Source organism: Aquibacillus kalidii (assembly GCF_014280935.1).
Lineage (GTDB): Bacteria > Bacillota > Bacilli > Bacillales > Amphibacillaceae > Aquibacillus_D > Aquibacillus_D kalidii.
In genome coordinates this window covers 57672-108710 of the sequence record NZ_JACLZI010000013.1, presented here as the reverse complement: position 1 = coordinate 108710, position 51039 = coordinate 57672, and the positions used below count along the sequence as shown (strand labels likewise).

The window sequence follows — 51039 nt, the reverse complement described above, 5'->3', positions numbered from 1 at the left end:
GCCGTGCCCACGGAAAGCGAAGTATTCTGCCGGAACGAGTTCAAGCAGTTTCCAAAGGTTTTATAGAAGTTATTACGTATTTTATCTCAACTACGACATTATAAAAGCAGGCAAAGTATGAAAAAAGCGACATGATTAAAACTGAATCACCTAATAATTACTTAAAAGACAGAGAGAACTGGGAGATGATTTATGATGAAAAATAATAGAATAGAAACAATTTTAGCGCAATTAGGCAACAAAAAAGATAAAGCAACAGGTGCAGTTAACCCACCGCTTTACTTATCCACTGCCTATCAGCATGAAGGATTAGGAAAATCAACTGGATATGATTACACACGGACAGGAAATCCAACACGTAAAATTATTGAAGAAGGAATCGCTGAGTTAGAACAAGGTGATCAAGGATATGCTTGTAGTTCTGGAATGGCTGCCATTCAATTAATTTTCTCACTATTCCGCTCTGGAGATGAGATTATTGTTGCCGAGGACATTTACGGCGGAACATATCGATTATTAGAGCACTATTCAGATGCTTACGGTATTAACCCTGTTTATACAGACTTAACAGATGTGGAAGCAATCATTTCAGAAAATGCAAAAGCTATTTTCATCGAAACACCTACCAACCCATTATTACAGGAAATAGATATTCAAGAAATTAGCACAATAGCTAAGAAACATAACTTGTTATTAATTGTTGATAATACATTTTTAACTCCTTATCTCCAACAACCGATAACACTTGGAGCAGATATTGTCATTCATAGTGCAACCAAATATATTGGTGGTCATAATGATGTACTTGCTGGGCTAGTTGTTGCAAAAGGGAAAGAACTTTGTGAGCGACTCGGCTATATCCATAATGCATCTGGTGCAGTCCTTTCTCCTTTTGATTGTCTATTGCTAATTAGAGGTCTAAAAACGTTACCTTTAAGGTTAGATAAGCAACAAGAGAATGCCAAATTATTAGCAGCTTTCTTAGAAGAACACCCGTATGTTACGGATGTACTTTATCCGGGTAAGGGTGGGATGATCTCGTTCCGTTTAAGAGAAAGTGCCTGGGTGCCGACCTTACTTGAGAATTTACAGGTCATATCCTTTGCGGAGAGCCTTGGTGGCGTGGAAAGCTTCATTACCTATCCGGCAACACAAACACATGCTGATATCCCAGAAGAAGAACGCATTCGCCGTGGAGTATGTAATCGACTTCTTCGTTTCTCTGTAGGAATTGAACATGCAGAAGACTTAATCGATGACCTGAAACAAACCTTTGCCATTATAGAGAAGAAGGAGGAAGTCCAATGAGTAGTAACGCACAGGATAACCTGGAAACAAGATTAGTACATGGCGCTTCTAGTAAAGAAGTAACAGGAGATAAAACGGGTGCTGTTAATGTGCCTATCTATTTATCCTCCACCTATCATCAGGAAAATTTCGATACTTTAGGTACATATGATTACAGTAGATCAGGTAACCCAACTAGGGATGCTTTAGAAAAATCTGTTGCAGACCTTGAAGGTGGTACACGCGGGTTTGCCTTCGCATCCGGAATGGCTGCCATTACGTCCGCCTTTATGTTACTTTCTGCTGGTGATCATGTAGTTGTTACCAATGACGTGTATGGTGGTACGTTCCGTTTTGTAACAAAAATCCTCGGCAAATTTAATATCGAGCATACTTTTGTTGACATGACTGACCTGAAAGAACTAGAAAAAGCTATTCAGTCCAATACAAAGCTTATTTACATGGAAACTCCATCAAATCCCTTGTTAAAAATTACAGATATTAAAGGTGTCGTAGAGCTTGCGAAGGCTAATGATTGTTTCACGTTTCTTGATAACACATTTATGACGCCACTTTATCAACGACCACTTGAACTAGGTGTAGATATTGTGCTGCACAGTGCAACCAAATTTTTGTCAGGACATAGTGATATTATCGCAGGTTTAGCAATAACGAAAGATCCTGAACTTGGTGATGAACTCGCTTTTGTTCAAAACACATTTGGGTCAATACTAGGGGCACAGGATTCCTTCTTGTTAATACAAGGGATAAAAACGATGAAAGCCCGCCTCAATGAGTCAAGTAAATCTGCTGAAAAGATTGCTACTTACTTAGATCAGCAAGAAATAGTAGAAGCTGTTTATTACCCTGGTCTTGCCTCACACCCTGGCTTTGACATTCATAATAGCCAATCAACAAGCGGTGGAGCACTTTTGTCTTTCCGTTTGCCTGATCGTGAAGCAGCTAAGGCTTTCGTTGAGAATATCCGTATTCCCGTATTTGCTGTAAGCTTAGGGGCGGTTGAAACTATTCTATCCTACCCTGCAACGATGTCCCATGCAGCAATGCCTAAAGAGGAAAGAGCAAAACGAGGTATAACAGACGGCCTACTACGTTTATCAGTAGGATTAGAAAATGTAGATGATTTGCTAGCTGATATGAAGCAGGCCCTTGATGCTGCAGTAGCTGCTAGTAAAGTGGAACGCGTTTATTAAACTAATATTCATAATACGAAAGAGACTATCTCGCTAACAGGATAGTCTCTTTCGTATTTTAACAAAATGCAAAATGTCGATGGTCAAGCTCTGCCTAGTGTTCTTTTTCATTATTTTCACCGTGCCATAGCCATAGTAAGATAAGCTTTAGAACGAGGTATTCGAATGAATAGCACAAATTAATTCCATCAAATTTTAGAGAAACAGCATAATTAGCTAGTACACCGCAGATAATAATTTCGTATTCTATTTTGGATACACTGTTTGCTAACTTTGATGGGAGGAATCAAGAATGGATGTCCGCGAAGGTATGATCCCAACTGCTTTAGGTACTGCCGTAACAGCAACAGGATATGCGCTAAAACAAAAGCAAGGTACTAATAAAATGGTTGCAAATACTGTTTTCGGATTTGGCCTTGCACACGTTGTTTTAGGCACCATTGATCTTGTACAAAATCGACGTTAGTAAATATGTTATGTGGGGGATTTTGCCCCCCACATTACCTAAAGAATAATATTCGTTATCGCCCATACCAACAAAAAACTAATAATAATGGTCATATTAGATACTGTTCCAACGAACTTTTGATCATAGCCAAATTCTACAGAATAAGGTAGTACCGAAACAGCGGTGGGCAATATCAAACCTATTAGGAGTGTATAGCGAAACATATCTTCAAATGGAAGTAAGAAAAATAACGCTAATCCAACTATCAATCCAAGTCCATATTTCGTTAGTAAAAATTTTACAATATATTTTCCGTAGCCTTTTTCAAAGGTAAAGTTCAAATAGATACCTAATAATAGTAATGATAATGGCATATTAGCTTTTGAAATAATATCAGAAACCTCTAATACAAGACCTGGGAGTTTAAGTCCCGATATGTTCAATGCACAGATTATAATATAGGTTAATAATGGTAAAGACTTTGATAACTTACCAGCAACCATTCTAAAATTTAACTTCACCTGTTCACCGGAATAATAGCTTCCAATAAGGTAACTAAACCCGAAGACAATGAAAGCATTCCCTACATCAAACATACCAAAATACTTTAGTCCTTCCTGCCCCCATATCCCATCCACCAATGGATATGCGAATAAACCAATATTAAATCCTGGTACCATCATCCCAAGCATTCCTTTATTGTACCTACCTTGATTACGAAAAACCCACAATCCAATAAAGCCAGAAACTAAGCCATACACTACTCCCGCAATAATCAATAATAATAAGGATGATTCAAATACAATATCACTAAACGTCACAATAATTAAACCAGGTAATGTTATATTAAAGATGATTCTAGCTAGCCCTTCCCCATCTTTTTCTTTAATAATATGACTCCGCTTCAGTATGTAGCCTATTGCAATAATTAAAATGGAATATAAAAATTGTTGATTTAAACTTGCCACAATAAAGACCCCAATCTACATAAAAATACCTAGCCAAGCCCTATACTTTGTCTTTTCTCAACCACGTTGCATTTTCATCCATATGAACGAAATGGATATCTGTATCCACTTCTCCAGTAATCTGGTCCTTTTTCAGGTCCTGTCCTGCAACCCAACTTTCAAAATCAAAGATGGTAGGTTCCTGGTCGCCCCCTAAAGCAATCCATGCTTCCAACCTTTCTGGTATATAAGCCGACGTATGGATAGTCCCAGCCCAATTTCGGTACTCGTCAGAAAAAATCCCCTTATCTGAATCATTTAATAAACGAAATGCCTGATTTGCATCTTTCAGGGAGTGCTTTTGCCCTTGTATGATATCCATTCTCCTATAGGAATCTACAAGATAGTTACGGTTTTCGTTTGTCATGATTTCAAAATGATTCGTACAAACCGTCGACTCTCGAACTTCAACCCCACGCGGTGATGTCTCGACAACAAAGGTCTTTCCACTCTTATCAAATACTGTATAACTAAAGGAGTGACGATGAGGAATCTCCTTTAACATGACAACCGCTTCCGTAACAGTAGCACAAGATTCTAATAGTAATCGTCCAATCATACAACAGATAAAACCATCCCCAGGTTTTTTTCTATGCATGAAATTATAACCAATTACCAACCCCTTCTCATTCATTCCGTCCATTCTTCCAGTTACCCGTTGGCTCGGTCCTAACATGGCATAGCCCTGATCCGTAGGTTGGAAAAATACGTAGCGTCCCTCATATGTTTTAGGATGATAATCATAATTTCTTATCAAGTAGTTGTCTCCTGTAACGATCGAACAGCCTGAACGTACATAATCCAATCGATACCCACCAAATTCCATTAATACTTGCTCCATTGGCCACTCTAATGCATCTCTTAGACCAAGTAGTTCTTCCCAGATTCCTGGAGCAAATCTTACAATAGCATCCTTTACCTCTTGTTCTGTCACGCTAAACCTAGGCTTTCTAACTTTCCATTGTTTTACCCTGTTTTTTACAGTAAGGGAATCTTTGATTTCTATCCCTTGCTCAAAACCAAAATCATAGTGCGTGCCCCGAAATTGTACGATGTTGCTATGGATCGTTCTCATAATATGTTGACTCCTTTATCACATTTATTTTTCGATAGTTCCATTGTCCAATCTATAATTATTAACTAGCTGTACCTTGTATTAATACGATGTAGCAGACCAACTAACTGTTATAGTACTTATATATATTTTTTTATAACAGATTACTAAAAACAGTAGAAAATGTAATAAAAATAACGTAACATAGGGGATGGTACACATATTAGCACTGTTTTAGTAATCTCGTCTAACTTTTCCTATTATAAATAACACAGTAAGAAATTCAAATTTTTTGACATTTCAAATTAACGGTTGTTAACATGAACAAGTAATGTAGGATTATAAAAGTAAAGAAGGAAGGAACTTAAATGACCGAAACATGGTACTTTGTAGATTCTGGACCCTGCCACCCAGCCTATAATATGGCGATGGATGAAGCGCTTTTAAATTGGCATAGTAAAGGTCTAATTCCACCGGTTATTCGCTTTTATAGTTGGGCACCCGCAGGACTATCAGTAGGATATTTTCAGAAAGTTAAGGGAAAGATTGATATGGATGGCGTAAACAATTACGGCATCGAATTAGTCAGAAGACAAACTGGTGGTCGCGCTGTACTACATGATCAAGAACTTACATATAGTGTTATCGTATCAGAAGAACACAAAAAAATGCCCAAATCCATAAAAGATGCCTATTTAGTAATCTCCAATGGCTTGTTGGAAGGATTTAAAGAGCTTAACATTCAAGCAGAATTCGCCATTCCAGAAGGAAAGCTACAAACAACAGATTCAGCTGTGTGCTTTGAGGAGCCATCTTGGTATGAGTTAATTGTAGAAGGAAAAAAAGCGGCTGGTAGTGCGCAAACTCGTCAAAAAGGCGTCATTCTTCAACACGGCTCTATTCCTATTCATGTGGATAAAGTAAAATTGTTTGACCTATTTGTCTACCCAAACGATCGTGTCAAAGAACGAGCTAGACGAGCATTCGATGATAAAGCAGTTGCGATTAATGAAGTTTCAAACAAGGTTGTGACATTTAAGGAAGCTAGAGCAGCTTTTAAAACTGGTTTCGAACGAGGACTTGATATCAACTTAGAACCTTTCCATCTTTCTCCTGAGCAGCAACAAGAAGTGCAGGACCTCGCTGAAAATAAATACAAATCTAATCAATGGAATTTCTCACGTTAGGAGTGTGTCTCTTTTGGCAAAAAATGAAGAACATTTACGTAAACCGGAATGGCTTAAAATAAAGATAAACACAAATAAGTCATATAATCGTTTAAAAAATTTAATGCGTGACAAAAAGCTAAACACGGTTTGTGAAGAAGCTCGCTGCCCAAATATACATGAATGTTGGAGTGAGCGTAAAACAGCAACATTTATGATTTTAGGTGACACTTGCACACGTGGCTGCCGCTTTTGTGCAGTTAAAACTGGCTTACCTAATGAACTAGACTGGGGAGAGCCTAAGCGTGTGGCAGAATCTGTTGAAATCATGGGATTAAAGCACGTGGTTGTTACTGCTGTTGCACGTGATGATCTGAAGGATGGTGGTGCTGCTGTCTTCGCTGAAACAGTTCGCCAAATCCGTGAACGTGTTCCTGGATGTACCGTTGAGATTCTTCCAAGTGACATGAAAGGTGATTATGAAAGTCTTCATACTTTAATGGACGGCAAACCAGACATATTCAACCATAACATTGAAACCGTTCGCCGCTTGACCAAACGTGTTCGTGCAATCGCTATGTACGATCGTTCACTAGAATTACTTCGTCGTGTCAAAGAAATAGCTCCTACTACACCAACTAAATCTAGTATCATGGTTGGGCTTGGTGAGACGAAGGAAGAACTAATTGAAGCAATGGACGATTTAAGAGCTAATAACGTCGATATCGTCACGATCGGCCAATACTTACAACCAACAAAGAAGCATTTGAAGGTGGAGCGATACTACCACCCAGATGAATTCGAAGAACTAAAAGAAATAGCTCTAAGCAAAGGATTTTCACACTGTGAAGCAGGTCCGCTTGTTCGTTCATCTTATCATGCCGATGAACAAGTGAACGCTTCTTCTGCGCAACGTAGAATCAAGTACATGAAAGGCTACGAAGAAACAAGTGGTGAAAAAATAGAAAAGTTAAATTTTTAATTATGTAGACACAAGCCTCGTCAGGATGCTTGTGTCTTTTTGACTATATTTTGTGAAAGTCTAGTCACCAAGTACCCTAAATTTATCTAATCTTAACGTGTTCTTCATGCTTTTCATTGTAAATTTTGTTAGAATTAACTTTGTTATTTTAAAGAATGGATAAAAGAGGAGAGCCATAATGAAGCTTATTGCAACTGACTTAGACGGAACCCTTTTAAATGAACACCATCAAATTAGCCCAGAGAATCTGGCTGCCATTAGAAAAGCACAATCTCAGGGCATTCTTGTAGTTGTTGCGACCGGAAGATCTTATGAAGCAGCCCAAAAGCCTTTACAAGATGCTGGTTTAGTGTGCCCTGTTATTTGCATGAATGGTGCACGGACTTATACATCTATAAGTGAAATTATTAGAAGTGTACCTTTAAATTCAGACGTATGTGAAAAAATACAAGCTGAATGTGAAAAAGACGGACTTTATTTTGAGGTTTATACGAATGAAGGAATTTATTCGAAAGATCGTGAAAGCTTTATCCGTGTCATGATGGATATCATGAGAAGCGCTAACCCAGAGCTAGAATCTGCCGAAATAAAAGAGTTTGCCGAAAAACGTTTCCAGGATGAACAATTCAGATTTACTGAGAACTTTGATACTCTCTTTACCAACGATCAAATCGAAGTATACAAAATATTGGCTTTTTCCTATTCAAAGGAAAAAACAGATCGAATCAATCAAAGGTTGGCGAATGAATCAGACTTGATTATTACTTCATCAGGCTTTGATAACCTCGAATTCAATCATCCTTATGCACAGAAGGGCCTTGCACTAGAACAATTTGCTAATCTGCACAGCATTGAAATGAAGGATGTTATGGCCTTAGGAGATAGCTATAATGACCTTAGTATGTTAAAAATGGTTGGGCATAGTGTCGCAATGGGAAATGCAGATGAAGCAATTAAAGCAGCCTGCAACTTTGTAACCAAATCAAATAGGGAAAATGGAGTAGCATACGCCATTGAGGAAATACTACAACAATTAACCAAAGAATGAGAACTAGCTATAGGCTAGCTCTCATTCTTTGGCCTGTTTATCTATTTAAACTCTCTTTTCTTCAAATCGATCGAGATCTGTGTTTTTTCCAATTGTGACTAGAATATCCTTATTATCAACAACCGTCGTTTGCTTCGGTAAAATAACAATGTTCTCTTCACTTTTTTTAATAGCTACAATGGAACAATGGAATCCATCCTCTGCATCGATCTCTGCTAACGTTTTTCCTGAAAGCTTATCACTTGCGATAATCTCCACAATACTGTAATCCTTGGAAATTTCGATGTAATCTGTAACCTTATCTGATCCAATGTGATGCGCAATTCTTCTTGCCATATCTCTTTCTGGATGGATGATCCGATCTGCACCAATTTTCTCTAGCACTTTTTGGTGCGCTTCATTTCGTGCCTTCACCCAAACCTGATTAATACCGATTTCCTTTAAAATTAATGTAATTAATATACTAGATTGAATATCTTCCCCAATACTGACTACCACACAATCAAAATTAGTGATTCCAATCGATCGTAACGACTCCTCATCGATCGCATCCAGCTCCACTGCATGACTAACGATCGAATGGTAGGCCTGCACCCTCTCAGGATTTTTATCAATTGCAAGTACCTGCACACCTGCATCAGCTAACTCCTTACATAGGTTTCCGCCGAAACGCCCTAATCCAATTACAACAAATTCTTTTTCTCTTGGAATCACTAGTCATTCTCCTTCTTGTTTACAGTTAGTCATAGTTTTTCCAACGAGGATTGGTTATATAAGTGATTGTCCCTTGAAAGATTAACCTCAGACTTTATTTATGATACTATTTAGTTATTATTAATAATTAACTAAGGTAATCCATTTTAAAGGAGATAAATATGACAAATTTCAAAGCGTTATTTTTAGACATCGATGGGACGATCTTAAAAGCTGATCACACAATTGAAGACTCTACTAAAAAAGCTGTTGAACAGGTGCAAAAAAAGAATATTGAGGTATTTCTCGCTACGGGGCGGCCACTCCATGAAGTATATGAAATCGCCGAGGAATTACAAGTCGATTCTTTTATTGGTTATAATGGCGCTTACGCAGTATATAAAGGCAAAGCTATTGTTAATGAGCCACTTAATCCACAAACAATACAACACTACTTAGATGTTGCCAAACAGAACAATCATGAAATGGTCTTATATACAAAAAACAAAAATGCTTTTACATCCTTTGACAATCCCCATGTGGAAAAGTTTATCTCCTATTTCGATTTACGTGAAAATGTATTATTTTCCGATAATATCCTTGATAAGATTTTAGGGATCACCGTTATGAATGTGAAAGAGCATGAACCCACACTTTATCAAATGGAAGGTGAAGATATTTACTTTTCTCAAGTAAACGTAAAAGGATTAGAGGATAACTATGATGTTATTAGAGAGAATGTAAATAAAGGCAAAGCAATAAAAGACATTCTTGAAATGTTAACTATTGATCCAAAAGAAGCAATCGCATTTGGGGATGGAATGAATGATAAGCAAATGCTTCAATTCGTAGGTAATAGCTTTGCAATGGGAAACGCTAACCCAGAGCTATTTCAGTATGCAAAACACAGAACGACAGCTGTCGATGATGGAGGTATATTCAACGGATTGAAATCACTTGGGATCGTGGAATAGAAAGACTCAGAATTGTTTAAGACAGAATTAAAATAAAATACCATACACGAAAAAGCCAAAATATATATCATCTATTTTGGCTTTTTCGTTATTTGCATAGGGGGCTTCCTACACATTAAAAGGAGTAAAAAAATTTCCAGTAACTATGCTGCTTCTAAACTATAGCATTGATACACGTATCCTTCCTTTTGTTAGTAAGATCATCTTACAAACTTTCCATTAACATAGTTGATTGGACTCCTGCCCATTTTCTCTTGATCTAGACATTTATCCCAAACTATTTTCTGCATATTTCATAGGTTATTAATGTATCAAGAAAAAAGGAGGAATTTATTAATGAGTTGCTTTGGCGGATATGGCTATAACAATCTAGGATATGGATATGGTTACGGTGCTGGATACGGTGCTGGATATGGTTATGGCGCTGGATACGGAGTAGGAAACAGTGGCGGCGGATTCGCCCTAATCGTTGTTCTATTCATCTTGCTAATCATCGTAGGTGCATCTTACTTTAATTATTAATAGATAGCTATCGACTCAGAAGGAGCCACCTCCTTCTGAGTCATTTTTTATAGTATACTGTGTTAAGCTGTTTGAAAAAGCACAAAAGTGGACAAGAATAGCATGTGAATAGGAAAATATAAAGGTAGAGTTCAGTATTTTTTTACAAGGAGTGAACGTATGACAGCAGTTAAAGCGTTTGTATTTGATGTCTATGGAACGTTATTTGATGTTCATTCTATTAAGGAAAAGTGTAATTTATACTTTCCAGGTAAAGGGGACGCAATAAGTAGTACTTGGAGAGAAAAGCAAATTGAATATTCCTTTCTAAAGGAGCTCATGAATGATTACGATACCTTCTACAATGTGACCCGGGATTCACTTAAATATGCTGTTGAAGAACAAAATGAAATTATAACAAAACAACAGCAAGATGATTTATTAAGATCCTATTTAACATTATCGCTTTTCCCAGAGGTTGAAAATGTGATCACTCAAGTACAAGACATGACCTTGGCGGTGTTTTCTAATGGATCCCATGATATGTTAGATCCACTTATCAATAACTCGAGAATAAAAGATAAATTTGACCATATTATTAGCGTGGATGAAGTTAAGCACTACAAACCAACTACATCCGCTTACCAACACTGTTTGGACATACTTCAGGTAGATAAAAAAGAAGTTCTGTTTATGTCCTCAAATGGATGGGACATTTCTGGTGCTAAACATTTCGGATTTCAAACGGCATGGATCAATCGAAATCGTTTACCAGTTGAAGGCTTAAACCTCCTTCCGAATGTCATCTATAAGGATTTAAATGGGATTTTGGAATGGCAAGATTAATAACAAAAAGCTACGCTGTGGAATCAAATATTCCTTTAGTGTAGCTTTTTTTGATATTGCTAGAAGCCTCTTCATAGCTATTGTCATTTTTAGAGAATATCGATAAAATGCCTCGCAAGAAATTATTCTATCCATTTCAATCGTTGCGGTATTTTGTGGCAGAAGAAATTAACCGCACTAATCCATTTCAATGAGGTGTGATTTTTTTTATGGAAAGGGATTGGAAAAAGTTAGTTGCAACGCATTTCATCCCAACTATGCGACCTAAAGCGGTTCCGTGCGCGATAACTTAATAACAAGAACTTATTAACAAAGTTCTAACAATTTAGTTACAAAACACACCAAATTGATAAAAGTTTAATAGTATATAGTGACTTCGTTTGTCTGAGGTTTATTTATTATGTCTTTATTATGAGGTGATAAAATGAAATATGAAATTGTTAGGGATTATATAGGGTTTGGAAATGCTAGATCAGGTGAAAATCTACAAGATGTAAAGTACATTGTAAGTCATGACACAGGAAATCCTGGTTCAACAGCCTATGCAAATCGCAACTACTTTGAGAACGTTGATCCTTTTGCTTCTGCGCATACCTTTATAGATGATAATACTATCTTAGAAATCATTCCACTGGATGAAAAAGCATGGCATGTTCGCGCTAATGTTGCAACAGATAATCGCATGTATGGCGTGAATGCCAACAATGCTGCAATTGGTGTTGAACTGGCCTACGGCGGGGGGATTAATTTCCAAGAGGCTTACCAACGATACGTGTGGTACCACGCCTATTTAGTAGATAAATACAATTTGGATCCAAGTGAAGATATCGTTGCTCACAGCACATTAGACCCCGCTCGTCGTACTGATCCACAGAATGCACTGAATCAACATGGGATTTCATGGAATGACTTTATAAACGATGTCCAACGCGCATACAATCGCTACTTTCAAGGTAACGAAGGAATCACTGAGCCAGTTGTAAAAGGGGCATCTGTTGATCTCCCTTTAGATATTGGAGACGAAGGACAATTTGTTCGTGAGGTACAAAGAGATCTAATAAGAGCAGGGTTTTCCCTACCAATCTATGGCGCAGACGGTATATATGGTCAAGAAACCCAACGTGCGGTTATGCGATTCCAAAAGCGATACGGATTAACAGTCGATGGCTTAGTCGGACCACAAACACTAGATAAATTGAAGGAAGTACTCAATACAAGTCAACCACTAACAGAATTCACTTTGCCTAACGGTATCCTAAGACGTGGTGATGAAGGAGCCGGTGTTAGACAGATACAGCGTGCGCTAAAGCGAGTAGGATTTGACCCGGTGTATATCGATGGTATTTACGGACCACGAACAGAAGAGGCTGTTAGAGATTTCCAATCCACCTTTTCAGCACTTGCAAATGATGGAATATATGGCCCTAATACAAGAAGGTACCTTCAAATGGAATTGGCCGATTTATAACAATCAAAGGACACGGCTTTTATAAAGTCGTTTGTCCTTTCTTTTTTTAACTTAAATAGTTATGTAAATCATTTTCATGGGCTTCCATCCTATTAGCCCTTCCTAACCAAAAGAAATTTGAATACAAATACGTATGGAGGATACTGCATGTACTATACTACTTTTAATGGGAGGGATGATATTGCAAAATGTTAATACACGTTTGGAAGTCATTGAGGCAAAATTAAATGAAATTCAAACTAAGATGAAAGAGTTGGACGAAGTGACAAAGACAAAAACCGATGATAATGATGTGACTGTACTTGCAGAACAAATTATAAGCGAAAAAAATATCATAACCAAAAAGGACCTAGAAAATTATGAAAGACGTATGGAGGCCGCCTTTGAAGCATTTCAAGTCAAAATGATTAAGTGGATTGTTGGCACAGGTATTAGTACAATTGCAGCTTTCTCTGGACTAGCTAGACTACTCATGTAATCATTCCCCAAAATAATCCCTTAATTCAGTTATCCTCTATATAATGAGGTCTCGTGATATTCATCTCGAGACCTTACCTACTCACTAAAAAAAGTCCTAGTAATAGAATATAGATTACTAGGACTTTTCCTAAATTTTAGTTAGTACTACTATTGTCTATCTTATCATCCCAGACAAAGACTACCCCCGCTCTTGGTAAAACCCAATCATCAATGTCTATTTTAATGGTATCATTTGGAAGTCTTGTAATAGATTCTGCTTCATTTAAAAAAGGAATAGCCTCTACCTGTACTTTATCCTCAAGGTGCATTAACATAATCTCCACATTCTCTGTTGGCTCAGAAATAACAACAATGAATTTCTTTTGCGTTTTTAATTGTGGCATTTGGAATTTAAGTTTTACACTCGATAGCTGATTATTAGGCAAATCACTAGGTAATTCAAGTAATAGGTGGAAGCCTTCATGTCCACCATTATTGATAACTCGGAACGGGATAACTTGTCCACCTATCTCAATCGATAGCTTCAGGACTTCTTCTACAAATATGGTAAGTTCTCCATTTGTTAATCCCTTTAATAGTTCATTATGGTAATTACTAATCCATAGGTTTTCTCGAAAAAGGAATTCGACCCGATTATAGAGGCCATCAAGCGTGCTTTCCTTATAGGAAAATCCGATACGAACGTCCTTAATCTCATTGAATTTAGATAAATCTCTTAAAAATGACAGTTCTTGCCTAACCCAATAGTAGTCCTTATTACTAAATTCAAATTCTACTTGGTCACTTATAACAACTGGGTCAATTGCAGTTGTTTCACTATAGGAAATATAATATTTAAAATGATGACGATATTCATAGGTCTTATTCAAATACGATTTTATTAAGGAATCATACAACATTTGTCCGACCGTATCACCAAGGATAGACTGTGTTGACTTTCTGATAAAGTCTTTTTTGGAATCCGTTGAAAAGTTATTAATAATCTCTTGATCTAACATCATCGTCTCTGTTATTTTTTCTGATAGTTCTCTATCATGCTGTTTCTTTGTGAAATGGTCGTATAAAAAATTAAATAATACTAACGGTACCAATACACCTACCAAAGAATTTATAATATCTATATATAACTTTTGCCATGAATAAATACCAAACAGTACGTTAATCAAAATCACAAGTAATAACAATAAAAATACTACTAAGAAAAATAAGATACTTACATTTTTAAATGATTTCTTGAGTTCAAATCCATCTTTTTCGTGCATACTCTCCTCTTCTCTCCCTACGATGCCCATTCTTTATTATTTACTGTTCCACTAAACCATAAATAGCAGTTGGCTTGCCTTTTAACTGCGCCCACCACTGATTGCCGTAATCAAAGTGCCACCATTCCTCTGGGTAATTGGTAAATCCGACACTGGTCATAACGTGATAAAGTAAACGTCTGTTTTGCAAAATCTCTTTATCTTGCTTTGCTAAAGTCACGCCCTGTTCTTCCTTTTCTTCAAAAAAACGTGTTTTTGCTTTTTCAGAAAAGTCATCGAATTCCGTTCCAAAGTTTAATAGCATGTCGTTCTCATCTAAAATTGCTAAATCAACTGATCCTCCAGTAATATGGGGAGCTGGCTGTTTTTTATCAATAGAAGGCTTTGACACATATTTACTCGTTAGTTCTTTCAGTTCTTCTGTTGTATAACCTAGGTTAGCTGCAGCAAGCTGTTTATAGTAGGTATCATACAAGTGCTTCTGAACAAGAAACGGGCGCCAACCATCCCATATAATTAATTTATAGTTCATCGGAAGCAACGCAGCAGCATTCTTCAACAAACTAGCTACCCCTTTTCTTATGTAACACTGTTCAAGCGCTCCCGTAATACCTTGTTTATAATACATAGAGTCCGAAACGACCTGGTTATCCCTTAGATTCCTGATTGAGACAAGGTCTTCACCACTCTCCTCTATCGGGACCAATCTCTTTTTAAACGCATCATTTACAAAATTCGGTATTGGCTGTGTTCTAAAATCCATTGCTACACCCCTTAATGTTACTTAAAAGTATAATATGGTTTACGGATGAAATCCATAAAGAGTTCCGTCTTAGCAAACGAAGCATGAGATAACTCCAATGATTACAGATATCCCTACAAAAAAACAGAGGATAAACAAATTGTTTATCCTCAAAAAACTATTACGCCTTCCCTTTAGATCCGCCTTTACTGTGTAGAGCAAATAAGTTAGAGTCGATGGAGAAATTGATATTTTCTCGTTCTCTTTGACGTTTCAATGCTAACTGAATTAGTTCTGTAGTCAATTGCGTGAAATCTTTTCCAGATGGTTCCCATAGGTAGAAAGATAATGACCCTGGAATTGTATTGATTTCATTTACAAATACATCATTGTTGTCATCTAATAAGAAGTCAATACGGGAGACACCACTGCAGCCTAGTATTTGGAACGTTTTCTCTGCCAAGTGTTTGACTTGCTTGGTTGCTTCATCCGTAATACCAGCCGGAATGATACGATTAACGCTTTCCATTCCTTTTGTATCACCCGTTTTCCCACCACTTTGATATTTATCTTGGTATGTTAAAATTTCATCACTGCTTAACACTTGTTCACAGACAGAACTTTCTACTGTTTCATAGTCTCCTATAACCGAACAATTTACTTCTGTTAAATTAGCAATCATTTTTTCAACGACAATTTTATTACTAAATTCAACAGCAAGGTTAATAGCTTCTTCTAGTTCCTCTTCATCGACGGCTTTACTTATACCGACACTAGATCCTAGATTAGCAGGTTTCACAATTAACGGAAAACCAATTTTTTTAACCTTCTCCTTGATCGCCTCGGAATCATTTAGCCATTCAGTCGAATAAAACCAATCATAATCTACAATCGGAACCCCTGAATCGCGTAAAATTTGTTTCATCATTACCTTATCCATCCCTACTGCGGAGCTGGTTACATCGCACCCCACATATGGCAAACCAAGCAATTCTAAATAGCCTTGTAATGAACCGTCTTCCCCATTCGTACCATGTATAACAGGGAAAACTACATCAATTGTAGTGATGATACCTTTACTGAACAATCCTTTTTCTTTCTTTTGGAGCACAACATTGCCATCAGTAGTTCTAATCAATGTGATCTTATCAGATTTAGATAATAGGTTATTTAATGACTTATACTGCTCAATGTCCATTAACCCTTCACCTGTGTACCACTCATTTTTTTTGCTTATATAAATCGGTATAGCTTCGTATCTATCCTTATCCATAGCGTTAATAGCCTGCAAAGCAGAGATAACGGATACCTCATGCTCTACAGATACACCACCAAAGACAACTCCTACTTTAGTTCTCAATGAACGTCCCTCCATCTACTCATTAAATGTGTCAGGTAAATCATTCTCAAGTAGAACAATTGCATCTGACCTTTTGATTGTTTGCATGTGTCCAATAGCATCATTTAAGTGTTTGGCTACATATGTTTTTTCAGTCGGATAGCCTTTTGCCTCTAAACCATCTTTAATCGGCTTCGTCTGTTTCTCACCAACTAAAATGACATAGTCGCAAACATCGGCTGCATATTCCCCGAATTGTTTGTTATAGTCATATTGCTTATCACCTAGCTCGATCATTCCTGGAGTTACTAGCACCTTATATCCGTCCATCGTTCCTAACACATCAAGTGCGAGTTTTGAACCTTTAGGATTTGAGTTAAAGCTATCATCGATGACAGAAAGACCACCAAAACCTTTTCTAACTTCCATACGATGTGGTACTGGAGCGATTTTTTTAACTCCCATCATCATGTTTTTCTCGGGTACACCTAACTCAAACGCTACAGCAATTGCAGACAAAATATTATAAACATTATGCTTACCTAATAATTTCGTTTCAAAAGTTGCGCTAATATCCTTCGCCTTGTTTACTACCGTAAAAGTTGTTCCTTTATTATGGTATTTAATATCCGTTGCTTGATAATCAGCATCATCAGCATCAATACCATAATAGACCTTCTTACAGTCATTTTTAGGCGTATAAGACATAATATTCTCATCATCTTTGTTTAGAAAAGCCACACCATCGCTCGGCAATGTTTCCACGATTTCATACTTAGTTTTTTTAATATTATCTAAGGATTTAAACGTCTCTAAATGCTGTTCACCAATAGCAGTAAGGATTGCATATTTATGGCTAACTAATTCACAAATTTCCTGTATATTTCCAGGTTCTTTTGCTCCCATTTCCGCAATAAATACATCATGATATGGCTTCAAGAAATTACGAATCGTAATGGTAACCCCGATTTTTGTATTATAGCTCTCTGGTGTTTTCAACGTATTGTAATGCGACGATAAAATCGTATCCAAAATGAATTTAGTACTTGTTTTACCGTAACTACCCGTTATTCCAATTGTCTTTAATTGACTAGCCGAATCAATAATTCTTTTTGCATCCTTGTAGTAATGCTCTTTAATTCCATTTTCGATCGGTGCATTAATTAGGTTTGCTACCACAACGATTGCATAGGCTAAAAGATGGGTTAAAACCATTAGCAAGAGGATGCCACCAATTGGCCAATCATGGTAAATCATATGGGCAATTGCAGCAAGAACAAGGATAAAAATAATACTTAAAGTAATAATTTGTCGCTTCACTCGCGCAGTAACCGCAAGTTTTTTCTTTTCTTGTACCGGTTTTCTTAGCCACAACGTCAATCCATATAGAACGATTAACGTGACAATACCAACGATCTCACTTCCAAATAGCAATGGAATGAAGGCAACCAGCGCAATAATCTCTTTTATCTGAAATACTTTCCGGAGATTTTCCTTAGCCCACCGAAATAGCCTTTCATTTCGGTACGAATTTAATTGCAGCATATGGATGGCTGTTTTCCCTTTTAAAAATAAGAAAACACTCCATACTATAGTTAAAATAATTAATAAACCTGTAATCATGATGATGACACTCCTTTGTCTTCCTCTAAGAAGTTATTAACAATAACCGCTACGTGCTGTTTCTTCTCTAAAAAGACATAATGTCCCGCATTGTCTAAGACAGCCAGACCCGCATTAGGGATTAATTTTTCCATTAAGCGCCCATCTTCTACTGGTGTTGCGGTATCATTTGCACCCCAGATCAACAATGTTGGTGCCTTAATATTAGGCATGTGATGCTGAAGATCCTCGTTTACAACCTTTACAAAGGTTTGTTGCATCACACCAGAAACGTTATTATAATCTTCCGAACCTGATTTCCCTTTATATTTGGCAATCATCTCATCTTTGTATTTATTCAAAATTGGCAAACTAAATATCTTTTTAAGAGCTTTATAGGTATAAACTTTAATATAGTAATCCAATTTACGTTTTGGCTTTACACCAGCACTTCCAATTAATATATTCTTATGAACATCATGACCGTCCGAGTACTTAATCGCTACTCTGCCACCAAACGAATGCCCTACTAAGATTGGATTCTTTATGTTCATTTCCTTTAAAAAGTCATCTAAGAACTTTGTATATGCTTGCACATCCCAAGCTTCCTGTGGTTCCTCACTTTCCCCAAAACCAGGAAAATCAAGTGAAAAAACTTTAAAATGAGGATCTAATGCTGCATGTAAGTCTTTAAAAAGATCTAAGCTAGTTCCCCAACCATGCAACAAGACGATCTCTCTTCCCTCTCCAGAAACCTCATAGTGTGTACGAAGGTTATTAATATCTACAAACACCATGTAACTCCCCTTAATTCAACGATTTTTAACAATTAAACGATCTAATTCCAACGTTAGTCTTTCACAAAATATCTAATTAGGTATCTGTCTAACAACTATTTTATTGAAACAAAACACAATTCGTTACTGTTAGCTATTTTTGGACTGTTAATATCAGTGTATTTGTTAAGAAAACGAATATCCATATAATATCATAATTTTAGTGCCTAACAGTATAAGTATAATGATTTTATAAATAAAGTATAGATGATAAAGCATTTTTTTATAAATTATTTGTATTAAGGAGTATTTATGTGGAAGTCATTCGACATATCCAGATTAGTCGAACAAATTAGTATTCTAAAAGGAGTGGTTTGGTGATTCGTTATTTAGAAAGTCAAATTGAAGAAGTTAGAAATAGTATGTACAGCGCTTACTTACATAACCCTGATATTGAAAAAGTATTAACTATATCTCAAGAATTAGATGTTCTCTTAAATCAATTAATTAAGTTAAAAGCGAACTCCGTATGACTATCCTTTCAATATATAAGATCAAAATATATTTATTAACGTAAAATCCTTTTAAAAAAGGGGGTTTTTTTGTTTTTCTATTAGTGATTTTCCATGATAGATTATCCAAGACATCTATGGAATTATTATTTAATAGTTATATCAGCCTTTCCCTTATCTATATCTCGCCATAGGATGTAGTAAACAGATAAGGAGGTGAACACATTGAGTGGAGGATTTATCGGTGGAAACAATAGTTTCATTCTATTAGTAGTACTTTTCGTCCTCTTAGTCATTGTTGGTAACAACTACCCTACTGGTGGTGGTTACGGCGGAGGATATTAATCAATCACATTTAACTCAAATGTTCTACTTCGATTGAAGGAGGTGAGATAATGGGTTACGGATACAGCGGAGGAGGATTCTTCGGCGGAAACAACAGTTTTATCCTTCTTGTAGTTCTTTTCGTTCTATTAGTTATTGTTGGGAATAACTATCCTACTGGTGGAGATTTTGCTTAATAGAACTATAGATGAACAACAATCTAGTTACAAAACCATAGTTGCTTAAAGCGCTCATTAAATAACTCCTTAAGTACGGATAACAAGGAAGGGTCTGCACCACCCTTCCTTTTTTACGTTTTCACAAAAAACTTGTCGCCTTGCGGATGACGGTTTTGAGAGAAATTGCGTTATAACTAACCTCTTACAATCCCTTTCAACAAAGAAAATAACAACGATTGAAACAGATTAGTGCGGTTAATTTGTTCTACCTCAAAATACCGCAACGATTGAAACAGATTAGTGCGGTTAATTTGTTCTACCTCAAAATACCGCAACGATTGAAACAGATTAGTGCAGTTAATTCGTTCTACCTCAAAATACCGCAACGATTGAAATGGATTAGTGCGGTTAATTTGTTCTGCCTTAAAATACCGCAACGATTGAGATGGATAGAATAATTTCTTGCGACGCATTCTATAGATAATGCGACATTAGTACCAATCATTGGAAAAGAAGCTCTTATTTAATAAGGACAACAATCCTTACTTTTCTAATCACCTTCTGTTCCTATTTTTCCCCATCACCTTGCTAACAACTGCGTTCTCCCACTCCTTTGGGAAACGTTTTCCAAATAAAAAACCTGCATGCTTAACTGCTCTCCGAACCTTGTATTCATCATAACGATTATTTTCTTTGAATGCATCCGCTACCTTAGATACACTTCTCATATCAATCCCTGTCTTCTTTTCTATACGCTTAACAATGTCATTTTCCATACCTATTCCTCCTTTCACTTACAATTACACTATGAACAGTCTGCTCTTTATGTATGGGTGGATCGATTAGAACGTGTAGTAAAAATTCATGAAGAAGAGATGCATCGGGAATCCGCTTTTTATTTCTTTACCTCGATAACCGTGATATTTTATCCAAGACATTAATGGAAGTATGTATTATCTAGTATATTCGCCTTTACCATAAAAGTTTATCGACATAAGGTGTAGTATAGATAAGGAAGTGATATAACAAAGAAGAGTTTTCCATTATAATTACTCCTCTTTTCGTTACCAGTTAGAAAGGTCTTCTTGTTCTATTGAACTTTTTTATCTATCATAAGGTCCCCAAGTTAGTTGTTATTAGTTTCCCACAAAATTTAAGATGTGCGAATGCAAACATTCTCCTGATAATTGTACGGTTTAGGAAGGGATTTTCCCTTCCTGTTTTTTTATTAAAAATATATTCTGGGGCCTAATTACCCCAGTAATAATCTATAATTTCAATATAGAACTATCCTACAAAAAAACAGCTGTACTATTACCTATTTTCTACAACAAAAAACAACCTGGGTACCCTTATTGAGGCCAGGTTGTTTTCTGTTATCTTCCTTTATTTATGGCTCCATCTCTTGCCTAGCATATTAGGCTAATAAATAGAGTACGTTTAGTTCACTTTAAAAAGCTTTACCATCTCTTCTAATTCAACAGAAAGTTCTTCTAGTGAAGTGGCATTACTAGATATATCACCTATTAAATTTGCGATCTGTTGAACAGATGCTGTTGTTTCTTCTACACCAGCAGCAGATTCTTCTGATACGGAGGCAATGTTTTCAATGGATGCATTGATATCGTTACTGTTGCCTGCAATATCTGTTAAGTTTTTCGTAATACCAGAAATCTCTCGAACCATTTGGCCAACTGATTGATCTATTTTCTCAAACTCTTGACCTGTAACTTTAATTTGCTTAGTCCCTTGTTCCACTTGTTCATAACCCTCGGTTAGGGTTACCGCTACACTGTGTGATTCTTTCTGGATATTTCCAACAATACCTGTAATTTCAGAAATGGATTCTGAAACCTGCTCAGCAAGCTTTCGAACCTCATCAGCTACAACCGCAAACCCTTTTCCATGTTCACCAGCCCTTGCCGCTTCAATTGCAGCATTTAATGCTAGCAAATTGGTCTGTTCTGCAATTTCCTGAATAACACTTATTAATGTTGAGATCTTCTTGGTCTGGTTGTCGAGTGATTCCACTTTTTGTACAGAGGTTCTAACTACCTCGTAAATACTGTTCATCTGTTCAACTGACCGATTCATTAATAAATTCCCGTTTTGTGTAATTTCTAAAACATTATTCGAAGACTGTTGGACAGAATCTCCACTTTCCGTTGCTTCATATATTTTATGAGTAAATTCACCCATTTGCTCTGCTAGATCAGAAGATGCATTTGCTTGCTGTTCCGAACCTGAAGCTAATTCCTGCATAGTAGAAGCTACTTGGTTACTACCTTCATAAATTTCTTCACTAGCCTGTTTTACTAAGGAAGACTGTGTTCGAACCAAATTAGATAAATTTGTTATCTTTTCAATCATATTTTTCAAATTCAGTTGGGTGGTTGTTACAGATTGCGCTAGCTTACCGAATTCATCCTGCCTTTTACCACCTTCAATTTCATTAGTAAGATGCCCATCCGCTATTTTATCCATAACTGAAGTTAAATGTTGAATAGGTTTTGAGAATCCTCTACTTAACAATAAGGAAATCCCAATAACTATTACTAATGTGGAAAGACCAACTATTAATACAGCTAGTACTAGTTTATCGTTAAACTGTTAATATCACTAGCATCCTGGCTAATTTGGATAACACCAATAACTTCTGAGTTAGTTGGGTCGTATAAAGGCATATAGTATTCCATATTATTTGATGCCTCTCTAGACACTTCTTCTCCTGACTTAACCTTTGATATAATAGAGCTATCATCAAACCTGGTGCCAGCACTTTTTTCGTTAGAAGTAACTAAAACCTCCCCTTCCATATTCATTATATTTAACTGGACTCCCTTTAGAGATTCCGTAATGGATTTGATAACTTGTCCATCCAAACCAGTTTGTAATGTTCCGATTACTTGATCATTATAGGTTAAAGGAACAAAGGCTCTAACCGATAACCCACTACTTCCAAATTCAAATCCTGAGATAGCTTGATTATCTAAAGCTGATTGAATTGCTTGCACGTCACTTTTATCGTCTCCGAACTTTTCAAGATTGTGACCTCTTAGAAAAACAGTTCCATTCTCATCGCCAAATTCAAATACATCTATTTGGTGCTCTGTTGTTAATCTTTCAAATACAGGGCTAACTACTTCTGCTAAACGCTCACGTTCACCACTATTATATGCTTGCAAAAACTCTGGATTGTTTGCGTAAGATTTAGTTAGCTCTAACAAATCTTCTGACACGTCATTAAGTTGTTCAGAGATTGTTTCTTTTGATGCCATTAGATTTTTTTCCATCATACTTTCTAGGCCTTGATTAGTATTAAAGTATAAAATGGCACTAATTAATATAAGCGGAATGATTGCTACTAATAATAAGGATGTAAAAAGTTTGGCTTTTACTGATTTCTTTATAAACATTATTTTTTCCTCCGTAATCATGGTGTCTTATTTATTAATTAGAATACCATTATTTTTCGACAAAAACCATCATTTTATGACATTTTATGCGATTGGATGTATTTTTATAAAAGTTCGTATCGTAACACTTTCGTAGCATTCCTTGCTGTGGGAACAGCACGAGGTGAAGATCCCGGAAGAGCGTTCTTTGCGTCACGAAGACTTAAGGCCGTGCCCACGGAAAGCGGATTATTCTGCCGGAACGAGTTCAAGTACACATCCAAAGGTTCTTATAAGTTACTGCAAATTTTCTCTCAACTATGTAATTATAAAGGCAACAAAGTTTACGAAAACAGCCTTAAAAAAACGAAAAGGTGTAGGAAACCTTTATGGTTATTCCTACACCTGTTTATTACTTCATCATTTTTTTGATTGTTGATTCGTTAACCTTGTTTTTCATTAACATATTAACAATCATATCTTCCGTTTGCTTTGGTACTTTTTTTCCTGCAATTTTTCCGACTTGCTTAACTAAGTCTCTTGCAGTTTTCTCATCCTTTATATCTTTACCATTAAAAGCATTAGCAACTTTAGATACACTGTTCATGTCTACTCCTGTTTTCTTTTCTATTTTCTTAAACATATCCTGACTCAAGATTATCCCTCCTTTTACAATATCCTATGTCCTTTTTTTATATAAGTTTGGATGAATGTACCAGATTAGCCATATTAGTAGAAATGTCTATAGACTACTTTCTTCATGAACACGCCTTTATTTTCTAGTAATGAGCAAATTGCTGATACTTACTAGAATAACTTGCATAGCTTACTAACAAACGAACAAAAGGAGGTGCATTGATGGGATTCTTTAACAGCTATGGTTGTCGACACCGCTGCGGATATGGATATGGTTACGGGTACTCTGGATATAGCAACAATGGAGGAAATTCATTTGTATTGCTTGTCGTATTATTTATTCTACTAATTATTGTTGGTGGAATTGCTTATCCAATTGGTTATACAGAATAAACAAGGGACTCACCTAAATTAAGAAAAGTAGGAACAAACGTCCTATCAATCCAGCATTTCTCTCATAGAATGATAGAAAAGACGAGGAGGTGAGCATAGATGAGCGCAGGATTTTTCGGTGGTAACAACAGTTTTATTCTTTTAGTTGTGCTTTTCGTACTATTAGTCATCGTTGGGAATAATTATCCTACTGGCGGCGATTATGGCTACGGGTACTAAGCCATTCAAATTATAAAAACAAGTGTGCCAAGGCACTCATGAATACTCCTTTGACTGAACGGACTTTAAGGAAGGGACTGCACCCCCTTCCTTATTTATTTGAACATTAACCTATCAACTTTTTCTTAATAGATAAAAAATATAGAACAATCATCTAGTTTTATTTAAATAGGAACAAACGTCCTATCAATCGTCGTTATTCCTCATAGAATATAGTAAACACAAGGAGGTGAGGATAAATGAGCGCAGGATTTTTCGGTGGTAATAACAGTTTCATTCTTTTAGTTGTGCTTTTCGTACTATTAGTCATCGTTGGGAATAATTATCCTACTGGCGGTGATTATGGCTATGGTTACTAAGCCATAATCACGAATCAATTTAGGATATTACTCAGTTTCTAATACAATGTAACAAACGTCCTATCAAATCTTTTAAAGCATCATAGAATATAGCGAGTAGAGGGGGTGAAAGAATGAGCGGAGGATTTATTGGTGGAAACAACAGTTTCATTCTATTAGTCGTTCTTTTCGTACTACTTGTCGTTGTCGGGAATAACTACCCTACTGGCGGAGGCTATGGCTACGGATACTAAGTATTCCATTTGCTAACTGGATGGGAGCGTCATCTCCTATCCTCCCTATAGATCGGGCACTCCATTCTGACTAATTTCTTGACAGAGAGGGGCTGAACGAATTGTTTGGTAATAACAGTTTCATTTTGTTAGTCGTACTATTTGTTCTATTAGTCATCGTTGGGAATCACTACCCTACTGGTGGCGACTATGGCTACGGATACTAAGTAAAATCATTATTGGTTGGGTAGGAGTTCATACTCTTACCCTTTCCTATAGCCTTATTTATTCAGCTCGACAAGACGATAATCCTTCACGGTTAGTATATGGTGATTAAACCATTATAGCATGGGCGTAGTTAACAAAAATTACTATTATTTAAATGAACCATTACCAGCATTTATATTTATATGAAGGAGGTTGATTTAATTGTTCCCCCCAAGACCACGAAGACCAATGCCACCTTTCCCACAAAAAAATGGCCCTTATCCAGGACCGCAGCAAGGCATGAAGCCTAAAAAGCCAAGCATATTATCCCAATTTCAAACAGAAGAAGGTAAATTCGACATCGATAAAATTACGACAACTGCGCAACAAGCCAAACAGATCTATGACTCAGTTGGGCCTATTGTTACAAAGTTTTTAAAAAAGTAAACTACTCTTTCCTTACAGAATCTGATAAGGTAAGAGGTAATTTTTCAGCCTCTTACCTCTTTTTGGGCTAGAACAATTACATAAATGTACATGGTAGTTTAACAATAGAAAGCCGTTCAATTTTTATTTAATTGAACAGCTTTCTTATTTTTAGAAACATAGAAAACCAATATTCACTTTTTTACTTCTTCTAATACAACAGCTATGATAGGTTCCTTTCTTATAAAGATCACTTTAAGAAAGGGTACAAAAAGTGGCTAATAAAGCTTTAGCACTAAAGCATAAAGAACCTCAAAAAAATATCAAGTTAGAGAATATACTCGTTGTAAATGCTGTGGTCGTCCGCATTCTGTTTTACGCTAATTTAAGCTTTGCCGTATTTGCTTTAGAGAATTGCATATAAAGGTCAAATTCCCGGTGTAAAAAAGGCTAGCTGGTAAAACCCTAAGGGGTTTTATACATAACTTATTTATTAAAACCTTCTCTATCAATTTCTCTACCTTTACTACTTTTCAACTGGCCATTACTATCCACATCATCGATCTTTCCATCTATAGTACCTTCTGTGTAGTTATCTGTAGCTTGCTCATGTGTAATAGCAAAACCTTTATCTCTTTCGCTATTACTTTGATAATCAGACGGATCATACATTTTCTCAGCAACTTTATCTGCATTCTCCATCATTTCTTTTCTTTTTTTATCCACGGTAAAACCTCCTTTATCAAAGCTGTCTAATTCTTTTTTAGTTTTGTCGAAAACCAATTATTTATAACTATTATTTCTAAATGGTCATAAAAAGATAAAAAAATTCAATACGGCCCATATAATAAAAAAAACCGTAGTTATTTAAAAACCACAGTTAATCTATTTTGATAATGAAATCAAAGGCGTTACCCATTTCATTGCGACAATCTCTGTACCTTTTTCAGAAGTATTTATAAGTAATTCATCCATAAGTCGTGACGATCCTAATAGACCTAAACCTAGACTAGAGCTGTGTTTCAGATTATCTCCATTAAGGATTTCCTCAACATTTTCTATCCCTTTCCCCTTATCGATTACTCTAATAATAATGCATAGATCCTTTAAAAAATAACTATGGAATTCACCTATACTACCACTATGCTTAAGCACATTTCTAATTAGTTCAGATGAACAAACATGAATACTTTGTTTGTCCGTGTCTGAAAATGGAAATTTGTTAAGCATGGACCTAACTGATAATAGGATAATTTGTATGTCCTGATCCGTCTCTATTCGGTGCTTAAATTCGGTGCTGCTTTTCAATTCTTTCATTTCTTTCTGTTTCCTCTCTGCTGTTTAGATCCATATTTCAATTTGATATATTATTTATCAAAAAGCCGGGGTAAGGGTACTACTTATGAAAAATAAATACCCTTACCCCGGCTCATGTTTAACTTATTTTCTAACCCATTTCCGCCGACCAGTCATAATAAATTTCTTTGATTCTTTTGTTTGTCTTAATTTCTACAAATATACCTATATCAGGAGTAACTTTCTCCATTAGTATTTCACGGACATCGTTTAGCATAGAATGATGATTTTGCTCGAGTAAAACCCGTTCAATTGGAGTGATGAAATTATTTATATAAATCAAAAAATATTTATCCCCTATACTGACAAGTACAGCTTCTGGACCTTTTCTAAAATGATCTCTCTATAACTTGCCAGAAAAACTTACAATTTCTTGCTGTATTGTCTGTCACTATTTCAGCCTCCTTAAAGGAAGGCTTTATTACCCAATCCCTATTTTGATCGGATAGGTTGAAATTAATAACATAAACACAATATTACTTTTATAGATTATTAAAAAATCCGAAGAGTTTCAAGCGTTTTTTAGAAAATTTGACACCATTTAAACGCTTCGTTGAGAGAAAATCTGCAGTAACTATCACGCTTTTATTAAATATTGTTAAGTTCGATGCTGTGGGATGACGCGTAAAAGCAATTAACGTCGCAAAACTAGAAAAATCATATGAATTTGCTTCGTTAAAGGGATCCTTACGTGGCGAAATTAGAGAAATCTTGAGAATCCGCTTCGTTAGATCGTCTATCCTATTCCTTACTACAGAGTTTATAAAAAAATACACTCCCTCTTCGTATGAAAATAACTCAAAAAAAGAGACCGCCAAAGCAGTCTCTTACAATTCTTTAGTAAGCCATAGAACTATCATGGTAATATTTAAATTCCAATAAGTTATTAGAAGGATCGATTAAAAAGAAGGTCATATGTTCCTCTTGCTTACCAGGAAATCTCACCATCGGTTCTTTGAAAAAAGGCAAGCCTTCCTCCTCAGCAAAAGCTAAAGTACGCTCATATTCTTCTTTATCTAAAAATGTAACACCAAAGTGACGTGGATACATCTTTGGTTCCTGATCAATGTTATCTGGACTTAAGTGACAGACGACCTGGTCACCAAAGAAATCAAATGTAACACGATCGTCATATCTTCTAGCTAACTTACAACCTAACTTTTCATAAAATGCCGCTGTCTCATCCAACTCCTTGCAGGGAATAGCTAGATGAAAGATCTTATTTGTACTTCTCATTTTACCACCTCATCCGTTTTTTGTTCAAAGTGATGAAACGTATCAGAGCGCAACCCTAAACGGAGTGTTTCTAAGGAAATCACATCCGAAAAAGCGATATTAGCTAAATTTACATTCGCCCCAACTTGTTTTATAAAAAATGTCTGCATTTTCTTATTTGGCGCTTCAAAAATCAATCGTTCCATTGGAATAGCAGACTCAGCAATATCAGTGAAAATATCTGTTCGGATATTTCCGTCTTCTCTACAAATACCACTCGTTCCACTTTCCCTTGCCTCTGTAATTACCTTTGACGCACCAGCTTCTAGATCATAAATAATACTAGCTAACCAATGATTCGAATCCTGACTATTTGATGTATCCGTATCCTTATGCCCTACTTCACTAAAAACAGTGAATTCACGGGAAAATGTCCGAATACAAGCAGCTTTATCTTCCACGGATAACTCTATTGTCCCATTAGAAATTTCTACATACTCACATCCAAATTCCTTACACAATGCGTAATAATCGTCTACTTTCCCTTGACTTACAAACTTTTCAAACAACGTTCCACCAAAAAAGAAACCAATTCCACGTTCACGCAAAAACTCAATTTTATCTTGCAAAAATGGACTTACAAGCGAGGTACCCCAACCAAATTTCACAATATCAATGTGGTTGCTTCCACTATGAATCGTATCCATAAACAAATTCAAAGGTACTCCATTATCAATTAAAATTGTTAAACCCTTACCCCTTGGTTTTTGCTGTCTTTCTGGTAAATTTAATCTCACATTTGTCATTCGATAACCCTCTCAATCATTGGTAATTCCCCTTGTTTGCTAACCTTCATAACAAAATTAGAGTTAATATCAGCTAGACAGTAGTCGATATCTTCCGGCATAAAGACTTCCTTATTCTCATCAAAAAACTTCTCCGCTACATGTGACCCCTTGACCCTTTTTATTACCTCTTGTTCCTTGATATAACTAGATTCCTCGATTATGCCTTTTATATATTCTGCACAAGCCAGATCGTCATCACCGCTTGGATGGGAAGCAACGATATGGATCCATGTATCCGAATTAACCTGTTCTTTTACATATGTTGCTGTTCTTTTAGCGTTAGTAAACCCCGTTACAAATACATGGTCACAATCAAGACAGTTTAATGTTGCGTGAACCCCATTCGTTGTTTTTTGAACGAGCGTTTTATTTTTCAGATTATGTTTTTTAAGGTGATATGGCGAATTATCTAAGTTAAAACCATCTATGGAATATCCTTCGACTTCACCCGCAAGAAGGTATTCCGGGTATTTTTCTTTTATTTGAAAGGCCTGTTCTTTTGAGTCTGCTAGATAGATTCGGTCTACTCCTTGTATAAAAGCATAATGGGCAACTGTAAAAGCTCGAATCACATCAATTACAATGGTGATATGAGCACCACTTGGCGGGGCTGTTCTTCCTTGAGAAATTGTTATGTTCATTTCCTTTCTCCTAACTTCCATGGACTATATGCTAGCGGAAGGAAGCCTCCTTCTGTTAGCCATGACTTACACCAATTATATTCGTCTAGTAGATAATCGTTACCATTTCCAAAGAATTCTTATGCTTTCTCCCTTTTTTAACCATTTACAACTTTTTGGAATACATTAACTCTAAGGCAAATCACCTATTGTAAAAGTAATTTGTCTAATTAATAACACAAAGTGAGGGCTAAATAATGGAACACAAGCTAACCTATGAAAACTGGGATACCCAGCTTCAAGAAAAGCTAAACAATGAATTAGAAGACTTCATGGATGTGATTAAATGGGCATACCATGTTTACCAAGATAGAATTGTTTATGCATGCAGCTTTGGTGCAGAAGGTATCGTCCTAATTGACCTTCTTGCAAAGGTTAATCCCTTCGCAAAAATTGTCTTCCTAGATACTAACTTACACTTTAAGGAAACTTATGAATTAATTGAAAGGGTTAAAAAGAAATATCCCAATCTTCAAATAAAAATGAAACAGCCGGAACAAACAGTTGATGAACAGGCCGAGGAATATGGCGATAAACTATGGAATAAAAATCCAACGTTATGCTGCCACTTAAGAAAAATAAAACCACTGGAAAATGAACTTTCCCATGTGGATGCATGGTTTTCCGGTTTAAGAAGAGATCAATCACCAACAAGAAGCAAAACGCAATTTGTAAACAAAGATACTAAATTTAATAAAGTGAAAATTTGCCCGCTTATTCACTGGTCATGGGATGACATTTGGACCTATATACAATTAAATGATCTTCCTTATAATCCTTTACATGATCAACATTACCCAAGTATCGGCTGTGAAATGTGCACGCTCCCTGTTGCATCAGGCGATGATTCACGTGCAGGTCGTTGGGCTAATTTTGATAAAAAAGAATGCGGACTTCATCAAGATTAACCGGGGCTGTTCACGTTGCTATTAATCATAATTGCTTGTCTAGTTGCTTTCTTTTTTGCGATTAATATTGGAGCGAGTGGGGCCGCTGCATCTATGGGAATATCATACGGGGCCGGGGCTATTCGTTCACGACGTTTGGCACTATTCCTTTGTGGTGTTGGCGTATTTCTCGGAGCCATTTTGGGTGGTGGCGAGGTTGTTAAGACAATCGGAACAGAAATTGTTCCTACTAGTATTATTTCTGTAAAAATCACGCTTATTATTCTTAGTTCAGCAGCCATTTCCCTTTTTATAGCAAACTTAAGCGGAATTCCTTTATCCACAAGTGAAGTCACAGTAGGAGCCGTGGTAGGTGTTGGGATTGCCTATCAAGCCTTGTTTGTTGATTCACTTGTCATCATCATTCTGTTTTGGCTACTAGTACCTGTAGTTGCCTTTTGCTTGTCTTACCTTTTCGGTAAAATCATTTATTTCATAGAAAGGAAAATACCTTCTTTTTTAAAAGGAAATAGTGGCAAAATACTGGCGGTTATCGTTATTTTAACCGGTTTTCTTGAAGCGTTCTCAGCTGGAATGAATAATGTAGCTAATGCAGTAGGTCCTTTAGTTGCAGCAGGGCTTATCCCTATAGAAGAAGGGACATGGTTAGGAGGGCTTTTCGTCGCATTAGGTGCCATTTTTCTAGGTGGTAAAGTGATGGAAACAAACGGGAAAAAAATAACAAATATTAGCTTATTACAAGGGGGAGCTGTTTCTGGTATTGGCGCGACCCTTGTTATTATCGCCTCCATATTTGGTATTCCTGTCCCACAAACCCAAGTTACGACTTGTAGCATTATTGGAATTGGTTCGTCGGTAGATGGCAAAGCATTATGGAAGAAAGCCATCATTGCAAAACTAGTAAAAACATGGGTAGTTTCCCCACTTTTTTCCCTCGTCCTCTCTTATAACCTCGTTAAGTTATTCGGAGACTTTGACTTATCTGGGCTCGTAATTCTGTTGGCGTTTGTTTTAGTGTTATTTTTACTTAGCTTATGGAATCCAGTTGATAGCATAGAGCAACAAGTAAAAAAGAAACAATTGAGCCTCCACAATACGGTTCCAACTACTAAGTCTGTACAACGAAAGCCCTTAGATTAATAAAAATACACAATTAGCCATCCCTTTTGAATAGGTATATAGCTAATTGTGTTATTTCAGTAATCCCGTTCCTTCTATTGAGATGTCAGCATGAACCTGAAATTCTGCAATGGCATAGATTTCTTTCCATTCGTCCCAATCCTTTTCATTTAGATGAGTCGCACGGTATTTTAATCCAAAGCCAACTGGATCAAGTTGTTCCTCTTGCAGCTTCTCTAGCAGTTGTTTAACCTTCTTTTCCAATTGCTTCTCCGCAAGTTTAGTTGGTTTCTCTAAGTGCTTTTCTGAAATTCGCTTCATTGCTTCTTCAATGACACCATCTACATGGAGATCGACCTTAATGATTGGAGCATCCTTCTGGTTAGTCAGGACCTTATATTTTACAGTGATGGCATTACCGGAGAGAAAGTATGCATCTTTCTCATCGTTAGCTTCTGCTTTTACACGTATATCAGCATTCTCAACACGTCCAAGCATAATATTAAGGAACTTTGTCTCCTCTGCCGAGAGGGTCATCTTTAATTTATCCGTATTTAAGACTGCAACATTCTTTATTTGAAAAAATTGATCCTTCGCTTCTATTACTGGAAGAATTGGATCTATCCCTCTTTCTGTCAATCTTCTTCTAAAGTCAAATAAATACTCACTCACTATGTAAACTGATTCTGTACCTGTTTTACCAAATGAAAGGAATAAGGAGTTGGAAGGCAACAGTTCTACCTTTCTTTCCATCTTCAAAATCTCTTCTGCGTTCGGCTTTCCTATGCCTACCCATGCTATTTTTTGAATGTCACGGCGACGGATAAACCAATCAAGAACACCCTTAATATCTTCATTGACAACGTCTTCTCCATATATAATCGCTTTAGCATGACTAAAGTCCAACTCCTTATCTACTTTGGATTTAATCATCCTTACTGCATCTGTTATCGAGTTACTTTCCTGTTCCGAAACAATAAATTCCTGTTTTGCACCCTTAGCTTCTGTTGGTGGTATGGCAATTTTCAACATTACTTTGTAGTCCTTATTCTCATTCTCTGCCTTGTCAACACCAATGGTTACGACAAATGCCCGTTTATCTATATCCTTATAGCCACATGATGTAAGGGTTAGAACAAGCATAATTAGAATCATGAACAAGGAAAATCGTTTAGTTCTATTCATTGCTTCACCTTCTTTGACAATCCAATCATTAGCAACACCAGAAATACCTCACATGGCAGTCTAAAATTTAACCAATTTTCACCAAAAACAAAAATGTCATTTTGCTTTAAGTTTAGTTCAAGGATATAAACACAAAGAGCAAAACTACCCAAAATGATCCAATCTAATCGTTTTTTTATCCGCTCACTTTTTAGTTTTATGTGAAAGGTACTTTTCAATGTTTCAAAGGCAACATGCCAATGTACAGCCACACTGATCATAGAGATACTCACATATAGTAGAATGAACATCGTTACCACTCTTTCCACTGGACCAAACTCTATTTGCAATGTATCTGCCGTAGCAATCCACGGATAGGTTAAATCCCCGATTCCATCTGCCCCCCACATGCCAATTGGGATAAAAATGGTTGTGACTAAATTTACAAAGCCGATAATAGGAACAAACCACAAACGTCTAATTCTTATTTTTTCTTTAAACACACGATAAAAAATAACTAAGTTCGTGTACCCTGAAAACACAAATGTAGAAGCTGCTATCGCGCTCCAGGAAGGTATTTCTTTATAGTGTGTAGCGACCTCTAGCATGGAATAAATACTAAGATAATCGTGTGAGTATGCTTGATACATAACTAGACCTATTAAAGGTAAATTCAAGACTAGTATAATTTCCAATGTGTACAATAATCTATCAGACGGAATTCTTACCAAAAGAAGTACAATGAATATCGCAAATACCGTAATCATATTTACATCTGATATCTCTGGATTAATAAAGCGGATCGTTACATTGTTAAATGCGAGTAACGATATGGCACCAGCAATAAACCACATCCCACTGAAAAACAATACGAAAATGAACCTAAACCATTTAGGAGTTGCTTCCAACAATTCGGGTAGCCCTACACCTTTAAATTTATTAATCGAAATTGTAAATAAAAATAATAGTGTTGTACCAATTAGAACACCTATAGGAATAGCCAAGACTGCTCCCTCGAACCGCTCTCTTAATAGAATATTAGGAACGTAAAGAAACACGTTCACGAGCATGTTAAGTATAAGCAAATAGTAAAAGTACCGATTCACAGCCTTGCTCCTCCTTTACTTTGAATCTTTCGACCGAATAAAAAACAACTTCAGATATGGCTGCCCACTACTTGAAAGATTAGCCAAATAGGCAACTAATCCAATTACTCCCATCACCAATCCAACCATTCCAAAAAATATAGTTAAGATTAGCAAAATATATTTAGCAACACGCATGGCAAAGGACATAGCGTTTATTGGTATAACAAAATTTGAGATCGCCACTGCTGCTACAATGATGATCATGACATTTGATACTAAACCTGCCTCCACTGCAGCTTGTCCTAAGATAAGCCCTCCGACTGTTGTCGCTGTAGAACCAATCGATTTAGGTAGCCGCACACTGGCTTCTGTCAATAGCTCCATCATTAATAACATAAACAGAACCTCCAGAAAGGCTGGATAAGGAACTCCTGCACGACTTCCAGCAATTCCTAGTGCTAATTGAACTCTAAAAAATTCTGGGTTATAAGCCGTGACCCCAATGTAAAAGGCTGGTAAAAGTAAACTGATAGCGAGTCCCATATATCGTAACAACACGATAAAACGGCTAATCCAAAAGGATTGATAGACATCCTCCATGGAGGACATAAAATCATAAAAAACAGATGGTGTAATCAAAACAAATGGAGTCCCATCTATAACAATTACTGCTTTTCCTTCCGCAAGATTATACGCAATCCGATCTGGTCGTTCTGTAATCATCATCGTAGGAAATAGCGTTCGCTTCTGAGTTGTTAATTGTTTGTGAAGTTGTCCCGCAGCTGATAATACAGCAATATCAACGTTTGCTAACGATTTCTCAATCCCTTCGATTAAGTCTGGTGATGCTAATTTTTCATCGTATAATATCATTGTCTTCGTTTGCGATTGTCTACCAATTTTCTTTGATTTAATTCGTAAGGAAGCTTGTGGATAACGATGGCGAATCTGATTTAAATTAGTCGTGATATCCTCGGTTAATGCATTTTGTGGACCTTGTATCACTGTCTCAACCGTCGCTTCCCCAACGTTGTTATTCACCACTTTTTCAAACTCAACGATTAACATTTCACCATTTAGCGAAATAGCAGCTCCACCTTGTAGAATCGCGGTTAATATGTCCTCTTTTTGTTTTACAGTTTTTGCATTGGGTAAAGATTTTATATAGTTTGTAAATTCCTGTGGGCTTGCCTCATAAAAAGGCTTTAAAACCTCTTTATGAAGGTTAACTTCGTCACACAGGCTGTTTATATAAATAATGGTTGCTTTTTGATTGGCGGATTTTATATTTCGACAAATAATATCGCTTGAAGAGCCTAACTGTTCCATTAACCAATCTTCAGTCTTAGCTTTATTTTGAAAGAACATGATCAGCCTCCTTCTTTGTTAAGGCCTTTTTTAGAACTAGATTCTATAGTATGTCCAATAAACATGCTAAATAAAAGAGGTAAGCTGATTGTCTCTGGGAAGGGTAAAAAGTACAGAAGCTACATATGAATTAAGAGTGGGATCTGGGGGGTTTCTATAAATAAAAAAATACATTTTTCAACAAAACTTTCGAAAAACTAGTTTAATAGATAAGACTAACGGGTACAGATTCAAGAATATAGATTTTGGAGGATTATGTATGGCTATAAAAACCATGGAAACTGAAACACTTAAGCAAATGCTTAATTCCCTATCACGAAACTCTGTTACAAACAACTTCACACAAAGCCTAGAATTCGCCCTATTAAAAAGAGCAATCCAATACGAATTAGACAAACGACCATAGGGGGTGCCTGTCACCACCCGAATTTTCTTGTTTCACAAGATTGTTTCACAGGGATTGGATAGGTTATTTCTTCTCTTTAGTAAATGGGTGGACGTGATCGAATATATTTTAGGTGAACTATTAGAATTGATAGACTTACACAGGCCAATAAAATCTTGTTCATAACTGTAATGGCGCCCGTGCTTTTATAGTTACACGTCCACCCGATCCCCCCAGGTCATGTAGGTTTTATACGTTTTAATAGAAGGTTTCTTTATCTATTCATTTTTTAACTAAGTCCATAATTACTACACGGAAATATATTCCCCCTGATTATAATTTTTCTCTACTACTCTAAATAATAAATAGCTAAAAAAGCAACACCTATAGATCGATTCTTTTCTCTTGCCTTATATTAGTGCTATGCTATTGCTATAAATAAAATGGGTGGTGTGCAAAAATGGTTAAAAATAAAACTATCCTCACTAATATACAAATCCATACAGAACAACGGGTCATTCCGAGTGGCTATATCAAATTTGAAAATGGCAAGATTACCGACGTTAATGATATGTCTTATCTTTCTGGGACAGGTGATTATCAAACTATTGAACTTCCATCTTCGTATAAAGCAATCCCCGGTATGATCGATATTCACATACACGGTGCAGGTGGTGCTGATGTTATGGATGCGACAACCGAGAGCTTACAAATAATGGCCACCACCCTACCAAAAGAAGGTACGACAGGCTTTCTAGCTACAACTATTACACAGAACCAGCAAGCAATAGATAAGGCACTTGAAAATGTAAATAATTTTATAGAAACCAAACAGCAAATTGGTCAGTCAGAAATCATTGGGATCCATTTAGAAGGTCCTTTCATTAATAAAATTCGAGCAGGAGCACAACCAACACAATTCATTACTAACCCCGATCTAGCATTATTCAAAAAATGGCAGGTTCTATCAAACAACCATATTAAAATAGTTACGTTAGCTCCAGAACAACCAAATGCAATGGAATTTATTCGCTATTTAAAACAACAAAACATTATCTCCTCAGTCGGACACTCAGATGCGACATTAGAACAAGTTGATCAGGCAGTTGCTGCTGGTTTATCACAAGTTACACACCTTTTTAATCAAATGAGAGAATTTCACCATCGTGAACCAGGCGTTGTCGGTGCGGCACTGCTAAGAGATGACTTAATAGCTGAAATCATTACAGATGGCATACATGTTCATCCTAATGCCGTTCAGCTAGCTTTTCAGCAAAAAACTGCAGATCGTCTTATTTTAATAACTGATGCCATACGTGCAAAGTGTCTAAGGGATGGGACTTATGAGCTTGGAGGCCAACGTGTAACAGTTGAATCAGGAAAAGTAGTACTAGACGATGGTACATTAGCAGGAAGTGTATTGACAATGGGGCAAGCATTTAAAAACATCCTTTCATTTTCCAACTGCTCGATCAAGGAAGCGATTTTAATGTCTTCGGTAAACCCGGCAAAACAATTAAACATTTTTGATCGGAAAGGAAGTATCGAAAATGGGAAAGATGCGGATATTGTTATATTGAATGAGAATAATGATATTATCATGACTTATTGCAGAGGAAAACTAGCATTTAATAAAGGAGCGGAATAACTTGAGACTTGTTTCTGCCAATGACTATCAGCAGTTAAGTCAATTAGCAGCTGATTTTATTTTAGAAAAAGTAAAGCAAGCAGAAAAACTGACACTTGGGTTGGCAACGGGCAGCACGCCGATTGGCACCTATCAGCTAATCATTGAGGATTATCAACATAATAAAACTTCTTACTCGCATGTAACAACTTTTAATTTAGATGAGTATGTCGGAATTAAGCCAACTGATCCAAATAGCTATCACTACTTTATGGAACAGAAATTATTTAAACACCTCCCCATTACAAGCGAACAAATCCATATTCCTAACGGTTTAGCAGTTGACTTAGAAGAAGAGTGTCGGTTATATGAAAGTAGGATAAAAGCACATGAAGGGATTGACCTTCAATTGTTGGGTATAGGTAGTAATGGTCATATCGGCTTTAACGAACCCGGAACAACTGTAAATTCCAGGACACACATTGTTAACCTAACAGAGGAAACTAGGCGATCAAACGCAAGATTTTTTGAAGCACTATCAGAGGTACCCACACAAGCAATTACCATGGGTTTAGGTACTATAATGGATAGTAAGGAGATTTTACTGTTGGTTTCTGGCAAATCCAAGTCCAAGGCCCTTTTCGACCTACTTGAAAAGAAACCCGATCCTAGTCTACCTGCATCAATTCTAGATAGTCACCCAAATGTAACGATTATTGCGGATCAAGATGCCTTGCAGTATGTGAAATGAAATAAATTTACACATTATAGGCTTTGCAAGAATAACTTTAACAACTACTACTATTAAAATTGACCATAGGAGATATTATAAAAAATAGATAATATCTCCACCCAAATAGGAATAACATACCAAAATTCTCAACTTATTTAAGAATCTCGCAACCTTTTAAATTAACCGATAGTAATTTGCAGCAAACAACACGATTAAAAACAGCAACCACGAGCTTAATTCGTAAATAGTATATTTATAATCGTTTTTATTAGTAGCAAACTTCCACTCCATGAAGGCCTTAGTTAGTTCAGATACAGTTAAAAAAGTGATTATATATATAAACGGATGGCCTTCGATGATAATTATTTTGGCAAAAAGGATAAAACAAATGATAAAGATGATCCTTATTATCCTATCTACCTTTTTATGTAACTGGTTTACATAGTTAAATAAAAAAATAGATTTTTTCTCCACACGTAACCATTCTCTTACCTTTTTGTTCAAAAAAAGGGAAAAGATGAAATATAAACCTAAGATGAGAATAACTTTATACCAAAATACCGTTTCATCACTAAACATCAGCACTTCTCCTTATAGATCATAATAAAATAAATGTACTTTTAATCACAAATTGGTTAGAATTGCTTTCACGCAGACGACTGTTGACCTTCTCGTACTACTATTCTCCTCTTTTTATTTTACCATATATATACAGTACATTACTCCTATATCTGTGTCCTTACTATATTATTTTTGGGACAGGGGGTCAGGTCCCCTGTCCCAGGACACCCGTATCCACAACAAAAGAAGATGAGCTATCAAACTCATCCTCCTTTATCTTCAGGCTTTAGGGATATTAACTCTGATTGTCGTACCATTATTTACTTCTGATTCAACATAGATTGTTCCGTTGTGTGCTTGAACAATTGCTTTTGCAATGCTCATGCCTAGGCCACTTCCGTCAGTAACATCCTCACTTCTAGTTCCTCTAAAATATCGAGTGAATAAGTTTTGTTGTGTTTTCTCATCCATTCCTATTCCATTATCCGCTATCTTTACCTCAATCTGCTCGACTTTAGTAGTCGCAGAAATAGTAATAGTAGTATTAGCTGAATTGTGCTTTACAGCGTTTATAATTAAATTATCTAACAGTCGTTCTATCCACTGTGCGTTTCCTAAAACTAATAGAGGATATTCAGGAAGAGAGAGGTGAATATTACTATATTCCTTATATTTATCAACACATCCCTCTATTATCTCCACTAAATTAAGCTCAGAAAAAGCAACCGGTAGTTCCTTTTGCTTTAGCTGTGAAATTAAAGAAAAATCCTGAATTAACTCAAGCATGTAGTCACTCTTTTTACGAATGGTTTCCCCAATTTCTTGTAGTTCCTTATCGTCCCATTGATATTGAGAGCTCTCCAGTAAATGTCCATACCCCTGGATCGTAGAAAGCGGGGTACGTAAATCATGAGAAATACCTGCCATCCATTCCTCCCTTTTTTGTTCAAGTAGACCTCGCTCCTTCTCAAGCGACGCTAATTGTTCTGCCATATCATAAAATTCGGCAATTACTTCTTTATAAAGTCGGTATCTTCTTTTTACCCCATTACGCTTGTTAAATAGTTTCTTTCGCTCTTTATCCGTAAAAACCTGTTCATATTGGCCATTTCTCATTCTCTCTAACCAACTTATGAATAAAAGTAGCGGTTGTCCGTAACGAATGCCATGCCAAACCGATAGAAAAATTAACAAAAGTAAAATTACAGCACCAATGCTTATTAATACAAGAATAACCTGTTGGGCAATTGAATAGCTAGCACCTTTACCATCTAGCTCTGAATGCAAAACCCAAGTGGTATTCGATAACTTTTTGACATTAATAGACGACCCGTACTTGTTTGGTTCTGCTAATTGAGCTGTTATTTGTAAAACGTCATACTGCTTCGGATCTGAACTGGCGCCTATTCGATCTATAACTTGACCGTCATGATTAATAATGTCTAAATACCCTTGAAACGGTTTTATTTTTTGCCCAATTGATGGCTCGTCCTCTTCTTTGATCGTTCCATTTTCATTATATTTTTCTATTAAATCTAGTAATAGCTGTTGCTTTTCATCTTGGTAACCAAGAACATAATAATAAGGTTGATCATAAAACATAGAATCAACTAAAGTACTAATTTGGTAATCCCCCAACACTTTAGAATCCTCCATCTTCATAATCTCTTCCATAGAATAGGTATCAGGAATGTGTGGAGGAATATTTATATCATAGATAACCTCTCCGTCTTTGTTTACAATTTGTAACCACATACTCTTTTCATACAATTTCTCAATCCATACATCTCTAACTTCCATATCACTCTCGGTAATCATTGTTTCTGATGCAATCGCTTCTAGCATCCCATTCGGGTAATTTTTATGTACCTCTTGATCGACAATAAACTTAACGACGAAAAATAAGACAACTAATAGAACGGTTGTCACTAAAAAAATCATAAAGATGAACTGAATGGAAAAATGGAAGGCGATTCTCCGTTTAATAGATTTCATACATTCGGTTCCGATACAAGTTTATATCCTAATCCCCTGACTGTGACTAGATATCTAGGGTTACTAGGATCTGGTTCAATCCGTTCACGTAAACGTCTGATATGTACCATAATTGTGTTGTCATCCACAATATTGTCGATCCCCCACACAGCTTCAAACAAGTCCATCTTTGTAAAAACACGATTTGGATGCCTACATAAAAAAATAAGTAACCTATATACAAGAGCTGGGCAATTTATCGTTTTCTCGTTCACTCTTAATTCCTTTGTAATTTCGTTAACCTGAAAGTAGCCAAAGTCATAAATAGGAGATTTTAATTTAGAACTGTTAAAAGTAGTCGATTGTGAAATACGTCTTTGAACGGCTTTCATTCTTGCGACAATTTCTAGTGGATTAAATGGCTTCGTAACATAATCATCTGCCCCCATAGCAAAACCTGTTAATACATCAAAATCAGTCGTTTTAGCTGTCAGGTACAAAATATAAGCATTTGTTTTCTCCCGAATCTTTGGCCCTAAATCAAATCCACTACCATCCGGTAGCATCACATCGAGTACAATAAAATCAAAGGAATTTCTTTCTATTTGTTGAATCACTTCCTTGGCAGTGAAGGCCGTTTTAATGTTTGTATAGCCTTCTTTTTTCAGTACTTTCTCTAACATTAAAATAATTGATTGCTCATCATCGACCAATAAAATGTTTAAATTTTCCACCATCTCCACCTCAAAATCTATCCTATCATAGAAACCTTACGAAAACCTTACCATTTGCTAATCAATTTTAATGAAACAGTAAGCTTTTTATATAATTTTATGTAAGAGAGCTATAGTATTATAGTAGTGAGACTTAGAAGCAAAGGGGAACTTACATTGATGAAAACACGAATTACGGTTGTAGACAGATTACGGGGAATCAGTTTATTTGGAATTCTCGCTGCAAATATGCTTATTTTTCAATACGGGATTTATGGGAAGGATGAAATGAGTCATTATTCCTTATTAAAGATCGATGAAATCACCCATTTAGTTCTGAAAATAGTAATCGAATCGAGCTTCATGCCAATTTTCGCATTCTTATTTGGCTACGGAATTATTAAAATGCAAGAAAATCTAAAACATAAACAATTGCCTGTTAAACGATATTTAGCTAGACGGTTTCTTCTTTTATTTATTATTGGTATTCTTCATAGCACATTCCTTTGGGAAGGAGACATTTTAACAAGCTATGGCTTGACTGGTTTCTTGTTATTATTATTTTTGAACAGAAAAGCGAAGACACTATTGGTCTGGGCAATCGTTATGCTAACTTTATCTGGTTTGTTAGGCTATGGTAGTAGTGCAGAAGTAGCAACAACAGCTGAAGAAAAAGAAATAATGAGCGAATATGTGACAAGTACAATAGATATATATAGGAACGGATCTTTTAGTGAAATTATGTCTCACCGTATGAATGAAGACCCATTAACAGAAATGCTACCAGGGGGAGCGATTCTGCTTGTCCTACTTCTCTCACCAATTATGCTGTTGCCAATGTTCTTATTTGGAATCATCGCTGCTAAACAACAGTGGTTTTTAAATATAGATAACTACCAAAACCGTTGGAAAAAGTTAGCGACTGGATTCGTTATCAGTGGTATTTTATTAAAAATGATGCCGTATTTATTCCCAGACCTAGGCCTTAGTGGTATTGGTTATACGCTAGGCGGACCACTTCTTGCCTTTGGTTATATCTTTTTATTTTCTTTGTTGTTAAATAATCAAAATAACATACTTGCAAAAGGGTTTGAAGCAATCGGTAGACTCTCTCTAACTAACTATCTTTTTCAAACCATCGTCTGTATCTTGATTTTTTATGGGTTTGGATTAGGATTATTCGGTAAACTTGGGGTCTTATGGGGAGTTGGACTGACTATAGTGATCTTTAGTGCACAAATGGTAACTAGTTTACTATATTTGAAAACCTTTAGAATTGGTCCTTTTGAAAAAATATTACGGATGTGGACTTATTTTACCTGGAGCGGAAGAATAAAAACGGCGAACAACGTGAAAGACTTTGATTTACGCCAAATAAAATAAAGCTCTTAATTTGGATAAGTGCTCTTAGTGATTAGATCAGTTTGTTCCTTTCAATACAAAAATCGCAACGATTCACAACAATCAGCGTTCTCATTGCTACTGACGAATACGTTTTAGATATTGTAACAAAATCAACAATTGGTTATGAAAAGGCCTAAAGTAAAAAAGGTAGAGTCAAATCGCGACTCTACCTTTTGACTTTAGGAAACTTTTAAAACCAGGACAACCATCCCAAATGTCTCAAAGTACTTCTACCTTTTTCCCATTTTCAAGCAGTAAGTTCTTATAAAACGGGTCATTTCCAATAACATAGATTCGATCGCAATAGGTCATGATCTCTTCCATATCATGAGATGTATAAATGATCGTTTTCCCTTTCACTTTCGCTAAATCATGAAGATAGGAACCAATTTCTTTTCTGGATTTTAAATCAATTCCTACTGTTGGTTCATCAAGAAGAAGAATGTCAGGATCATGAATGAGACTGATAGCTATGTTCAACTTACGCTTCATTCCCCCAGACAACGACTGTGTCTTCTCCTTCCATCGATCTAGCTTCATATCCAAACAGAGTTGCCTTAGCTGTTCACGCGATTTTCTAACCCAAGACAGCTGCTCAAAGAATACCATATTTTCTTCTACCGAAAATTCCTCCCAGACCGCGATATCTTGCGGAATAAATCCAATCTTCTGTCTCAGCTTTTGCCGATCTGATTCATAACGAAGTCCATTGAATTCGATGTGCCCTTTTTCTAGCGGAATCAAAGTAGCTAGCGTATTTAACAACGTAGATTTACCAGCTCCATTTTCCCCAACTAAGCCAACAACCTCTCCCGGATTTACTTGAAAAGTAACATCTGCTAACACTTGCTTTGAATCATAATTCTTTGATAAGGACTCTACTTTAAGCATAGACCTTCTCCTTTCTCCAATACCAAATAAACAGCACAACAAGAAGTAGGATAAGCCAACTACTAACCAGTTTTCCCTCAAGGAAGGTGTGAACTGGACTCAAATGTATTACCCAGGGCATGTTGCGTACCAATCCTTCTATCGGTATAAACGCTCCTCCAATTACGGAAAGCAAAATCGTAATTGGGATTACAACAACAACGTAATAAAACGGCACTCGAAAACATTGTGCAAATAAGAAAGCCGCCATACTAATCGTAATACGATAACTTATCAACGCTAGTACTTGTTGGATATTTATCGACTGATCAAAGTAATGAACGAGAATACCTATATTAAGGAAATCAAATAGCATAAATAAAATAAGATAGACAATCCAGTTTCTAAGTAAGTAATCCTTAAAGGACATTTTTAAAAAGGATAGCCTGATTCTAATCGATGACTGCTTTTCTTTTATAACCCAATCAAATAGAAAGAAGGTGGTTAACAAGCTAAAAAAAGACCATATCCCCCAAACATTCCATAAAGAAATACTATTTTCTTCCTGTACAGGGACTGTTTGGTTATGAAAAGAGAAGCTTGAATGTAGTAACGACTCATCTTCTCGGATTTGATTACTTGTCATGACGATTTCATCCCAAGTCCAGTTTCTTTCCACATTATAATGTTGAATCATTTGCCGAACAATGTGTGCTGCACGTGAGCTCCCTGCATCTTGTTGTGCATAGGAGGCGATTGCTTCTTTCACTGGGGTATAGGCTAGAGACATATCTGATATATAAGCTGTTAGTAACTGGTTGCGACTATTATCTTTTATACTTTCCTGATAGCCTTCTTCAATGACAAAGACACTATCTAATTCATGTTGTTCTAACTTTACAAGTGCTACATCTTCACTCCATTTTTCTACACGTATTAAGGGCGTAGCTTCAATTGCCTTGGTTAGGGTATCAGCCATTATCGAGTTATCTTTCACTACAAGTCCTACAGGTATTTTCGTATCTTCTTGCCATTTGTCCGCTATTGTAATAAAAATGGTGGTAGCCAAAAGAGGTAAAAGCAGCCAACAAATAAGACTAAAACCCTGCTTACGCCAATGTAAGATTCGTGTTTTAAGGATGGCTATCATCAAGCTGCACGCTCCTTCCACATAGCAATGGCAGTCAGTATAAAGAAACTAGCAATTGCCAATATAAATAATAACAGGAACTCAGCATACAGCCGTCCTTTAATCGCAACCTCTATTAACCAATTAAATGATTCCGTTGAATAAATATATGGCAGAAAGGATTTCAATTTTTCAGGGAAATAAAGTGCAGGAATAATTGCCCCACTTAACAGTAACGTTAGTCCTGTAAAGGCAATTTGTACAAGCATTGATGCTTTCTCCGATTTAATTAATAATTCTAAAATAGCTATTCCAAATAAGAAAATGACACTATGCAACAAGACTAGCAAACCAATTCGTGCGTAATCCCCTAAATAAAATTCAATAGTAAAAATCTTAATATAACTATAAAAGCTTACCATAGCTAAAATTAATCCATAAAATAAAACGATAGTTATACGTGAAATAGTACGTTGAAATATAGTGATGCCGTATAACTTCATTCGATTCCGCATGGCGATGCTATCTTCTTTTCCCAATAAAATATAAAGGCTGACGATCCATACCGTGAAAAGTACAAACCACCCCGCTAGTGTGAAATATTGCAAAGGAGAAGATGTCGTTAGATTGGTTATTTCCTCTAGCTCTATTATTTTATCCTTGGATAGTGTAAACAACATGAACTGATTAAATTGCTGCATCAGCATTTCTTGTCTATCCTCTGTTTCAATCGGTAATTGCTTAGCGTATTCATTAATCGTCAAGATGTTAGCTTGTGCTGACGCAATATATCTAGTCATGCTGTCAATTAATTCTTTTATGATATAGCTCTCAACGGGGTTATCAGGATTCCCAACAATCGGTATTTCCACTGAACGTCCATTGTACAGGTCATCCGTAAAATTTTCTGGAAATGTAATATAACCACTAGCATTTCCATTCTCAATTGCTCGTAATGCTTCAGACTCTGAATAATGGTTAATATGTATGTAGGAACCAAGTAAAGAAGAATCATCGATTACTTTTACTAGCATTGTAGTCTCATCTGATTGGTCATGGTCAACTAATCCTACCTGTATAGCTTGTTTTTCTTCATCATTTGTAAAAAACATGGACACCATTACAAAGAAGCATAGACCGATAATAAGTATTGGAAATAGCAAAAGAAGAGGAAGAGACTTCCACTTCTTTTGCAGCTGTTTCTGATATTGTTTTATAAAAAAGATAATTCGGCTTAAACTTAACATGTTAAACACATCCGTTCATTAAAAGCCTGTGTTTGCATTATTTAAAGAGCCATAGAAACCCATCATCCATTGTTGGAATTGTGGCATAGCCTCTTCCATCATATATGTTTGGATTTCTTCTGCACTCATAGCCCCTAGGTCAACCACTTCTTTAGAATCTGTATCAATATCTAAACTTTTAACTATTTTAGCATCATTATTTACATTCAACTGAAAAATGTCAGAACTAATTCCTTCCCCAACTAGGGCAAAATGATGCTCTCCATTCATCTGATCCTTCTCATAGGTTGATGAACCATCCCAGCTTAACTCAAAATTAGACATCGAAGCTGGATCCTTCATTGCAAATGAACGATCAAACTCTCTCGTACCGTCTTTTAACTCTTCTGTCCCAGTATAAGAAAGCTCCATATCTTCCACAGCAATAGTAATTTTATCATCAGCTTTTTTGTCTTTCCAAGAAAGATCTCCAGTGATGTTTACTACACCCTCATCAACATCATCTTTGAATCCAAGCTCATAATCAAAGCTTTGCTTTTCTTTCGTTAATGACTGTGTTCCAGTTACAGTTAACTTTGCCAACTCAGATTCAGAAGGTCCCATTTCAATTGAAAAGTCACGTTTAACTACTAACTCGTCTTTAATCCATAAAGTCGAAGTTAAACCATTAGGGATTTGGAAGTCTTTTAATTCTTTCTTAACATCTGCAATTCCAGTTTCAAAGTCTTCTAGAATTTGTGTTAAGTCACCAGCAGAATACGAAACAGGATCAAGAGAAGCTTGTTGTTTAATTAAATCTTTTAATTTCTCATCTTTCTCCATCTCCGTTAAAACTTTTTCGATAATACTCTTTAGTTTTTCTTCTGAAAGTTTTAGCGTGATTTTTGATGCCTTAACTTCTTCCCCATTTACTTCTACTTTCTCATCTTTAGATGTAAAAGCTTCTTCAGGCAATTCATCATAAATCATTTTAAGATATGTATCTTGAAAATGCTTCTTATCCTCTTCACTGAGAACAGTTTGATTGAAAAATGTTTCGAATTTATACTCTTCTTCCCCAGTAAAAGTCATAGGATCTAATTCATATAGAAGAGCCCCTAAGTCACTTTCATTCACCTGCAAGAACTTATCAAGGAATGGTAATGACGCCATCATTTTATCTGCCGTTAAATAAAATTTAATATCTTCAATCGGCATTTCAGCAACATTAGCACTTAATTCCATAGCCATTTCCTTTTTCTCTGGATCAAGACTGTTCTTAAGCGTAATAGATGAACTGTTAATGATTGATTGCATACCCGTTGAATCAAATCCACTTGGGTCATTAAATTCAGCAGAAAGCTCAACAGTAGATTCACTTGGCTTCTTCTTTACTTCCTCTGCCCACGCAAATTCATCGCTATAACGATCTTTTACTACATCCGTCATAAACTGAGCAGACTTTAATTCAGCACTAAAATACTCCTCTTTCGGATTCTTCTTCAGTAGCGCAGATGCCGAAATACTCGCAACAACAATAATCGCAACTGCTACCAAAGCAACAATCCACACCGTCTTTCTCGAAGACTTCTTCACATTTTGTTCCTGTTCCAAACTAATCCCCTCTTCCTTTTTTTGGGACATGGGGACAGGTCCCTTGTCCCATTAAGTACGAAATACCACATAGATAAATAAAAGAATAATAGTAGTTCTTTTCGTCACATTTCTTAACAATAAACCATTTTTCGATAATTTGCTAGCTATTTTGAGTTATTTCCCCTTCACTTTTTTTACTACTAATTCCACCTTGTTGTCAAATAATGTTAAAGCATCCTAAAGTCTACAAATACCCAATCCGAACACAAAATCGGGATTATATACAATATTTTCCTAAAAACGAAAAGATAGTATATACCTATTTTTCCCTAAGATCATTTTCCTAGTTAGATTGCTATGTTTTATTTAAGTAAGCTCACTAGGTAATTAGGATGATTTTAAACAAATTCTTCTAACAACCCAGGTGACGATGCTTTTTCACCTATCAAATCCCCTTTTATAAATAGTTACGATCTACTCAATCTTTTAGTTTCATATTCCTCCCTTCATATCCTCTTCAAGGGTATTTACCTAACAGTTTGTCTTATTCCAATTTTTTGTAAAAATAACAAAAGAAAAATCAACATATCTAAATCAACAGGGGATATACTCTGGTAGCAGTCGTCAGGAAACATGTCCATTATCCAATACGGTCAATGACACTTTTAGAGATGCCTGTAACTCTTGACAGTTGCCTGATCGTGACACCATCCAGTTTTTTCAATTCAGCTAAAAGTGCATCTCTCGATTTTTTATTTAACTGTTGCAATGTACTAATCTTTTCAATTCCTAACTTTTCGATGTGCTTGATGACATCTGCATCCGGTATAGCCACTTTTTTATGACTTTCTAAACATATATCATTATTTGACTGTTGCATGTATTCCTTAAAGAATTGTAATGATTTATCATTATCGGAGGAAAATAGTGTGAGGGCCAGATCAATATCGACAATTTGGGGATTAGCCAGGTATTCGACTATGCTAGTCCAATTCGACTCAAACACACTAGATGATAACCCGGCTTTAACGGGATTCTGATGAATATAACGTAGCACGGTAAGAAAATAACGAGGATCTTCTACAGGTTCACTCTTAAACCTATCTTGAAACAAATGGCCACATCTATCATACTTGTTATTGTACCAATAAACGTAGCTACTACTTATCCTTTGAACAACTTTCGAAACGGTCTCTTCTATTTCTTTCATCAATAAATGAATATGGTTATCCATTAGGCAGTAACCATATATTTGGCTACCGCTAACCTCTTTGAACCTTTTTAATGTATCTAAAAACCTTATTCTATCTTGATCATCCTCAAAGATAACCTGCCTATTAATGCCTCTTAACATAAGATGATACATTCCATTATAGCTTAGCTTTCTGGACTGTCTTACCATGACTTGTTCACCTCTCGGGGTTTAAGGGGGGTGGAATAGCTTGTACATTAGGGGATTTGGTAGAATTCTTGATATTTTTTGTATATTACCACAAAGTTCACCACTTCTGTGATAAATGTTCCACTTCATTACAAGTTACGTACTAGTTAAGCAGATTTCCTTATCATAACAAAAAGACATGTTCCCTCTTCATACTGGAAACATGTCTTTATTTATATCCTCTCACGTACTATAAACTCTCCTTTTTACAAACAGCATTTCTTTTAAAAAATCATTTTCTAAAATTAAATTTTTTCCTATTACTTTGAGCTGGAATACCATACTTTGTGCTAGCTTGAGCAAAAACCTTTGAAAACTTCGCCTCAATCTCTGGTAATTCATCGGCCTTTATTGGAGCAACTCTTACTAATAAACCATCTTCTACAATTCCTTCAACTAAGGATAGAAGGGCCTCTTCCTCATCCTGTCTTTCCATTGCAAGAAACTGGCGATTGTCGTGAACTAAATTACAGATAACAAGGTATTGACCGTTTTGTTCTGGATGTTCCAGGTCACCAATTGATATTTTCGTCGGTTTCCTAAAAATAGGTTTATCTAACCCCTTTTTCTTGCGTTTATAATCGTTGAAATTGATAACAATACCTTTCTCTGACATAAGATAAACGCTCCTCGCTTTTTGGATTTAGTTAGTAATTCTTATTGTACGTTCTCCATAGAGATTACGTGAATCATGCGCTAAACTTTTCCACTTAAGGTGCATTCTCAATATCAAAGGGCCTTTTACATTTTCCAGGTACAAAAAATAGCCTCTTATAGAAGGAAGGGCTATCTTATAAAGATTGATACTTTTAGCTTTCGTAAAAAAATCAATTCTATTCTATTTATTTCCAAACTTCATTACAAACATTCACTCATTACCATAATTGGTGTTTATTACCCACTCAAGTATTGAAAAAACCTTTCTCAAACAGCCTAACTTATACTGAATCCTCTTATCACCTACCTTTTCAGGAAATAAGTTGATACTCATATAAGTATAACATAGTTACGCTAAGTATTATATGTTATATCTTAAAATTCTGTTAATTCACAGGAGGAAAGGGACAGAAGCACCTTTCCTCTCCTATTACCAGATCTCTTCTACATATTCTGGATGGTCAATAAATGGATTACGATTGCCTTGGTAATTTGAGTAAATTAATTGGTTTCTTGATCTTTCAAAACTATCAACAGGATCCTCCTGGTGCCACTGTTTCAATGTTGAAATTTTTCCAAGGTATGGACCTCTCGTACCTACTTGATCAACTATTTCTAAATCTACTTCACCTTGATCGCCCTCATAGCGAACTGCCATGTAAAATATCATTCTAGCCACATCGCCTTTCACATCATCACGCGGCTCCCACGAATCAGAGTCATAATACGTATCAGTAGCTTCATAGAATGCATTTCCTCCGTTGTCGAAGTCAAGGTTCCCCCGCCTTGAATTCACCGATACATCTGTTGGTCGAAGATGATGAATATCTGTTCCAGCCCCCATTGTCGTTCCAAAATCACCATGAGATTTTGCCCAAACATGTTCTCTATTCCATTCATCTATATATCCTCCATTACTATATTTAGAAATGGAATTTCCAGTATAAAGCAACAAAACATTGTTTGAGTTATTTGGATCTTCATCCGTATGACGTAAAGCATCCCATACTTGACTATAGGATAACTCCCTGTGATCATCAATAATTTCATGAAGTGCCTGTTTCAGCGATACACCTGAAAGCCCATGAGCATCTTCATAATAACTATTTGGTGAAGAGCCGCTATCTCCACCTACACTACTATCATCGGAAATTGTATTTATTGATGTAATATTCTCTATTCCTTGGTGACTAAAATAAGGATCCCGTACACCTTCTACCTTCACC

General features: G+C 36.2%; 57 protein-coding genes and 3 pseudogenes (1 of these 60 cut by a window edge). 28 read left to right on the top strand and 32 right to left on the bottom strand.

Going from position 1 to position 51039, the window contains the following annotated elements; genetic code table 11:
- The first annotated feature begins 195 nt into the window (after positions 1-195).
- The 3 genes from H7K77_RS02420 (at position 196) to H7K77_RS02410 (ending at position 2967) form a co-directional block, all read left to right on the top strand.
- A complete protein-coding gene (locus H7K77_RS02420) occupies positions 196-1308 on the top strand; it encodes a methionine biosynthesis PLP-dependent protein (protein WP_186576131.1) in 1113 nt (370 codons plus the stop codon).
- A complete protein-coding gene (metC, locus tag H7K77_RS02415) occupies positions 1305-2501 on the top strand; it encodes a cystathionine beta-lyase (protein WP_186576112.1) in 1197 nt (398 codons plus the stop codon). Before H7K77_RS02420 ends, metC begins: the two co-directional genes overlap by 4 nt.
- A 292-nt stretch (positions 2502-2793) precedes the next feature.
- On the top strand, positions 2794-2967 hold the full coding sequence (locus tag H7K77_RS02410) for an asparagine synthase (protein ID WP_186576111.1): 174 nt from the start codon (positions 2794-2796) through the stop codon (positions 2965-2967).
- Positions 2968-3005: 38 nt separating this feature from the next.
- Here H7K77_RS02410 and H7K77_RS02405 read toward each other — a convergent pair whose 3' ends face one another.
- Complete coding sequence (locus H7K77_RS02405) at positions 3006-3917, bottom strand: AEC family transporter (RefSeq protein ID WP_186576110.1); 912 nt, start codon at positions 3915-3917, stop codon at positions 3006-3008.
- 40 nt (positions 3918-3957) lie between these two features.
- Entirely contained in the window at positions 3958-5031 is a 1074-nt protein-coding gene (locus tag H7K77_RS02400; protein WP_186576109.1) for a C45 family autoproteolytic acyltransferase/hydolase, read from the bottom strand.
- 347 nt (positions 5032-5378) lie between these two features.
- Here H7K77_RS02400 and H7K77_RS02395 point away from each other — a divergent pair, with 347 nt between their 5' ends.
- The 3 genes from H7K77_RS02395 to H7K77_RS02385 all read left to right on the top strand — a co-directional run bounded on the left by H7K77_RS02395 (position 5379) and on the right by H7K77_RS02385 (position 8206).
- Positions 5379-6197: a lipoate--protein ligase family protein gene (locus H7K77_RS02395; protein ID WP_186576108.1), complete on the top strand. Its 819-nt coding sequence runs from the start codon at positions 5379-5381 to the stop codon at positions 6195-6197.
- A gap of 13 nt (positions 6198-6210) precedes the next feature.
- Positions 6211-7158, top strand: a complete 948-nt coding sequence (lipA, locus tag H7K77_RS02390) for a lipoyl synthase (protein ID WP_186576107.1) — start codon at positions 6211-6213, stop codon at positions 7156-7158.
- Between the two features lie 178 nt (positions 7159-7336).
- The gene (locus H7K77_RS02385) at positions 7337-8206 is read left to right on the top strand and encodes a Cof-type HAD-IIB family hydrolase (RefSeq protein WP_186576106.1); all 870 of its coding nucleotides are present in this window, start codon (positions 7337-7339) and stop codon (positions 8204-8206) included.
- Positions 8207-8251: 45 nt separating this feature from the next.
- On the opposite strand, the gene H7K77_RS02380 is transcribed toward H7K77_RS02385, so the two are convergent.
- Complete coding sequence (locus H7K77_RS02380; protein ID WP_328701004.1) at positions 8252-8920, bottom strand: potassium channel family protein; 669 nt, start codon at positions 8918-8920, stop codon at positions 8252-8254.
- Positions 8921-9081: 161 nt separating this feature from the next.
- Here H7K77_RS02380 and H7K77_RS02375 point away from each other — a divergent pair, with 161 nt between their 5' ends.
- The 6 genes and pseudogenes from H7K77_RS02375 (at position 9082) to H7K77_RS02355 (ending at position 13166) form a co-directional block, all read left to right on the top strand.
- Positions 9082-9873, top strand: a complete 792-nt coding sequence (locus H7K77_RS02375) for an HAD family hydrolase (RefSeq protein ID WP_186576105.1) — start codon at positions 9082-9084, stop codon at positions 9871-9873.
- A 336-nt stretch (positions 9874-10209) separates the two neighbouring features.
- Positions 10210-10395, top strand: coding sequence for a YjcZ family sporulation protein (locus tag H7K77_RS02370; protein WP_186576104.1), 186 nt, complete (start codon positions 10210-10212; stop codon positions 10393-10395).
- Positions 10396-10554: 159 nt separating this feature from the next.
- Complete coding sequence (locus H7K77_RS02365; protein ID WP_186576103.1) at positions 10555-11220, top strand: haloacid dehalogenase type II; 666 nt, start codon at positions 10555-10557, stop codon at positions 11218-11220.
- A 424-nt stretch (positions 11221-11644) separates the two neighbouring features.
- Positions 11645-12157, top strand: a pseudogene (locus H7K77_RS21170) (peptidoglycan recognition protein family protein); the annotation flags it as partial.
- The gene (locus tag H7K77_RS21660; RefSeq protein WP_328701007.1) at positions 12134-12688 is read left to right on the top strand and encodes a peptidoglycan-binding domain-containing protein; all 555 of its coding nucleotides are present in this window, start codon (positions 12134-12136) and stop codon (positions 12686-12688) included. The pseudogene H7K77_RS21170 and the gene H7K77_RS21660, both read left to right, overlap by 24 nt.
- A gap of 181 nt (positions 12689-12869) precedes the next feature.
- On the top strand, positions 12870-13166 hold the full coding sequence (locus H7K77_RS02355; RefSeq protein WP_186576101.1) for a hypothetical protein: 297 nt from the start codon (positions 12870-12872) through the stop codon (positions 13164-13166).
- Positions 13167-13302: 136 nt separating this feature from the next.
- Here the strand turns inward: H7K77_RS02355 and H7K77_RS02350 are convergent, their stop codons facing one another.
- From H7K77_RS02350 to H7K77_RS02330, 5 genes are all read right to left on the bottom strand, one after another.
- A complete protein-coding gene (locus H7K77_RS02350; protein WP_186576100.1) occupies positions 13303-14430 on the bottom strand; it encodes a hypothetical protein in 1128 nt (375 codons plus the stop codon).
- A 40-nt stretch (positions 14431-14470) separates the two neighbouring features.
- A complete protein-coding gene (locus H7K77_RS02345; protein ID WP_186576099.1) occupies positions 14471-15193 on the bottom strand; it encodes a M15 family metallopeptidase in 723 nt (240 codons plus the stop codon).
- Positions 15194-15353: 160 nt separating this feature from the next.
- The gene (locus tag H7K77_RS02340; protein WP_186576098.1) at positions 15354-16532 is read right to left on the bottom strand and encodes a D-alanine--D-alanine ligase family protein; all 1179 of its coding nucleotides are present in this window, start codon (positions 16530-16532) and stop codon (positions 15354-15356) included.
- Between the two features lie 15 nt (positions 16533-16547).
- On the bottom strand, positions 16548-18134 hold the full coding sequence (locus H7K77_RS02335; RefSeq protein ID WP_222599171.1) for a UDP-N-acetylmuramoyl-tripeptide--D-alanyl-D-alanine ligase: 1587 nt from the start codon (positions 18132-18134) through the stop codon (positions 16548-16550).
- Positions 18131-18910, bottom strand: a complete 780-nt coding sequence (locus tag H7K77_RS02330; protein WP_222599170.1) for an alpha/beta fold hydrolase — start codon at positions 18908-18910, stop codon at positions 18131-18133. The genes H7K77_RS02335 and H7K77_RS02330 overlap by 4 nt, the downstream gene beginning before the upstream one ends.
- A gap of 356 nt (positions 18911-19266) precedes the next feature.
- Between H7K77_RS02330 and H7K77_RS02325 the strand changes: the two genes are divergently transcribed.
- From H7K77_RS02325 to H7K77_RS02315, 3 genes are all read left to right on the top strand, one after another.
- Positions 19267-19422: an aspartyl-phosphate phosphatase Spo0E family protein gene (locus H7K77_RS02325; protein WP_328701003.1), complete on the top strand. Its 156-nt coding sequence runs from the start codon at positions 19267-19269 to the stop codon at positions 19420-19422.
- A 204-nt stretch (positions 19423-19626) separates the two neighbouring features.
- Positions 19627-19746, top strand: a complete 120-nt coding sequence (locus tag H7K77_RS02320; RefSeq protein ID WP_186576096.1) for a YjcZ family sporulation protein — start codon at positions 19627-19629, stop codon at positions 19744-19746.
- Positions 19747-19796: 50 nt separating this feature from the next.
- Complete coding sequence (locus tag H7K77_RS02315; RefSeq protein WP_186576095.1) at positions 19797-19922, top strand: YjcZ family sporulation protein; 126 nt, start codon at positions 19797-19799, stop codon at positions 19920-19922.
- A 176-nt stretch (positions 19923-20098) separates the two neighbouring features.
- On the opposite strand, the gene H7K77_RS20980 is transcribed toward H7K77_RS02315, so the two are convergent.
- From H7K77_RS20980 to H7K77_RS02295, 5 genes are all read right to left on the bottom strand, one after another.
- A complete protein-coding gene (locus H7K77_RS20980; protein WP_222599169.1) occupies positions 20099-20377 on the bottom strand; it encodes a hypothetical protein in 279 nt (92 codons plus the stop codon).
- Between the two features lie 81 nt (positions 20378-20458).
- On the bottom strand, positions 20459-20680 hold the full coding sequence (locus tag H7K77_RS02310; RefSeq protein ID WP_186576094.1) for a stage VI sporulation protein F: 222 nt from the start codon (positions 20678-20680) through the stop codon (positions 20459-20461).
- Between the two features lie 664 nt (positions 20681-21344).
- Complete coding sequence (locus tag H7K77_RS02305) at positions 21345-22436, bottom strand: methyl-accepting chemotaxis protein (protein ID WP_186576093.1); 1092 nt, start codon at positions 22434-22436, stop codon at positions 21345-21347.
- Between the two features lie 59 nt (positions 22437-22495).
- The gene (locus tag H7K77_RS02300; protein WP_186576092.1) at positions 22496-23320 is read right to left on the bottom strand and encodes a cache domain-containing protein; all 825 of its coding nucleotides are present in this window, start codon (positions 23318-23320) and stop codon (positions 22496-22498) included.
- 391 nt (positions 23321-23711) lie between these two features.
- On the bottom strand, positions 23712-23954 hold the full coding sequence (locus H7K77_RS02295; protein WP_235988807.1) for a stage VI sporulation protein F: 243 nt from the start codon (positions 23952-23954) through the stop codon (positions 23712-23714).
- 203 nt (positions 23955-24157) lie between these two features.
- On the opposite strand from H7K77_RS02295, the gene H7K77_RS02290 reads away from it, so the two are divergent.
- From H7K77_RS02290 to H7K77_RS02260, 7 genes and pseudogenes are all read left to right on the top strand, one after another.
- Positions 24158-24328, top strand: coding sequence for a YjcZ family sporulation protein (locus tag H7K77_RS02290; RefSeq protein ID WP_186576091.1), 171 nt, complete (start codon positions 24158-24160; stop codon positions 24326-24328).
- A gap of 99 nt (positions 24329-24427) precedes the next feature.
- Positions 24428-24547, top strand: coding sequence for a YjcZ family sporulation protein (locus tag H7K77_RS02285; protein ID WP_186576090.1), 120 nt, complete (start codon positions 24428-24430; stop codon positions 24545-24547).
- Positions 24548-24786: 239 nt separating this feature from the next.
- The gene (locus tag H7K77_RS02280) at positions 24787-24906 is read left to right on the top strand and encodes a YjcZ family sporulation protein (RefSeq protein WP_186576090.1); all 120 of its coding nucleotides are present in this window, start codon (positions 24787-24789) and stop codon (positions 24904-24906) included.
- A 113-nt stretch (positions 24907-25019) separates the two neighbouring features.
- Positions 25020-25139, top strand: a complete 120-nt coding sequence (locus H7K77_RS02275) for a YjcZ family sporulation protein (RefSeq protein WP_186576089.1) — start codon at positions 25020-25022, stop codon at positions 25137-25139.
- A gap of 101 nt (positions 25140-25240) precedes the next feature.
- Positions 25241-25345, top strand: coding sequence for a YjcZ family sporulation protein (locus H7K77_RS02270; RefSeq protein ID WP_186576088.1), 105 nt, complete (start codon positions 25241-25243; stop codon positions 25343-25345).
- A 202-nt stretch (positions 25346-25547) separates the two neighbouring features.
- Positions 25548-25772 (top strand): YppG family protein, encoded by a 225-nt coding sequence (locus H7K77_RS02265; RefSeq protein ID WP_186576087.1) that lies wholly within the window; start codon positions 25548-25550, stop codon positions 25770-25772.
- Positions 25773-26063: 291 nt separating this feature from the next.
- Positions 26064-26212 (top strand): annotated as a pseudogene (locus H7K77_RS02260) (type Z 30S ribosomal protein S14); the annotation flags it as partial.
- Between the two features lie 25 nt (positions 26213-26237).
- Here the strand turns inward: H7K77_RS02260 and H7K77_RS02255 are convergent.
- The 6 genes and pseudogenes from H7K77_RS02255 to H7K77_RS02230 all read right to left on the bottom strand — a co-directional run bounded on the left by H7K77_RS02255 (position 26238) and on the right by H7K77_RS02230 (position 29811).
- Positions 26238-26477 carry a YozQ family protein gene (locus tag H7K77_RS02255; protein WP_328701002.1) on the bottom strand — a complete coding sequence of 80 codons (240 nt, stop codon included), beginning with the start codon at positions 26475-26477 and terminating at the stop codon, positions 26238-26240.
- 159 nt (positions 26478-26636) lie between these two features.
- Positions 26637-27068, bottom strand: a complete 432-nt coding sequence (locus H7K77_RS02250; RefSeq protein WP_186576086.1) for an ATP-binding protein — start codon at positions 27066-27068, stop codon at positions 26637-26639.
- A gap of 130 nt (positions 27069-27198) precedes the next feature.
- Positions 27199-27438: pseudogene (locus H7K77_RS02245) on the bottom strand (Na-translocating system protein MpsC family protein); the annotation flags it as partial.
- Positions 27439-27944: 506 nt separating this feature from the next.
- Positions 27945-28343: a VOC family protein gene (locus H7K77_RS02240; protein WP_186576085.1), complete on the bottom strand. Its 399-nt coding sequence runs from the start codon at positions 28341-28343 to the stop codon at positions 27945-27947.
- The gene (locus H7K77_RS02235; protein WP_186576084.1) at positions 28340-29128 is read right to left on the bottom strand and encodes a phosphosulfolactate synthase; all 789 of its coding nucleotides are present in this window, start codon (positions 29126-29128) and stop codon (positions 28340-28342) included. The genes H7K77_RS02240 and H7K77_RS02235 overlap by 4 nt, the downstream gene beginning before the upstream one ends.
- Positions 29125-29811, bottom strand: coding sequence for a 2-phosphosulfolactate phosphatase (locus H7K77_RS02230; protein WP_186576083.1), 687 nt, complete (start codon positions 29809-29811; stop codon positions 29125-29127). The genes H7K77_RS02235 and H7K77_RS02230 overlap by 4 nt, the downstream gene beginning before the upstream one ends.
- 236 nt (positions 29812-30047) lie before the next feature.
- Here H7K77_RS02230 and H7K77_RS02225 point away from each other — a divergent pair, with 236 nt between their 5' ends.
- Together H7K77_RS02225 and H7K77_RS02220 are read left to right on the top strand one after the other, a co-directional pair.
- Positions 30048-30758 carry a phosphoadenylyl-sulfate reductase gene (locus H7K77_RS02225; RefSeq protein ID WP_186576082.1) on the top strand — a complete coding sequence of 237 codons (711 nt, stop codon included), beginning with the start codon at positions 30048-30050 and terminating at the stop codon, positions 30756-30758.
- 15 nt (positions 30759-30773) lie between these two features.
- Positions 30774-31898 (top strand): inorganic phosphate transporter, encoded by a 1125-nt coding sequence (locus H7K77_RS02220; RefSeq protein ID WP_186576081.1) that lies wholly within the window; start codon positions 30774-30776, stop codon positions 31896-31898.
- Between the two features lie 51 nt (positions 31899-31949).
- On the opposite strand, the gene H7K77_RS02215 is transcribed toward H7K77_RS02220, so the two are convergent.
- The 3 genes from H7K77_RS02215 to H7K77_RS02205 are packed head-to-tail and all read right to left on the bottom strand — an operon-like array spanning position 31950 to position 35497.
- Positions 31950-33062: a Ger(x)C family spore germination protein gene (locus H7K77_RS02215; RefSeq protein ID WP_186576080.1), complete on the bottom strand. Its 1113-nt coding sequence runs from the start codon at positions 33060-33062 to the stop codon at positions 31950-31952.
- Positions 33059-34147 carry a hypothetical protein gene (locus H7K77_RS02210; protein WP_186576079.1) on the bottom strand — a complete coding sequence of 363 codons (1089 nt, stop codon included), beginning with the start codon at positions 34145-34147 and terminating at the stop codon, positions 33059-33061. Before H7K77_RS02210 ends, H7K77_RS02215 begins: the two co-directional genes overlap by 4 nt.
- A 15-nt stretch (positions 34148-34162) precedes the next feature.
- Complete coding sequence (locus tag H7K77_RS02205; protein WP_186576078.1) at positions 34163-35497, bottom strand: spore germination protein; 1335 nt, start codon at positions 35495-35497, stop codon at positions 34163-34165.
- A 259-nt stretch (positions 35498-35756) separates the two neighbouring features.
- Here H7K77_RS02205 and H7K77_RS02200 point away from each other — a divergent pair, with 259 nt between their 5' ends.
- The 3 genes from H7K77_RS02200 (at position 35757) to nagB (ending at position 38260) form a co-directional block, all read left to right on the top strand.
- Positions 35757-35903, top strand: coding sequence for a hypothetical protein (locus H7K77_RS02200; RefSeq protein ID WP_186576077.1), 147 nt, complete (start codon positions 35757-35759; stop codon positions 35901-35903).
- A 439-nt stretch (positions 35904-36342) separates the two neighbouring features.
- A complete protein-coding gene (gene nagA, locus H7K77_RS02195) occupies positions 36343-37530 on the top strand; it encodes an N-acetylglucosamine-6-phosphate deacetylase (protein ID WP_186576076.1) in 1188 nt (395 codons plus the stop codon).
- Between the two features lies 1 nt (position 37531).
- On the top strand, positions 37532-38260 hold the full coding sequence (gene nagB / locus H7K77_RS02190) for a glucosamine-6-phosphate deaminase (protein ID WP_186576075.1): 729 nt from the start codon (positions 37532-37534) through the stop codon (positions 38258-38260).
- Between the two features lie 156 nt (positions 38261-38416).
- On the opposite strand, the gene H7K77_RS02185 is transcribed toward nagB, so the two are convergent.
- From H7K77_RS02185 to H7K77_RS02175, 3 genes are all read right to left on the bottom strand, one after another.
- Positions 38417-38821: a DUF4181 domain-containing protein gene (locus tag H7K77_RS02185; RefSeq protein WP_186576074.1), complete on the bottom strand. Its 405-nt coding sequence runs from the start codon at positions 38819-38821 to the stop codon at positions 38417-38419.
- A 261-nt stretch (positions 38822-39082) separates the two neighbouring features.
- Complete coding sequence (locus H7K77_RS02180) at positions 39083-40798, bottom strand: sensor histidine kinase (RefSeq protein ID WP_186576073.1); 1716 nt, start codon at positions 40796-40798, stop codon at positions 39083-39085.
- Complete coding sequence (locus tag H7K77_RS02175) at positions 40795-41511, bottom strand: response regulator transcription factor (protein WP_186576072.1); 717 nt, start codon at positions 41509-41511, stop codon at positions 40795-40797. The genes H7K77_RS02180 and H7K77_RS02175 overlap by 4 nt, the downstream gene beginning before the upstream one ends.
- A 159-nt stretch (positions 41512-41670) precedes the next feature.
- On the opposite strand from H7K77_RS02175, the gene H7K77_RS02170 reads away from it, so the two are divergent.
- On the top strand, positions 41671-42873 hold the full coding sequence (locus H7K77_RS02170) for a DUF418 domain-containing protein (protein WP_186576124.1): 1203 nt from the start codon (positions 41671-41673) through the stop codon (positions 42871-42873).
- Between the two features lie 240 nt (positions 42874-43113).
- Here the strand turns inward: H7K77_RS02170 and H7K77_RS02165 are convergent, their stop codons facing one another.
- The 7 genes from H7K77_RS02165 to H7K77_RS02135 form a co-directional block, all read right to left on the bottom strand.
- Positions 43114-43785, bottom strand: a complete 672-nt coding sequence (locus H7K77_RS02165) for an ABC transporter ATP-binding protein (protein ID WP_186576071.1) — start codon at positions 43783-43785, stop codon at positions 43114-43116.
- Positions 43778-44914: an ABC transporter permease gene (locus H7K77_RS02160; RefSeq protein ID WP_235988811.1), complete on the bottom strand. Its 1137-nt coding sequence runs from the start codon at positions 44912-44914 to the stop codon at positions 43778-43780. The genes H7K77_RS02165 and H7K77_RS02160 overlap by 8 nt, the downstream gene beginning before the upstream one ends.
- On the bottom strand, positions 44914-46140 hold the full coding sequence (locus H7K77_RS02155; protein WP_186576069.1) for an ABC transporter permease: 1227 nt from the start codon (positions 46138-46140) through the stop codon (positions 44914-44916). Before H7K77_RS02155 ends, H7K77_RS02160 begins: the two co-directional genes overlap by 1 nt.
- 18 nt (positions 46141-46158) lie before the next feature.
- Positions 46159-47763, bottom strand: a complete 1605-nt coding sequence (locus tag H7K77_RS02150; RefSeq protein ID WP_186576068.1) for a DUF6583 family protein — start codon at positions 47761-47763, stop codon at positions 46159-46161.
- A gap of 592 nt (positions 47764-48355) precedes the next feature.
- Positions 48356-49117, bottom strand: a complete 762-nt coding sequence (locus H7K77_RS02145; RefSeq protein ID WP_186576067.1) for a transposase — start codon at positions 49115-49117, stop codon at positions 48356-48358.
- Between the two features lie 271 nt (positions 49118-49388).
- Positions 49389-49772, bottom strand: a complete 384-nt coding sequence (locus H7K77_RS02140) for a hypothetical protein (protein ID WP_186576066.1) — start codon at positions 49770-49772, stop codon at positions 49389-49391.
- 471 nt (positions 49773-50243) lie between these two features.
- A protein-coding gene (locus H7K77_RS02135) for an endonuclease (protein WP_222599166.1) crosses the window boundary here: on the bottom strand, positions 50244-51039 show its 3' portion. The gene runs 317 nt beyond the window's last position; only the last 796 of its 1113 coding nucleotides appear in the window; the start codon falls outside the window, past its right edge; the stop codon is at positions 50244-50246.

Bases quoted from the DNA above. Each gene is read 5' to 3' on its own strand.
- H7K77_RS02420 (WP_186576131.1), top strand. From the start codon at position 196: ATGAAAAATAATAGAATAGAAACAATTTTAGCGCAATTAGGCAACAAA.
- metC (WP_186576112.1), top strand. From the start codon at position 1,305: ATGAGTAGTAACGCACAGGATAACCTGGAAACAAGATTAGTACATGGC.
- H7K77_RS02410 (WP_186576111.1), top strand. From the start codon at position 2,794: ATGGATGTCCGCGAAGGTATGATCCCAACTGCTTTAGGTACTGCCGTA.
- H7K77_RS02400 (WP_186576109.1), bottom strand. From the start codon at position 5,031: ATGAGAACGATCCATAGCAACATCGTACAATTTCGGGGCACGCACTAT.
- H7K77_RS02395 (WP_186576108.1), top strand. From the start codon at position 5,379: ATGACCGAAACATGGTACTTTGTAGATTCTGGACCCTGCCACCCAGCC.
- H7K77_RS02385 (WP_186576106.1), top strand. From the start codon at position 7,337: ATGAAGCTTATTGCAACTGACTTAGACGGAACCCTTTTAAATGAACAC.
- H7K77_RS02375 (WP_186576105.1), top strand. From the start codon at position 9,082: ATGACAAATTTCAAAGCGTTATTTTTAGACATCGATGGGACGATCTTA.
- H7K77_RS02370 (WP_186576104.1), top strand. From the start codon at position 10,210: ATGAGTTGCTTTGGCGGATATGGCTATAACAATCTAGGATATGGATAT.
- H7K77_RS02365 (WP_186576103.1), top strand. From the start codon at position 10,555: ATGACAGCAGTTAAAGCGTTTGTATTTGATGTCTATGGAACGTTATTT.
- H7K77_RS02350 (WP_186576100.1), bottom strand. From the start codon at position 14,430: ATGCACGAAAAAGATGGATTTGAACTCAAGAAATCATTTAAAAATGTA.
- H7K77_RS02345 (WP_186576099.1), bottom strand. From the start codon at position 15,193: ATGGATTTTAGAACACAGCCAATACCGAATTTTGTAAATGATGCGTTT.
- H7K77_RS02335 (WP_222599171.1), bottom strand. From the start codon at position 18,134: ATGATTACAGGTTTATTAATTATTTTAACTATAGTATGGAGTGTTTTC.
- H7K77_RS02330 (WP_222599170.1), bottom strand. From the start codon at position 18,910: ATGGTGTTTGTAGATATTAATAACCTTCGTACACACTATGAGGTTTCT.
- H7K77_RS02315 (WP_186576095.1), top strand. From the start codon at position 19,797: ATGGGTTACGGATACAGCGGAGGAGGATTCTTCGGCGGAAACAACAGT.
- H7K77_RS20980 (WP_222599169.1), bottom strand. From the start codon at position 20,377: ATGCGTCGCAAGAAATTATTCTATCCATCTCAATCGTTGCGGTATTTT.
- H7K77_RS02310 (WP_186576094.1), bottom strand. From the start codon at position 20,680: ATGGAAAATGACATTGTTAAGCGTATAGAAAAGAAGACAGGGATTGAT.
- H7K77_RS02300 (WP_186576092.1), bottom strand. From the start codon at position 23,320: ATGTTTATAAAGAAATCAGTAAAAGCCAAACTTTTTACATCCTTATTA.
- H7K77_RS02290 (WP_186576091.1), top strand. From the start codon at position 24,158: ATGGGATTCTTTAACAGCTATGGTTGTCGACACCGCTGCGGATATGGA.
- H7K77_RS02285 (WP_186576090.1), top strand. From the start codon at position 24,428: ATGAGCGCAGGATTTTTCGGTGGTAACAACAGTTTTATTCTTTTAGTT.
- H7K77_RS02280 (WP_186576090.1), top strand. From the start codon at position 24,787: ATGAGCGCAGGATTTTTCGGTGGTAATAACAGTTTCATTCTTTTAGTT.
- H7K77_RS02275 (WP_186576089.1), top strand. From the start codon at position 25,020: ATGAGCGGAGGATTTATTGGTGGAAACAACAGTTTCATTCTATTAGTC.
- H7K77_RS02250 (WP_186576086.1), bottom strand. From the start codon at position 27,068: ATGAAAGAATTGAAAAGCAGCACCGAATTTAAGCACCGAATAGAGACG.
- H7K77_RS02240 (WP_186576085.1), bottom strand. From the start codon at position 28,343: ATGAGAAGTACAAATAAGATCTTTCATCTAGCTATTCCCTGCAAGGAG.
- H7K77_RS02235 (WP_186576084.1), bottom strand. From the start codon at position 29,128: ATGACAAATGTGAGATTAAATTTACCAGAAAGACAGCAAAAACCAAGG.
- H7K77_RS02230 (WP_186576083.1), bottom strand. From the start codon at position 29,811: ATGAACATAACAATTTCTCAAGGAAGAACAGCCCCGCCAAGTGGTGCT.
- H7K77_RS02225 (WP_186576082.1), top strand. From the start codon at position 30,048: ATGGAACACAAGCTAACCTATGAAAACTGGGATACCCAGCTTCAAGAA.
- H7K77_RS02215 (WP_186576080.1), bottom strand. From the start codon at position 33,062: ATGAATAGAACTAAACGATTTTCCTTGTTCATGATTCTAATTATGCTT.
- H7K77_RS02205 (WP_186576078.1), bottom strand. From the start codon at position 35,497: ATGTTCTTTCAAAATAAAGCTAAGACTGAAGATTGGTTAATGGAACAG.
- H7K77_RS02200 (WP_186576077.1), top strand. From the start codon at position 35,757: ATGGCTATAAAAACCATGGAAACTGAAACACTTAAGCAAATGCTTAAT.
- nagA (WP_186576076.1), top strand. From the start codon at position 36,343: ATGGTTAAAAATAAAACTATCCTCACTAATATACAAATCCATACAGAA.
- H7K77_RS02185 (WP_186576074.1), bottom strand. From the start codon at position 38,821: ATGTTTAGTGATGAAACGGTATTTTGGTATAAAGTTATTCTCATCTTA.
- H7K77_RS02180 (WP_186576073.1), bottom strand. From the start codon at position 40,798: ATGAAATCTATTAAACGGAGAATCGCCTTCCATTTTTCCATTCAGTTC.
- H7K77_RS02170 (WP_186576124.1), top strand. From the start codon at position 41,671: ATGAAAACACGAATTACGGTTGTAGACAGATTACGGGGAATCAGTTTA.
- H7K77_RS02165 (WP_186576071.1), bottom strand. From the start codon at position 43,785: ATGCTTAAAGTAGAGTCCTTATCAAAGAATTATGATTCAAAGCAAGTG.
- H7K77_RS02160 (WP_235988811.1), bottom strand. From the start codon at position 44,914: ATGATAGCCATCCTTAAAACACGAATCTTACATTGGCGTAAGCAGGGT.
- H7K77_RS02155 (WP_186576069.1), bottom strand. From the start codon at position 46,140: ATGTTAAGTTTAAGCCGAATTATCTTTTTTATAAAACAATATCAGAAA.
- H7K77_RS02150 (WP_186576068.1), bottom strand. From the start codon at position 47,763: ATGTCCCAAAAAAAGGAAGAGGGGATTAGTTTGGAACAGGAACAAAAT.
- H7K77_RS02145 (WP_186576067.1), bottom strand. From the start codon at position 49,117: ATGGTAAGACAGTCCAGAAAGCTAAGCTATAATGGAATGTATCATCTT.
- H7K77_RS02140 (WP_186576066.1), bottom strand. From the start codon at position 49,772: ATGTCAGAGAAAGGTATTGTTATCAATTTCAACGATTATAAACGCAAG.